At 36.8% G+C, this 57,671-nt stretch carries 57 protein-coding genes, 1 pseudogene and 3 riboswitches (2 of these 61 cut by a window edge); of the genes and pseudogenes, 48 read left to right on the top strand and 10 right to left on the bottom strand.

The window, feature by feature from the left end; genetic code table 11:
• The 3 genes from CEF19_RS02985 to CEF19_RS02975 form a co-directional block, all read left to right on the top strand.
• Nucleotides 1-1,376, top strand: the 3' portion of a protein-coding gene (locus CEF19_RS02985; RefSeq protein WP_100404707.1) for a beta-galactosidase. The gene continues 670 nt to the left of window position 1, outside the view; only the last 1,376 of its 2,046 coding nucleotides appear in the window; its start codon lies beyond the left edge, outside the window; it ends in the stop codon at nt 1,374-1,376.
• Between the two features lie 22 nt (nt 1,377-1,398).
• On the top strand, nt 1,399-3,408 hold the full coding sequence (locus CEF19_RS02980) for a beta-galactosidase (protein ID WP_100404706.1): 2,010 nt from the start codon (nt 1,399-1,401) through the stop codon (nt 3,406-3,408).
• A gap of 190 nt (nt 3,409-3,598) precedes the next feature.
• Nucleotides 3,599-4,738, top strand: a complete 1,140-nt coding sequence (locus tag CEF19_RS02975; RefSeq protein ID WP_100404705.1) for a GntR family transcriptional regulator — start codon at nt 3,599-3,601, stop codon at nt 4,736-4,738.
• Nucleotides 4,739-6,031: 1,293 nt separating this feature from the next.
• Here the strand turns inward: CEF19_RS02975 and CEF19_RS24410 are convergent.
• Nucleotides 6,032-6,462: pseudogene (locus CEF19_RS24410) on the bottom strand (tyrosine-type recombinase/integrase); the annotation flags it as partial.
• 345 nt (nt 6,463-6,807) lie between these two features.
• Here CEF19_RS24410 and CEF19_RS02960 point away from each other — a divergent pair.
• The 8 genes from CEF19_RS02960 (at nt 6,808) to CEF19_RS02925 (ending at nt 15,946) form a co-directional block, all read left to right on the top strand.
• Nucleotides 6,808-7,011: a hypothetical protein gene (locus CEF19_RS02960; RefSeq protein ID WP_157800869.1), complete on the top strand. Its 204-nt coding sequence runs from the start codon at nt 6,808-6,810 to the stop codon at nt 7,009-7,011.
• Nucleotides 7,008-7,628: a sensor histidine kinase gene (locus CEF19_RS02955; RefSeq protein WP_100404702.1), complete on the top strand. Its 621-nt coding sequence runs from the start codon at nt 7,008-7,010 to the stop codon at nt 7,626-7,628. Before CEF19_RS02960 ends, CEF19_RS02955 begins: the two co-directional genes overlap by 4 nt.
• A gap of 521 nt (nt 7,629-8,149) precedes the next feature.
• Nucleotides 8,150-10,450 carry an Ig-like domain-containing protein gene (locus tag CEF19_RS02945; protein ID WP_100404700.1) on the top strand — a complete coding sequence of 767 codons (2,301 nt, stop codon included), beginning with the start codon at nt 8,150-8,152 and terminating at the stop codon, nt 10,448-10,450.
• Nucleotides 10,451-10,867: 417 nt separating this feature from the next.
• Complete coding sequence (locus CEF19_RS02940; RefSeq protein ID WP_100404699.1) at nt 10,868-12,493, top strand: RICIN domain-containing protein; 1,626 nt, start codon at nt 10,868-10,870, stop codon at nt 12,491-12,493.
• Nucleotides 12,494-13,043: 550 nt separating this feature from the next.
• Entirely contained in the window at nt 13,044-14,105 is a 1,062-nt protein-coding gene (locus tag CEF19_RS02935) for a methyl-accepting chemotaxis protein (RefSeq protein ID WP_100404698.1), read from the top strand.
• Between the two features lie 33 nt (nt 14,106-14,138).
• Nucleotides 14,139-14,312, top strand: a complete 174-nt coding sequence (locus CEF19_RS02930; RefSeq protein WP_227521900.1) for an aspartyl-phosphate phosphatase Spo0E family protein — start codon at nt 14,139-14,141, stop codon at nt 14,310-14,312.
• A 612-nt stretch (nt 14,313-14,924) separates the two neighbouring features.
• Nucleotides 14,925-15,009: riboswitch (cyclic di-GMP riboswitch) on the top strand.
• 48 nt (nt 15,010-15,057) lie between these two features.
• Nucleotides 15,058-15,219 (top strand): hypothetical protein, encoded by a 162-nt coding sequence (locus tag CEF19_RS23035; RefSeq protein ID WP_157800868.1) that lies wholly within the window; start codon nt 15,058-15,060, stop codon nt 15,217-15,219.
• 349 nt (nt 15,220-15,568) lie between these two features.
• Nucleotides 15,569-15,946, top strand: coding sequence for a YmaF family protein (locus CEF19_RS02925; protein ID WP_100404697.1), 378 nt, complete (start codon nt 15,569-15,571; stop codon nt 15,944-15,946).
• An 88-nt stretch (nt 15,947-16,034) separates the two neighbouring features.
• Here the strand turns inward: CEF19_RS02925 and CEF19_RS02920 are convergent, their stop codons facing one another.
• Nucleotides 16,035-17,054 carry an ABC transporter substrate-binding protein gene (locus CEF19_RS02920; protein ID WP_100404696.1) on the bottom strand — a complete coding sequence of 340 codons (1,020 nt, stop codon included), beginning with the start codon at nt 17,052-17,054 and terminating at the stop codon, nt 16,035-16,037.
• A 208-nt stretch (nt 17,055-17,262) separates the two neighbouring features.
• Here CEF19_RS02920 and CEF19_RS02915 point away from each other — a divergent pair, with 208 nt between their 5' ends.
• The 4 genes from CEF19_RS02915 to CEF19_RS02900 are packed head-to-tail and all read left to right on the top strand — an operon-like array spanning nt 17,263 to nt 20,915.
• Complete coding sequence (locus CEF19_RS02915; protein WP_100404695.1) at nt 17,263-18,267, top strand: FecCD family ABC transporter permease; 1,005 nt, start codon at nt 17,263-17,265, stop codon at nt 18,265-18,267.
• The gene (locus CEF19_RS02910) at nt 18,264-19,325 is read left to right on the top strand and encodes a FecCD family ABC transporter permease (RefSeq protein WP_157800867.1); all 1,062 of its coding nucleotides are present in this window, start codon (nt 18,264-18,266) and stop codon (nt 19,323-19,325) included. Before CEF19_RS02915 ends, CEF19_RS02910 begins: the two co-directional genes overlap by 4 nt.
• A 20-nt stretch (nt 19,326-19,345) precedes the next feature.
• Nucleotides 19,346-20,182: an ABC transporter ATP-binding protein gene (locus tag CEF19_RS02905; RefSeq protein WP_198510232.1), complete on the top strand. Its 837-nt coding sequence runs from the start codon at nt 19,346-19,348 to the stop codon at nt 20,180-20,182.
• Entirely contained in the window at nt 20,154-20,915 is a 762-nt protein-coding gene (locus CEF19_RS02900) for an IucA/IucC family C-terminal-domain containing protein (protein WP_100404694.1), read from the top strand. The genes CEF19_RS02905 and CEF19_RS02900 overlap by 29 nt, the downstream gene beginning before the upstream one ends.
• 153 nt (nt 20,916-21,068) lie before the next feature.
• On the opposite strand, the gene CEF19_RS02895 is transcribed toward CEF19_RS02900, so the two are convergent.
• Nucleotides 21,069-21,398: a hypothetical protein gene (locus CEF19_RS02895; RefSeq protein WP_100404693.1), complete on the bottom strand. Its 330-nt coding sequence runs from the start codon at nt 21,396-21,398 to the stop codon at nt 21,069-21,071.
• A gap of 69 nt (nt 21,399-21,467) precedes the next feature.
• A riboswitch (cyclic di-GMP riboswitch) is annotated at nt 21,468-21,551 on the bottom strand.
• A 162-nt stretch (nt 21,552-21,713) separates the two neighbouring features.
• On the opposite strand from CEF19_RS02895, the gene CEF19_RS02890 reads away from it, so the two are divergent.
• From CEF19_RS02890 to CEF19_RS02850, 9 genes are all read left to right on the top strand, one after another.
• The gene (locus tag CEF19_RS02890; RefSeq protein WP_100404692.1) at nt 21,714-22,448 is read left to right on the top strand and encodes an urease accessory protein UreH domain-containing protein; all 735 of its coding nucleotides are present in this window, start codon (nt 21,714-21,716) and stop codon (nt 22,446-22,448) included.
• Between the two features lie 450 nt (nt 22,449-22,898).
• Complete coding sequence (locus CEF19_RS02885; RefSeq protein ID WP_100404691.1) at nt 22,899-23,894, top strand: F510_1955 family glycosylhydrolase; 996 nt, start codon at nt 22,899-22,901, stop codon at nt 23,892-23,894.
• A gap of 352 nt (nt 23,895-24,246) precedes the next feature.
• Nucleotides 24,247-24,951: a response regulator transcription factor gene (locus tag CEF19_RS02880; protein WP_100404690.1), complete on the top strand. Its 705-nt coding sequence runs from the start codon at nt 24,247-24,249 to the stop codon at nt 24,949-24,951.
• Entirely contained in the window at nt 24,948-26,348 is a 1,401-nt protein-coding gene (locus CEF19_RS02875; protein ID WP_100404689.1) for a sensor histidine kinase, read from the top strand. The genes CEF19_RS02880 and CEF19_RS02875 overlap by 4 nt, the downstream gene beginning before the upstream one ends.
• Before the next feature lie 3 nt (nt 26,349-26,351).
• Nucleotides 26,352-26,552, top strand: a complete 201-nt coding sequence (locus CEF19_RS02870) for a hypothetical protein (protein ID WP_100404688.1) — start codon at nt 26,352-26,354, stop codon at nt 26,550-26,552.
• A gap of 239 nt (nt 26,553-26,791) precedes the next feature.
• Nucleotides 26,792-27,199 carry an ArsR/SmtB family transcription factor gene (locus CEF19_RS02865; RefSeq protein WP_100404687.1) on the top strand — a complete coding sequence of 136 codons (408 nt, stop codon included), beginning with the start codon at nt 26,792-26,794 and terminating at the stop codon, nt 27,197-27,199.
• Entirely contained in the window at nt 27,162-29,315 is a 2,154-nt protein-coding gene (locus CEF19_RS02860; protein ID WP_198510231.1) for a heavy metal translocating P-type ATPase, read from the top strand. Before CEF19_RS02865 ends, CEF19_RS02860 begins: the two co-directional genes overlap by 38 nt.
• A gap of 306 nt (nt 29,316-29,621) precedes the next feature.
• A complete protein-coding gene (locus CEF19_RS02855; RefSeq protein ID WP_100404685.1) occupies nt 29,622-29,870 on the top strand; it encodes an SHOCT domain-containing protein in 249 nt (82 codons plus the stop codon).
• 78 nt (nt 29,871-29,948) lie between these two features.
• Nucleotides 29,949-30,146, top strand: a complete 198-nt coding sequence (locus CEF19_RS02850) for a hypothetical protein (RefSeq protein WP_100404684.1) — start codon at nt 29,949-29,951, stop codon at nt 30,144-30,146.
• 138 nt (nt 30,147-30,284) lie between these two features.
• On the opposite strand, the gene CEF19_RS02845 is transcribed toward CEF19_RS02850, so the two are convergent.
• Nucleotides 30,285-30,779 carry a L,D-transpeptidase family protein gene (locus tag CEF19_RS02845; protein WP_100408184.1) on the bottom strand — a complete coding sequence of 165 codons (495 nt, stop codon included), beginning with the start codon at nt 30,777-30,779 and terminating at the stop codon, nt 30,285-30,287.
• A 332-nt stretch (nt 30,780-31,111) separates the two neighbouring features.
• Nucleotides 31,112-31,189: riboswitch (ZMP/ZTP riboswitch) on the top strand.
• A gap of 145 nt (nt 31,190-31,334) precedes the next feature.
• On the opposite strand from CEF19_RS02845, the gene CEF19_RS02840 reads away from it, so the two are divergent.
• The 15 genes from CEF19_RS02840 (at nt 31,335) to CEF19_RS23930 (ending at nt 44,910) form a co-directional block, all read left to right on the top strand.
• Nucleotides 31,335-32,531 carry a phosphoglycerate dehydrogenase gene (locus tag CEF19_RS02840; protein ID WP_100404683.1) on the top strand — a complete coding sequence of 399 codons (1,197 nt, stop codon included), beginning with the start codon at nt 31,335-31,337 and terminating at the stop codon, nt 32,529-32,531.
• A 230-nt stretch (nt 32,532-32,761) separates the two neighbouring features.
• Nucleotides 32,762-33,760 carry a DUF3231 family protein gene (locus CEF19_RS02835; RefSeq protein WP_100404682.1) on the top strand — a complete coding sequence of 333 codons (999 nt, stop codon included), beginning with the start codon at nt 32,762-32,764 and terminating at the stop codon, nt 33,758-33,760.
• Nucleotides 33,761-33,945: 185 nt separating this feature from the next.
• A complete protein-coding gene (locus CEF19_RS02830; protein ID WP_100404681.1) occupies nt 33,946-34,953 on the top strand; it encodes a substrate-binding domain-containing protein in 1,008 nt (335 codons plus the stop codon).
• 10 nt (nt 34,954-34,963) lie between these two features.
• Complete coding sequence (locus CEF19_RS02825) at nt 34,964-35,920, top strand: sugar kinase (RefSeq protein ID WP_198510230.1); 957 nt, start codon at nt 34,964-34,966, stop codon at nt 35,918-35,920.
• A 14-nt stretch (nt 35,921-35,934) separates the two neighbouring features.
• Nucleotides 35,935-36,573, top strand: a complete 639-nt coding sequence (hxlA, locus tag CEF19_RS02820; RefSeq protein ID WP_100404680.1) for a 3-hexulose-6-phosphate synthase — start codon at nt 35,935-35,937, stop codon at nt 36,571-36,573.
• Nucleotides 36,557-37,099 (top strand): 6-phospho-3-hexuloisomerase, encoded by a 543-nt coding sequence (gene hxlB, locus CEF19_RS02815; protein ID WP_100404679.1) that lies wholly within the window; start codon nt 36,557-36,559, stop codon nt 37,097-37,099. The genes hxlA and hxlB overlap by 17 nt, the downstream gene beginning before the upstream one ends.
• Nucleotides 37,100-37,173: 74 nt before the next feature.
• Complete coding sequence (gene dctP / locus CEF19_RS02810; protein ID WP_100404678.1) at nt 37,174-38,205, top strand: TRAP transporter substrate-binding protein; 1,032 nt, start codon at nt 37,174-37,176, stop codon at nt 38,203-38,205.
• 74 nt (nt 38,206-38,279) lie between these two features.
• Nucleotides 38,280-38,756: a TRAP transporter small permease gene (locus CEF19_RS02805; protein WP_100404677.1), complete on the top strand. Its 477-nt coding sequence runs from the start codon at nt 38,280-38,282 to the stop codon at nt 38,754-38,756.
• A gap of 2 nt (nt 38,757-38,758) precedes the next feature.
• Nucleotides 38,759-40,045: a TRAP transporter large permease gene (locus CEF19_RS02800; RefSeq protein ID WP_100404676.1), complete on the top strand. Its 1,287-nt coding sequence runs from the start codon at nt 38,759-38,761 to the stop codon at nt 40,043-40,045.
• Between the two features lie 138 nt (nt 40,046-40,183).
• The gene (locus tag CEF19_RS02795) at nt 40,184-40,465 is read left to right on the top strand and encodes a cupin domain-containing protein (protein ID WP_100404675.1); all 282 of its coding nucleotides are present in this window, start codon (nt 40,184-40,186) and stop codon (nt 40,463-40,465) included.
• Between the two features lie 105 nt (nt 40,466-40,570).
• Complete coding sequence (rpiA, locus tag CEF19_RS02790) at nt 40,571-41,254, top strand: ribose-5-phosphate isomerase RpiA (protein WP_100404674.1); 684 nt, start codon at nt 40,571-40,573, stop codon at nt 41,252-41,254.
• 259 nt (nt 41,255-41,513) lie between these two features.
• Entirely contained in the window at nt 41,514-42,146 is a 633-nt protein-coding gene (locus CEF19_RS02785; RefSeq protein WP_100404673.1) for a hypothetical protein, read from the top strand.
• 199 nt (nt 42,147-42,345) lie between these two features.
• Entirely contained in the window at nt 42,346-43,011 is a 666-nt protein-coding gene (locus CEF19_RS02780; RefSeq protein WP_100404672.1) for an HAD family hydrolase, read from the top strand.
• 404 nt (nt 43,012-43,415) lie between these two features.
• Nucleotides 43,416-44,420, top strand: coding sequence for an LLM class flavin-dependent oxidoreductase (locus CEF19_RS02775; protein WP_100404671.1), 1,005 nt, complete (start codon nt 43,416-43,418; stop codon nt 44,418-44,420).
• Nucleotides 44,421-44,775: 355 nt separating this feature from the next.
• Nucleotides 44,776-44,910, top strand: a complete 135-nt coding sequence (locus tag CEF19_RS23930; protein ID WP_264755119.1) for a hypothetical protein — start codon at nt 44,776-44,778, stop codon at nt 44,908-44,910.
• Here CEF19_RS23930 and CEF19_RS02770 read toward each other — a convergent pair.
• Together CEF19_RS02770 and CEF19_RS02765 are read right to left on the bottom strand one after the other, a co-directional pair.
• Nucleotides 44,907-45,041 (bottom strand): sporulation histidine kinase inhibitor Sda, encoded by a 135-nt coding sequence (locus CEF19_RS02770; protein ID WP_100404670.1) that lies wholly within the window; start codon nt 45,039-45,041, stop codon nt 44,907-44,909. The two genes, CEF19_RS23930 and CEF19_RS02770, sit on opposite strands and share 4 nt — an antisense overlap.
• A 354-nt stretch (nt 45,042-45,395) precedes the next feature.
• Nucleotides 45,396-45,695 (bottom strand): hypothetical protein, encoded by a 300-nt coding sequence (locus CEF19_RS02765; protein ID WP_100404669.1) that lies wholly within the window; start codon nt 45,693-45,695, stop codon nt 45,396-45,398.
• Between the two features lie 622 nt (nt 45,696-46,317).
• Here CEF19_RS02765 and CEF19_RS02760 point away from each other — a divergent pair.
• The 7 genes from CEF19_RS02760 to htpG all read left to right on the top strand — a co-directional run bounded on the left by CEF19_RS02760 (nt 46,318) and on the right by htpG (nt 55,533).
• Nucleotides 46,318-47,814, top strand: coding sequence for a spore germination protein (locus tag CEF19_RS02760; protein ID WP_227521899.1), 1,497 nt, complete (start codon nt 46,318-46,320; stop codon nt 47,812-47,814).
• 17 nt (nt 47,815-47,831) lie between these two features.
• Complete coding sequence (locus CEF19_RS02755; RefSeq protein ID WP_100404668.1) at nt 47,832-48,995, top strand: Ger(x)C family spore germination protein; 1,164 nt, start codon at nt 47,832-47,834, stop codon at nt 48,993-48,995.
• A gap of 224 nt (nt 48,996-49,219) precedes the next feature.
• The gene (locus CEF19_RS02745) at nt 49,220-50,287 is read left to right on the top strand and encodes a GerAB/ArcD/ProY family transporter (protein ID WP_100404666.1); all 1,068 of its coding nucleotides are present in this window, start codon (nt 49,220-49,222) and stop codon (nt 50,285-50,287) included.
• Between the two features lie 166 nt (nt 50,288-50,453).
• Complete coding sequence (locus tag CEF19_RS02740; RefSeq protein ID WP_100404665.1) at nt 50,454-51,500, top strand: Delta(5) desaturase DesA; 1,047 nt, start codon at nt 50,454-50,456, stop codon at nt 51,498-51,500.
• Nucleotides 51,501-51,708: 208 nt separating this feature from the next.
• Complete coding sequence (locus CEF19_RS02735; protein WP_100404664.1) at nt 51,709-52,848, top strand: sensor histidine kinase; 1,140 nt, start codon at nt 51,709-51,711, stop codon at nt 52,846-52,848.
• Entirely contained in the window at nt 52,845-53,444 is a 600-nt protein-coding gene (locus tag CEF19_RS02730) for a response regulator transcription factor (RefSeq protein WP_100404663.1), read from the top strand. The genes CEF19_RS02735 and CEF19_RS02730 overlap by 4 nt, the downstream gene beginning before the upstream one ends.
• Nucleotides 53,445-53,655: 211 nt before the next feature.
• Complete coding sequence (gene htpG, locus CEF19_RS02725) at nt 53,656-55,533, top strand: molecular chaperone HtpG (protein ID WP_100404662.1); 1,878 nt, start codon at nt 53,656-53,658, stop codon at nt 55,531-55,533.
• Between the two features lie 216 nt (nt 55,534-55,749).
• Here htpG and CEF19_RS02720 read toward each other — a convergent pair whose 3' ends face one another.
• Nucleotides 55,750-56,040: a DUF3055 domain-containing protein gene (locus tag CEF19_RS02720; RefSeq protein ID WP_100404661.1), complete on the bottom strand. Its 291-nt coding sequence runs from the start codon at nt 56,038-56,040 to the stop codon at nt 55,750-55,752.
• A gap of 163 nt (nt 56,041-56,203) precedes the next feature.
• Between CEF19_RS02720 and CEF19_RS24175 the strand changes: the two genes are divergently transcribed.
• A complete protein-coding gene (locus CEF19_RS24175) occupies nt 56,204-56,497 on the top strand; it encodes a DUF2500 family protein (protein ID WP_100404660.1) in 294 nt (97 codons plus the stop codon).
• A 149-nt stretch (nt 56,498-56,646) separates the two neighbouring features.
• On the opposite strand, the gene CEF19_RS02710 is transcribed toward CEF19_RS24175, so the two are convergent.
• Both CEF19_RS02710 and CEF19_RS02705 read right to left on the bottom strand, forming a co-directional pair.
• Complete coding sequence (locus CEF19_RS02710; RefSeq protein WP_100404659.1) at nt 56,647-56,841, bottom strand: alpha/beta-type small acid-soluble spore protein; 195 nt, start codon at nt 56,839-56,841, stop codon at nt 56,647-56,649.
• An 86-nt stretch (nt 56,842-56,927) separates the two neighbouring features.
• Nucleotides 56,928-57,293 carry a hypothetical protein gene (locus CEF19_RS02705; RefSeq protein WP_100404658.1) on the bottom strand — a complete coding sequence of 122 codons (366 nt, stop codon included), beginning with the start codon at nt 57,291-57,293 and terminating at the stop codon, nt 56,928-56,930.
• On the opposite strand from CEF19_RS02705, the gene CEF19_RS02700 reads away from it, so the two are divergent.
• Nucleotides 57,284-57,577, top strand: coding sequence for a hypothetical protein (locus CEF19_RS02700; RefSeq protein WP_157800866.1), 294 nt, complete (start codon nt 57,284-57,286; stop codon nt 57,575-57,577). The two genes, CEF19_RS02705 and CEF19_RS02700, sit on opposite strands and share 10 nt — an antisense overlap.
• Nucleotides 57,578-57,623: 46 nt before the next feature.
• Here the strand turns inward: CEF19_RS02700 and CEF19_RS02695 are convergent, their stop codons facing one another.
• A protein-coding gene (locus CEF19_RS02695) for a DNA ligase D (protein WP_100404656.1) crosses the window boundary here: on the bottom strand, nt 57,624-57,671 show its 3' portion. The gene runs 1,797 nt beyond the window's last position; 48 of the gene's 1,845 nt are visible here — the last part of the coding sequence; its start codon lies beyond the right edge, outside the window — the gene reads right to left on this strand; it ends in the stop codon at nt 57,624-57,626.

Genomic DNA, 57,671 nt, shown 5'->3' with positions numbered 1-57,671 from the left:
TTTCAGATAGTGCGATCTCATTTGCTAAATTGCAAGCCGATATTATTCGACGCGAAGCTCCTCGGCAATGGGTAACAACAAATGGCTTATTCGGACATTTAAATAGCCATCAGCTAACGGATGACATGCTCGATTTCTTTGCTTATGACTCGTATCCAAACTTTAGTACGATTTTTCCAGAGAATTCAAACAAGCCGCTGCTCGATCGGAAATGGTCTTGGAATTTAAGCATTGTTCGGAGCATTTCTCCTAATTTTGCTATTTTCGAACAACAATCAGGTCCTGGAGGTTGGGTGAATCGCATCAAGCAACCTTCGCCCAAGCCTGGCCAATTAAGACTCTGGTCGTATCAGTCGATTGCGCACGGAGCGGACATGGTCCTCTACTTCCGCTGGCGCACAGCGACTCAAGGATCAGAAATCTATTGGCACGGAATCAATGATTATCATAACTTGCCAAATCGCAGGGTCGATGAAGTGACCAACGTTAGTTCAGAAATTCAAAAAGTTGGCGAAGCCATTGCTGGATCAATCTACACAGCCGAAGTGGCCATCGTCTTTGATTATGATAATGAGTGGGACGGAGAGCTCGATGAATGGCATGGTCCCTTTGCCAAAGCGAGTCAACAAGAATGGTTCAAAGCGTTTCAATATAGCCATATCCCGGTTGATGTTTTGAACTTACACAAGAGTAGTACATTAGAGGATTTACAAAAATACAATGTTCTGATCTATCCGCATCCAGCGATTATGACGGAACAAACTGCGCAGTTGCTCGAACAGTTTACAGAGAATGGCGGCAAGATTGTGTTCGGATGTCGCTCCGGATACAAAAAGGGTTCAGGGCAGACGTATATGAAACCATTCCCTGGGGTCTTATCAAAATTGACTGGAATCACCGTTGACGATTTTACAACGATTGGACCATTTGAAGAAGCGCCATCGATCATTTGGTCAACGAACGACAAGCAAGGAACGGTCGAACATTTTAACGAAACACTAACTGTTCAAAGTGACCAAGTTAACGTGTTGGCTCGTTTTCACGGTACGTATTATGAAGGTAAATCAGCTTTGACCAAGCATGCATACGGCAAAGGATCGGCCTATTATCTTGGAGGCGGTTTTAATTTAGATATTGCTCTTATGCTTTTATCCGAGTTACAACTTGAAACACCGATCAAGAGCATGACCTTACCTGAAAAGGTCGAGTTAGCGATTCGAACCAAAGCTGGTCAACAATTTATCTTCCTATTAAATTACGCCCATCAGCCGCAGGAGATTTTTTTAGAAGAAAAAATGGTTGATCTGCTTTCTGGTCAAACACTAGAATCTCACGTCACGATGAAACCATATGACGTATACATTTTTCATAAATAACTGTGACTAAGGAGAATTGAAAATGAAGAAATTATTATACGGCGTTGCTTACTACGATGAATACATGCCTTACGAAAGGTTAGACGAAGACATCAAGATGATGAAGGAAGCGGGAATTAATGTTGTCCGCATTGCCGAGTCAACATGGAGCAATCATGAACCGCAAAATGGTGTCTTTGATTTTTCCTCCGTCGATCGCGTACTCGATGCAATGCACGCGGCTAAGATTCAAGTCATCGTCGGGACGCCTACGTATGCGGTCCCGACGTGGATGGTGAAAGAACATCCAGATGTGTTAGCGACTACCCCAGACGGCCCTGGTAAATACGGTGCTCGTCAAATTATGGATATTACGAATCCGACGTACTTATTTTACGCTGAACGGATTATTCAAAAGCTCATCAGTCGCGTGAAAGATCATCCAGCCGTCATTGGCTATCAAACTGACAATGAGACGAAACACTATAATACGGCAGGTCCGAATGTTCAGCTTTTGTTCGTTAAATATTTGCGTAATAAATTTGAGTCATTAGAGGCAGTCAATAAAGCGTTCGGATTAGACTATTGGAGCAATCGCATTAATAGTTGGGAAGACTTCCCTTCTGTTGTTGGAACGATTAATGGCAGCTTAGGTTCTGAGTTTGCTAAGTTTCAACGAACACTTGTCGAAGACTTTCTCACATGGCAAGCGTCACTCGTGAATGAATACAAACAAGATCACCAGTTTGTCACACAAAATTTTGATTTCGAATGGCGCAATTACTCGTTTGGCATTCAGCCAGATGTTGATCATTTTGAATCATCAAAGCCATTTGATATTACGGGCGTCGATATTTATCACCCGTCACAAGATGACTTAACCGGGATTGAAATTGCGTTTTGCGGCGATGTCGCTCGTTCAACGAAACAAGACAATTATTTCGTTATCGAAACACAAGCACAAGCGTTCACACACTGGACACCATATCCTGGACAGTTGCGCTTGCAAGCATTTAGTCATGTCGCATCAGGTGCGAACATGGTTGCTTATTGGCATTGGCATTCGATTCACAATTCATTTGAAACATACTGGAAAGGGCTTTTAAGTCATGATTTTGCCCCTAACCCTGTTTACAATGAAGCGAAAAAAATTGGGAATGATTTCAGGGAGCTCTCCCCTCAGCTTGTTAATTTAAAGAAGAACAATAAAGTAGCCTTTCTTGTAAGCAATGAATCGTTAACTGCAATGAAATGGTTCCCGTTTCATTTTGGTGCTGAGATTTCGTATAACGATATCGTTCGCTTCCTGTACGACGAGCTGTATAAAATGAACGTTGAATGTGACTTTGTCCATCCAGGTTCGGATAACTTTGATCAATATGAGCTCCTGATTGTACCAGCGCTTTATGTAGCTTCAGATGAACTGTTAGGCAAGTTAAATACTTTTGTAAAAGACGGCGGTCACATTGTCTACACATTCAAAAGTGGTTTTACTAATGAACATGTCAAAGTAAGAACGACAAGTCAACCAGGGCTCATTGACGGTGCTTGCGGCATTTCCTACAACATGTTCGTTAAACCATCGAATGTTTCGTTGAAAGGCGACCCATTTGAAGTCGGTGAAGATCAAAATGACGTTCACACGTGGATGGAACTACTTTCTCCTACGACGGCAGAAGTTTTAGCATATTACGACCACCCACATTGGGGAGAATACGCAGCAATCACAAAAAACTATTACGGCAAAGGAACGGCCACATACATCGGCTGTATACCAAGTCGTGCTGTGATCTCAAAAGTATTGGAACAAGCCGTGAAAGAAGCAAATTTATGGGGAGACGATCAAATTAATCAATTCCCTGTTATATCAAAGCATGGGACGAACGAACAAGGGAAAAAGGTTCACTTTTACTTTAATTATTCGGATGAAAGTCAATCCATGCACTATTCGCACTCAAATGGAGAGGAACTGACCTCCCATTCCACTATCGAAACAGGCGCGGAACTAACATTGCCGCCTTGGGGAGTGCACATCATCGAGGAACATTCCTGATCCCCCTTTTTACCTGAGAGGTTTGCGTTGTCGGCCTCTCTTCCTTTACATCCCCTAACAACAAACCATCTCTGCAAATCAAAATTCCTTGTTTACTATATTTCATAATTCAATGAAAAAAGATATAATTACATACATCTAGTTTGTATGAACGATATATTTACTCAAAGTAGCATTAGAGGTGAAGGACATGGCAAAAAAATACGACATCGTCAAACAAGAAATTAAGTCTTGGATATTAAAAGGCCATATTCAACCGAATCAAAGAATTAAATCAGAACATGAATTAGTAGAACATTTTGAAGTGAGCCGACAAACGATCAGGCAAGCGCTCGGTGCACTAGTGGAAGAAGGCTGGCTGTACAAAGAACACGGAGTCGGTACGTTCTGTAATCCACAAAAAATTGTAACCTCTTCTGTCATCGCGAATGAGCAAGAAAAAGCAAAGCAAAAAAGCGTTGCGATGATTAGTACTCATATTTCTGATTATATTTTCCCATCTATGATTCGTGGTGCTGAATCGTTTTTTACCGAACGTGGGATAATTTTATATGTTGTCAGTACGGGTGGGGATCATACAAAGGAAAGAGATTGTCTTGAACAAATTTTAGAACGTAATGTCGATGGCCTTATTATCGAACCGACAAAAAGCGCCGTTCAAAATCCCAACATTGACTACTACTTACACTTAGAGTCAAAAGGAATTCCTTATATAATGCTCAATTCGTACTATACAGAATTAAATCCTCCTCACCTCGCTGTGGATGATGAAAAAGGAGGATATCTCGTCACAAAGCACTTACTGGATCTTGGGCACCATCACCTTTCTGGAATCTTTAATACAGATGATATGCAAGGGGTGTTAAGGTTAAAAGGCTTTATTCAAGCGCATAGAGAAGCACTTATTCCAATTGACCCAGATCTTTTGATCACCTTTAAAACATTTGAAGAAGAACTTCTTAGCAACAAAGTTCAAGCGATGATGACATCTGATCAAGTACCTACTGGCATAGTCTGTCATAATGACAAAGTTGCCGTCTTAGTTTTGAATTTGCTTAAAGAGTTGCAAATAAATGTCCCTGAGGAAATGTCGGTCACAGGATATGATGACTCGTACTTAGTAGCAAGTACAGGAATTCAACTAACTTCTGTCACACATCCAAAATCAAAAATCGGCGAAGAAGCAGCGAAACGAATTTATGAAGTCATCATGGATCAGAAATCTATCAGAGATCTATCTTCAACTGTTTATGAACCACAACTCGTTGTGCGACATTCAACAGGTAAGCCACAAAGCAAAACTGAGAGGGTTGAACCTCACTCACTTTAATTAAAGAACCTACCATGTAAAAAAATTACTGCTATCTAGGCTAAGAGAGAATGAAAAAGGTTAGGGGACAACTGATTTTCATAGGCGATTAAAAGTGTAAAGGCACGGCTTCGCCTTAGAACTGGAGAGAACGTGGATGTTAGTTTGTTTCCTCTCATGGAAATTAAAGGCTTGTTGTATCACATAGAAGAATGGGCTTCAGTAATTTCGATGTTAATCACTGAACCCAATGATCTATTAGATGGATAGAGAAGAGTGCGCTTCTTGATCGGAGGACACTCTTTTTGTGATGGCAATGATATTAGAGGGTCGTCTCGATGCATAGTCAATAACATATCAAATGTTAAGACCGTAACTACGATCATAGTTTCCTATGATAATTCCTTTGAATGTCGTTTGAATATGGAGTCCCTTTCTTGAGGAGGAGGGCATAGGCTTCGGCAAGGCCATCTTGATATAAGTGATCTTGATAGGATTCTTTTCAGATGACTGTTACGATAACGGCTATAGCATTTTGAATATAGGAATTGGTTGGTTCATGCTGGAGCGTGATTTAATCCTGCAGGGGCGTAAGTGAGTAGATGTTTGAGGGCGGTTTGACGTTTACTGAAACTAACGCCAGTCACTCTAGTTTAGAATACTTGCTTAACCTACCTGATAAACAAATAAATTTAAGTAATTATCACACATGGCTTTTACTAAAGGATACTTATCTAAAGAGGAATAATTATCAAAACCAATTCACTACTGAGCAGTACAACAATATTATTCAATAAAGTGGCTGTAATAACCTATCCCTATTGATAAAGGTATCGTAATATTATGAATTATCCCACTCTATAATACTAATCCTTCCCTTCTTACTAAAACATGTATGAAGGGAAGATTTAAGAATCTGAAATTGAGAAAGTAAATATAACATTGTATTCAATAAGATAAGTGTAGTTTTAAAGCTAAATTTCATAAATATCATGTATTCTTAAAATAAAAAGAAAGTCTGTGATATTAATTTGATCCCAGACTTAAGTAAATTATGTTTTTTAAAGTGAACTTGAGTTTTTTCACATTTTTAAAACCGCACTACAATAGGCTTTACGCACACCCTTCACCTTACGGAAACAAGTGCCTCGACATTGACAGGGTGGAGGACACTGGTTCGAACCCAGTAGGGGTCATTTCTTTAAAAAGCTTGAAGTCCTTGAAACGAAAGGGTTTCAAGCTTTTTTACTTTTGAGAGATAGAAGTCAAAACGATATCTGAGAAACAAATGGTGTCGAAATGGTGCCGACCATTTTAGTTCGATTTGAATAGTAGGGCATCTATCTTATTAGAGACCTCTTCCTGCATACTGGGTAATACATGTGAATAGATATCTAGCGTTGTTTTAATGTTACTATGACCTAGCCTTTCAGAAATAACTTTTGCAGACGTTCCATTTGCAAGAAGCATCGTAGCATGAGTATGCCTAAGATCATGAAATCAAATTTTAGGAACGTTAGCAAATTCAATTAACCTTTCAAATGATCTAACAAAGTTATCAGGGTTTACAGCAGTTCCTTTTTTAGTACATATTACAAGGTCATTATCGAAATAATCAGGCCCATGGCTTAACTTCTCTTTTGCAATTAACGCGTTTTGTTTTTTTAGCAAAGCAACCGTTTTTCTAGTGGAAGGTTTATACTCCTTATACTTGAATCTGTCTTTGCACCTGTTAAGAAACGTTTAATTGCAGGACTAATATATGGTCAATCTAAGCTTGATGATCTAATTCTTTATAGTGGAAGCGGACAAGTATACAGCTTTAAAAGAACGGTAACACCATCATTTGGACAATTTCAAGATTCGGAGTTTTACAGTATGATGGTAGAGGAAGAAGGACGGCCCGTGTGGCTATCGACTGCTGAAAGTGATAAGTTTATTAAAAGTGAGAATCCAATTTTTCACAAGGTCGTGTTACTAAGGATATTAATACCCTTCGTGATATCGGTTATCTTATTCTAGATGTGAAGCTAGAGCGATTTGATGAAGCGTTTAAGATCCTTAAGCAACTAGATTCCAAGGAAATGATCGTGAACCATGAAGGGGAGATTAAGCTTCCAAACGATATGTTGTTAAATCAATCAGGTACATTAATTGATGATTGGGAAAAAGAAAAAAGTTTAATTTCATTCATTCCCTTCACATTTAACGAGTACAAATCCTTTACTTTTTTTCTTATATCGATTAAGCCATGGAGCTTTATTACGAATGAAACGAAATTATCCGTCAGGTGACGATTTTCTTAGTCATTCTTGTGACAGGGTTTGTTGTTTGTTTTAAACAATTATTTCTAAATCGAATTATCCGATTTATTACAGAATTTCAATCTAATATGAAGATGGTAGAAAATGGACAATTAACAACGAGGATGAAAATGTTTTCTATACGGGAATTAAATCATTTAGCAAAGGGTTTTAATCGAATGGTTGAGGAAATATCAACCTTATTAAAGCGAGTTAAAACTGAGCAGGAACGAAAAAGAAAAGCAGAATTTAAAGTGCTACAAAATCAAATTAATCCACATTTTTTATATAACACGTTAGAGTCAATCAATTCTATGGCTGTGTTACATGGAAGCAGAGACATAAGTAAAATGACGATCAATCTCGGAAAGCTACTTCGAATTAGTATTAATGTTGCTGACAAAGTGATGGTCAGTGATGAAGTGCGCCATGTCATTAGTTATATGGAAATTCAAAAGGTTCGCTTTGATGAACGGTTTATGTTTGAAATTGAGATCGATAAACAACTAGAACACTATTTCATATTGAAACTTGTTCTGCAGCCATTAGTAGAAAAAGATTGCATGAAAAAACACACATTAATGCTAGGGTGTGTTTTTTCGTTTTGAATGTGAGAGCTTTAATAGGTTGAAATAAGGAAAAAATCAGGAGTGAAATAATTATTGAATTGTAGTGAAATTAAAACAATTAAATGCTGATTTGAATAACCTAGCACCAGTTGCAAGCAAGCAAGGAGGTGAAAGATCGTGCCCTTATTATTTGTATCTTTCCGAACCGGAACACCGTTGAAAATAGATTTATCCGTTATTTCAATCCCATATAGACGATCTGCCGTATCTTTTTCAAAGGTAATTAGTGGATGTAAAACGTTAATCTTTAGCTTTTGACAATAAGCATGATCGGATTGATTGTCATTTGATGTAAATGAAACTTTTCTAAACACTAAAGTGAGAAGGAAGTATTAAAATGTTAATTATCAACCTAAAGGAGAGTAAAATATGTAAAAGTTTCCCTGCTACAATTGAAGTAAGTTAGAGCAAGAAGGGAGGATATCACCTAAGTAGGCCCTCTTATGTAATCGAGAATTCAGTAGGCAGTAAAGGTTAAAAATTATTAAGGAGAGATACTGATGAAAAAGAAAAATAATCGACTTCTTTGTATGAGTGCAATTGTGACTGCATGTATGATGGTAATAGTTACACCTGGTTTTAGTAATACTGAAGGAAAAGCGAAGGTAACTACAAATGAAGCCACGTTCGCGTTCCCTGGTGCTGAAGGTGGTGGACGGTATGCGAGTGGCGGAAGAGGATATGAGATTTATGAGGTGACGACATTAGAGGATTACGCTTCTGATGAAGAGCCTATAGCAGGTTCCTTCCGTCATGCTGTGAGTGAAGGAAATCGAACAATTGTTTTTCGTACATCTGGAACGATTCATTTAAAAGAACGTCTAAGTATTAAGCAGAAAAATCTAACCATTGCTGGACAAACGGCACCTGGGGATGGGATTGCTTTGGCCGGGTATGAAACAAATATCTCGGAATCTGAAAATATGATTATCCGTTATATGCGTTTTCGCGCTGGGAGTGAAGGTGCTCATACAGAGCCTGATTCATTTGGAGGGCGTGATGTAAAAAATGTAATCATTGATCATGTATCTGCTAGTTGGGGTGTCGATGAAGGGTTGTCGTTTTATCGAAATGAAGATACAACCGTTCAGTGGAGCATAATTTCCGAAAGCCTAGTGTTTTCTGAACATGTTAAAGGTCGTCATGGTTATGGAGGAATATGGGGTGGAAGGAATGCAACGTTTGCAAATAATTTAATCAGTCATCACGTTAGTCGTATGCCTGCCCTTGGGAATGGGGGGCCAAAACCGGATCCAGTTCCTGCAACAGATATAGTCAACAATGTAATCTATAATTGGGGATTTAATTCGACCTATGGTGGAGAAGAGCTAGAAAATAATATCATAAACAATTACTATAAGCCTGGGCCAGGAACAAGAGATGCAGTAAACCAACGTATTGTCAGTCCAGGGCGTGATGGGCATTCGAGTTGGTTCTATATTGACGGTAATGTGATGCACAATAATTCTGAGGTAAGTACAAATAATCAGTTAGGTATTGAAGAAATTAAAAGTGGGACGGTCTTTTCTGATATCCCATTTGCTGTCTCAGGGCATGAAGAGCTTGATTTGAAAACAGCAGAGGAAGCGTATGAGGCAGTTTTGAACAAAACAGGAGCTACCTATCCTAGACGCGACGCTGTAGATGCTCGTCTTGTGGCTGATGTAAGAAATAATACTGGTCGCATGATTAATCACGAAAAGGAAGTAGGAGGCTACCCCGAATTGCGTGCAGAGGAAGCACCGCTTGATTCAGACAGGGATGGTATTCCGGATGAGTGGGAAATTGAGAACGCTCTCAACCCTCATAATTCAGAGGATGGAAAAGAAATTACGGAGTCAGGCTATTCAAATCTAGAACTCTATATAAATTCACTTGTAGATATGGACTATGTAGCTGAGAATCCTGATGTAGAACTTAGTGCACCGACATACAATAGTGTTCACACTTCTGGTAGCACAGTTAATTTGAAGGTGAACATTGACAAAAAGAATATCGAAAAAGTGGAATATTACAAGAATGACGAAAAATTAGGTGAATCAACCAAAGGAGCATTCAATTATCAGTGGAAAGATGCACCAGAGGGCACGTGGTATATTTCAGCAAGAGCGTATGATAAACAAGGAAATGCTACTCAAACAACATCGACGCCAATCCATATTAATCATATGAAACAGACCGGGGATTGGAAATCAAAAGATATTGGTGATGTAGCTGTAAAAGGAAATCTTGCTGTGTCAGACGGGCAACTTACGGTAAAAGGAGCTGGGAGAATAGCTGGAAAGGAAGACTCGTTTCATTTCGTATACCAACAATTAAGAGGAGATGGCGAGCTAATTGCACGTGTCGACAGTTTGACAAAGATAGACAACAATACGATGTCAGGAGTAATGATTCGTGACAGTTTGAATGAAGAGGCAGCAACAGCAATCGTTAGCCCATCCCTTGTAAAAGCAGGTCGGAATATTGCACCTTATGCTGTACACTTTTCGGCACGTAAATCAGAAGGGGAAGAAATGATCGCCCCAGGAGAACATGATCAACCAGAAGACATCGGGGTACCACTAATTAGAGATATTGATTTACCTGTCTGGTTAAAGATCGTAAGGAACGGGCATACCGTGATTGGTTATTTATCTAAGGATGGCAAAATCTGGGAGGAAGTTGGTCGTAAAGAGCTTACTCTTAACAAACAGGTTTACATTGGAATTGCGGTTGATGGTGCAAAGGATACAAGTCAGATTGTAAATTATAACACGGCTACATTTTCGGGTATTTCACTAAAAGGACAAATATTTTAATAACTTGAAAGTGTTCTAAGAAGTTTGTTATTAGAGATGGGGTTCGCTCTAAAGAAGACAAAACCTTTGGCCAGCTGATACATTGTAGAGGCTGGCTAAGAATGATTAACTGAAAGGACGATCATCCACCCTGGGTTCAAAAATCGTATTAAATATAGGTTTGATGTCATATTCCAGTTATTCTCTCTCGTGTATGAGTTCCATTTAAGGGAAATTATTACTTTTCATAAGTTATTGTTGGTTTATGCTATATATTTATTAATTATTAACTATTATAATAATATTCAGAATTATATAACTCCTAAGAAAAACACATTAATACCATGTGTTTTTCTTTTTGTTTTTACAGCGCTTTCTTAATGCGAAAAAAAGGAGGGTAGAAGAAAGTTAGCTTTAATAAAACTGAGGAGGTATACGATGAATAGAAAAAATGGAACACAACGGAAGGTATGGTATTGGATCATTCTCACTCTTGTTTTATCAATTGGGTTTGGATTTAGTGTTCAGGCCACGCAAGCAGCTGAAGTTGTCGACGCTAGGGATTTTGGAGTAACAGCAAATGAGAAAAGCTCCCAAACTGGGGATCTTCATGCTGCAATGCGTTATTTCTATGATAGAGGGGAAGAGGGAACGGTCTATCTTCCAGCGGGGACTTATTATTTTGATGAGGCCATTCGTTTCCACGCTAATGTAAATTTAATTGGAGATGGAATGGGCGTTACGATATTAAAGAAAATTGGAAGTAGCCCAAACTATGTCGTTGGAAATCCAATTTTACACAATAACTCAAATAATTTAAATGCAACCGTGTCTGATTTAACATTTGATGCGGATCGGAATAATCGAGCACAACAGGGGCTTGGTCAAGTTGGCGGGATCAATATTGATGCTGATGTGAGAAATTTAACGTTAGATCGAGTAGAAGTGCGTGATGCAACAATTGGGGCGTTGCTTAGAAGATTAAAGGACTCAGAGATTCGCAATAGTCGTTTTGACTTAACAAGCGGTCATGCCATTGCTTTTGGGAGTGAAAATCACGCTGTTGGTGATGTTAGAAATAATTTGATTACTAATAATGTGATTACAAATTCGACAGGAGGAAGTGGAATTAATCTCTCACGTGCAACATATACGACAGTGACCCATAATCAGGTTATTAATGAACAGCAGCAACAAGATTCATATGGTGGAATTAGAATACCGAACGGCGGGGAACACAACACTGTTAGTAATAACATTATTGAGAATTATCCTCGAGGAATTTTCGTCTTAACAGGGGCGAATAATAATGATATTACTGATAATACGGTTCGTGATTCAAGGATTCATGGCATTCTAGTTCAAGCAGACCAAAATACGTTTTCAGGGAATCTCATTCAGCAAATGGATCCAACTTTAAATCCAGAAGCTCTCATACGTTTAGCACCTGGGAGTCATAACGATATCTATTATAATTATATGCAAACACATTCTAACTTTAGTAATACAGGAGTACGAGTCACTGGTTCATCTTCCAATAATTCTATAAGGGATAACATGATAGAGACAACAGGAACACTTGTTAGTATTGAAGGAGGTAGCAACAATACTAATGAGAGAAACAGCAATTTCTTTTCAGGAAATGTCAGTTTCCAATTTAAGAACCGCAATAGTGGGAAACTGTTAGAAGTTGGAAATGCAAGCACAGAAGATGGAGCAAATGTTAACCAGTGGGCAAGTACAAATTGTGGCTGCCAACTGTGGAATTTAATTGAAAATAGTAGTGGCTTTTTTGGAATCATTAATGAAAGCAGTGGTAAAGCACTTGATGTTTATAACGGAGGTACCTCGAACGGTGCCAATGTGGTGCAATGGGGCCACCATGGCGGTTCAATGCAACAGTGGGAAATAAAACCGAACAGCGACGGTTATTTTTCACTCATTAACCGCAACAGTGGCAAGGCGCTTGATGTAGAAGGTAAATCTGTATCTGACGGAGGAAACATCGTCCAATGGGCGTCAAATGGTGGTGCGAATCAGCAATGGGAAATTGTTCGGAATTAAAAAGAAGAACCCGCGTTTTGTGGAGCACTGAAAAAGTAAGAACCAAACCTTAATAAATCCAAATAGAAGCAATGGCTAACGAACGTCCCGCCCGCTATGAGAAACCACTCATAACGGGCTTAAACAAAGCGACGACTCCATTCACTGCTTAAGAGGCCACTCATATAAAGAAAGAGCTTATTCGTTAAGGTACCGACCCCCGAAAGTTAGAGTAGAAAATCTAACTTTCGGGGGCCGGTACCAAAATGGATATGCTCTTTTTATTTGATTGCAGGGGAGCTAGTATAAACTATTAACATTTTTTAATTTACACTAATCGTAGAGGGGATGAGGAAGATTTGGAACGAAGATAATGTCCATTTTAGGCGTCATTACGTTCCAATTTCATAATAGCCCCACAAAGTCCCTATTTCAGCCGATAAAAACTTTTTTTGCTTTTAATATTTATAAAGTTCATCCGTTGGTCCTAGTGATATGAATTAAAAAGTCCTCTACAATAGTAATACAGTTATATTTTTCCAGAGTAACTTATTTGGAAGGAGGTGAACAAATGAACTTTCCGCATAGATTTATGTGGGTGTTTGTGCTCGTACTGGTCATCTTTTCTTTTTTCGATAGGCAGATACAAGCTGGAATGTTAAAATCCGTTACGGAAGATTTACCATCTTTGACAGAGCGGTCAACTGACTTGACCAATGTCGGGGATACTGAGATTTCTATACTGGATAATACAAAATCAATAATCATTAACCCAACTGAAACGGTTATTGAGGAAGTGGACGAAGATGTATCGGAAACTTCGGAAGCTATTGAAGCAGTGGATAGTAAATCTTCGCTATTAGATAAGACAACGAATATTACCTCCAACGAGATAGAAACCGTCATAAAGAAAGTGGACGAGGACATATCTGAAACTTCTCGAGATATTAAGGCAATGGTAAGTGACTCTCCGCTAATAGATAAGGAAACGAACACTATCTTAAATGAGATGGCTACTGTCACAGAAAAAGTGGACGAAATCCTATTTGAAACCACATCAGTCCTGACGGCTGTGGAACCGATTTTGCCATCAATCGGATTAATTTATAATATTCTAAATTTAAGGATTAAGCCAATCAAACCCGATGAGTTAACGGGGAGGTTGGGACACGAGACGGAACTTAATATAGAGATTAAAGAAAACTTAGAGCCAGCACAAAGAAAAAGCCTGGATGAGGAACTAGATGAAGCTTTATTTACTCAATGTTGTGACCCTTCTGCCATCGTCCCAAAAAACCGTAAACCTAAACAAGACAATACAGCAACGACTTCAGTAGGGTCTGGATCCGAACTCAAAGTAAAAATTAGAAAATCTAAGACCCTTAGAGAACCTGAACCTAACAATATACCGGTGCCCGTGGGAACAATGTCATCCTATACCGTCCTTCCTTATCAAAGTAAACAAGGTTTAAAGAAGGCCGGTTCCCATTCCAGCCCAGATGTCATGTTACCCGACAGTATCCCAATCATGATTAGTAAAAGCCTTCTAGTCAATCAAGCGAAGCTATTTGTTAGCAATAGGGCGAATGAACCACCCGATCCGCCACCGAAGCACGTCCTTTTCTTAATCTAGTTTAATAAAATGAGAAAAGGAAGGTGTATATGTATGAATTCACATTATTCTTCAGGTATGATGAATGAAACTTTATTGAACCAGATCGAGAGTTTACGTAGCAAATTAAACGAACTTGCCAATGAACATGGGTTGCGGCATCCTTTAGTATTGAGAAAATCCAAACAGCTTGATAAATTAATAGCCCTATATATGGATGAAGTCTAAAATAATGTGATAAAGGACACTGACACCTTGTGTTTATGCTGTTCTTGGATCAAGTTATTATCATCAAGTACACGAGTAGAAAGAATGTCTGGTCTACGATATCTGGGTGATCCGGTAGCAGAAAAAAGTAACGTTAATTGGATTTATTCGGAAATCCTTGGATTCACTCAGCTAGTATCGGTGTACTGTACAAACTTTGACCGTTTACGTAGAAGATGTTTGTATTCACCATAGTAAAAGCGTACCACCCGGGATCGGGTGATACGCTTTTTTGGAGTAGTTCTTTTTTTGTGCTACACGAGTCTGGTAGATATCTCTTCCTAACTCAGCTAAATAGCCTCCCTTCCAAAGTTGGTCACAACAATCACTAACGAAGTACTTGTGTATCTTTCTACTTCACTAAATAGAAATCATTCTCTAGTTAGAAGCTATTTTTAAGCGATGAGAGTTCTTCAGATAATTAGCTTCATTTTAATACAAAATTACTCGCAGTTTGAGATGAATACAAATATTATTGTACTATGTACATTCGCCAGCCTATTGAGAAAAACTATTCTATTAGCTTATACAATTTTAAAGAATATGATATATAGTGTAATTAATCCGCATAAATCGTTTAAATGGCAAAGTCATTGAAAAATGATGACGCAAAACTACAGGGGCTAAAGTTTTTCTACAATGCCAGCCAGTTACTGAAAACGATTCATCTATCGATTTGTGTGAAAATCAAAAGGAGTTATGTGGGATGGCTAAATCAATCAGTAAAAGAGAAAAGAGACGAATACTTTGTTTTGTTGCGGAAATTAAAGCATTTAAGCATGGTAAGATTGGAATATATGAAGGCAACGGGGTCTTACCTAATTCAATAAATCAAAACAACATATTATTTAAAGTTCAGTTCAGTTAATAAAAAAGTACATAACCCCTAATGATGGGAAACGGTTGTTAAAAAGCTATACATTACAGACTTCCAATGGATTCTATATAAATTAACAGTTGGTTGGCTTTTTATGTATGTGGACTTAAGTTTGGCAGTAACCACTTTACTTGTTCTTCAAAGATGCATTTCCTAAATAAGAAATGCGTCTTTTTTTATTTAATATTCAGGTTGTGGAAGAAATATTGTTTAGTTAACAGCAGATTAGTGCACATTCGTTCTCTTATGGGAAGAAGATATTTATTAACGTACAAGAACCCACCCCTTTTCAGATTTTAATCATAAGTATATTAGTAAAAATGAAAGGGTGAATAAATAAATGACTAGTGTACCTGTTACTGGATACTTATATCCTTCAGATGATGCTGATCCTCACCATTCGCATAATCTCTATATAACAACATGGGATGGCCAACCTGTTCATACTCATGAATTTAAAGGTGTTACTTCATTTGATGTAGGTCATGATCATCGATATGCAGGAACAACAGAACCCGCACCAAGTGGAGTAAAGCATACTCATCGCTATTGTACCTTTACAAGTTTTGATGCTGAACATAAACATGTTATTAAAGGTGTTACTGGGCCTGCGATTTTTCTCCCTGGTGAAGGTCACTACCATGAATTCAGTGGGGTTACTTCTGTTGATGGTCAAACACCACACAAGCATAGATATTGTGGTAGAACGAGTTTGTAGTTTAATTTGTAATTGCAATAGATTAATAAAAGATAATCTACGAAAAAAATGTCCCTCACATAAATATAGTGAAGGACATTTTTGTATTTTATTTCAGTATTTTCTTTTCTAAATCATCCAACATTAGATGTGCAGCAATAACTCCACCTGCTGTATTCCAAATGGCATCATCTACTTTATATGCATTTCCAGCTTCTACAACAGGTAATTTTTGGAATAGTGGGTCATTTAACCATTCTTCTTCTACTTTTGATCCTTCACCGTCACCAGTTTCATAGGTAAAGTAGAACAAAATGTCACCGTCCATATCTGGAATCATTTCTTTTGTTGCTCCCATAATAGCAAATTCATCAACATTTTGTGATTCAGGGCGAGCAAAACCGATTTCTTCAAGTATCACACCTGAGAATGAATCTTTTTGATAAATTCGAACATCGCCTCCTAAGAAACGGATCATTGAAATTTCTAAGTCTACTAGATCTCCGGCTTGCTCTTGAAAGCTAGTGATACGATTAGAGTAATCATTTAACACTTGTTGACCTTCTTCTTTTTTGTTTAATGCTTCAGCATAAAGTTCAAAATTAATTTTCCAATCCCCACGCAAGGATTCAGCAAATACGGTTGGTGCGATTGCGCTTAATTGTTCATATACGGCTTCTTGGCGCATTTTGTTACCGATAATTAAGTCTGGTTTAAGAGCTGCAATAGCTTCTAAATTAGGTTCACTTTCAGTTCCAACTTCTTGAACACCTTCCATTTGCTCGCTGATATGGTCATACCAAGGGTCACCTGTCCAAGATGAAACAGCCCCAACAGGGGTTACATCTAACGCTAATAACGCTTCTGTACCTTCATTTGTTAAAATGACAACTCTTTCTGGCGTTTTTTCAATTTCGATTGTGTCCATTGCGTGTTCAACTGTGTACGACGTCGTTTCCGCTTCTACTACTTCTTCTTCTGTATTCTCTACCTCTTGTGTGCTCTCTACATCTTCGTTAGACGTTTTTGGTGCATCTGCTTCAGTATTATTTCCGCAAGCAGCCAAAGTGAAAACAAAAGCTAACATAAGTGCAATAAGAATTAATTTCATTGATGATTTTCCTAACATAAAGTTCCCTCCAAAAAATATAATTGATAACTATTTTCATTTACATTTACCATATTAAAATTATTATGAAAGGATGTCAATACATAATCGAAAATGATTCTCAAACTCATTGACAACAACTCGTGTGTAAAATAGACTTAAATAAGAATCACAATCTAGTAAATAAGTAATAAAAGGTAAAACAGTGTTGTAAAAAGGAGTCACCAACATGTTATTAAAGACAACCCCAGGAAAAGTTATTGGGCTTTTAGTTGGACTCGTTATATTTCTATTATTAATTTGTTTCAGTATCGTTTATGGATACACGAATACGACATGGAAAATAGCGATTGAAGCATATACAACTTTTGATGGATCCAATGAACATTTAATTATACAAACAGTCAGAGTACCGAGGGCGTTAATTGCAGCAGCTGTTGGGGCAAGTCTAGGAATTGCTGGTGTTTTAATGCAAGCTTTAACGAAAAATCCTCTGGCCGATCCGAAAATTTTCGGAATTAATGCGGGCGCAAGCTTTTTTGTTGTGTTAGCTGTATCCTTTTTTTCTATTACTTCGTTGAGCACTTTTATTTGGATTGCCTTTGCTGGGGCTGCCGTGGCAGCTATTATCGTTTATTCTATTGGCTCATTAGGTCGAGAAGGATTAACCCCAATGAAGTTTACATTAGCAGGAGCAGCTATTTGGGCTTTATTTTCTTCCTTAACCCAAGGCATGCTCGTGTTAAATGAAAAGGCATTAGAGGAAGTACTATTTTGGTTAGCTGGATCCGTACAAGGGAGAAAATTGGAGTACTTACAAACCGTTTTACCTTATATGACCATTGCATGGGTGAGTTCATTGCTCATTGCACGACATATTAATCTTCTTTCAATGGGAGAGGATGTGGCCAAAGGTCTTGGTCAGCGAACCGGCGTGATTAAAATCATTTCTGCGATTATTATTATTTTACTAGCTGGTGGCTCAGTTGCGATTGCTGGTCCAATTGGGTTTGTCGGAATCATGGTCCCTCATCTTTCTCGTTTTCTAGTTGGGATTGATCATCGCTGGTTGATTCCATACTGTGCGATCGTTGGAGGGTGTTTGTTGCTGTTAGCTGATATTAGTGCTCGTTATGTAATCATGCCTCAAGAGGTACCTGTAGGAGTCATGACTGCGATCATAGGAACCCCATTTTTCATTTATATCGCACGTAAGGGGTTGACTAAATCGTGAAGTTAAATAAATATATTCCATTGCGTTTTAGAAAAGGAAATATCTCCTTTTTAGTTGATCGGAAAAGTGTAGTTGTTATTCTTCTCCTTCTCTCCATGACGGTTGTGTTAGCTCTACTCAGCGCCGGGCTTGGTGAGATGAAAATTAGTCCAATTAATGTAATCAAGGCATGGTTTGGATATGGGGATGATCTCAATAAGGTCGTTGTGAACTCATTTCGATTACCTAGAATTATTATTGCCATATTAGTCGGGATGTCATTAGCCATCTCTGGGGTTATTTTACAAGGAATTGTTCGAAATCCTTTAGCCTCTCCGGATATTATTGGAATTACAGGTGGAGCTGCAGTGGCCGTTGTGTCTTTTTTAGCGGTTTTTAGTGATGAGAACAACGCACTAACTGTTAGCATTAAATGGATGCCTTTAGCTGCTTTTATAGGAGCAACCGTTATTGCATTACTCATCTACCTTTTAGCTTGGAAAAATGGGGTATCTCCTATTAGGTTGGTTTTAATTGGGATTGGTTTGTCTGCATTAACACAAGCATTAACGACATTATTTATGATTTTAGGGCCAATTTACCGAGCAAGCCAAGCGAATATTTGGCTTACAGGTTCTATATATGGTTCAAGTTGGGAAAATGTCTCCATTTTATTGCCTTGGACATTTGGTTTAATTATTATATTAGCAATGGTAATCAGGCATTTGAATGCGCAAGGGTTAGGTGATTCTATAGCAACTGGGATCGGAAGTGGAGTCGGACGGTATAGAATGATGTTCTTGCTCATTAGCACGGGTTTTGCGGCAGGAGGAGTTGCATTTGCAGGTGGAATTGGGTTTGTCGGGTTAATTGCTCCACATATTTCAAGAAAGCTTGTAGGTTCATCTTTTGGAGGACTTGTTCCTGTTTCTGCGTTAATAGGTGCCATTTTAGTCATAGTGGCTGACTTAATTGGGAGAGTTTGCTTTGGTCCGAGCGAGATTCCTGCTGGTGTTTTTACGGCAGTTATCGGTGCTCCTTATTTTATTTTCTTATTGTATAAGCATAGAAACTTATAATGGAAGGGAGTTCGATTTTGATGAGTCTTGAAACATCAGCTTTAACGCTTGGTTATGGTGAGTCGATTATTATAGAAGACCTTGATATACAAATTCCTAAAGGTGAGATTACTGTTTTCATTGGGGGAAATGGATGCGGGAAATCGACTCTATTACGATCCCTTGCACGATTATTAAAGCCGCAAACAGGGTCGGTTATCCTTGATGGATCCTCAATTGATAAAATGCAAACGAAAGAAATAGCCAAACAATTAGCGATTCTACCTCAAGGTCCTGAAGCGCCTGAGGGATTAACCGTCTTACAACTAGTTAAACAAGGACGTTATCCTTATCAAAGCTGGTTAAAGCAATGGTCTGAAGAGGATGAGCAAAAAGTAAACGAGGCATTAGAGGCAACTCAAATGACCGAGTTAGCTGAAAGACAAGTAGACTCTCTTTCTGGTGGGCAAAGACAGCGAGCATGGATTGCAATGACGTTGGCTCAAGATACAGACACGATTCTTTTAGACGAACCGACGACGTATTTAGACATGACGCACCAAATTGAAATTCTTGATTTATTATTTGAATTGAACGAAAAAGAGAAGCGGACCATTGTGATGGTTTTGCATGATTTAAATTTAGCTTGCCGTTACGCACATCATCTTGTAGCAGTTCAAAATAAAACGATATTTGCTCAAGGCAAGCCTGAAGATGTAATTACGTGTAACCTAGTCAAAGAGGTGTTTCGAATGGAATGCCAAGTAACGAGTGACCCTATTTTTGGGACCCCATTATGTATTCCTTATGGTAAAGGTCGGTGTTTAATAAATAAAGTAGGTGACAACAATGTTCAACCATCAGTTGGTGTCGGATGAAAAACAAAGCTTAAGTGAGTTTAGGCTTTGTTTCAGAAAGGGTGGAGGTGATTCTTGCTCCATTCCTATCCAGCAATTATTTAACCGCCAAGAACTCACAACATTGATGACAGTTCTTCAACAAAAAATGCAAGCTTCAAATGAGAAGATTACTGCATCCATTTTTTCAAAGCGTTATAGTTTTGTTATGGTCGTGCCGGTGCTCTATTCTTTTTCCGTTTTAAATAAAAAGATGAATATAGCAAAAGACAATCTATTTTTAGAGCCGTCTCAATCACAGGATCATTGGTTACCCCAAATTTATCTGGTTGATCAAACTGTAAATTTGCCAAGTGGCATAGAGGAAAGAGAAGTGATGAGAAGAAAGCTTGTTAATGAACTTTTTAAAAACCACCTTACCGTTTTATGGAATGAACTTGTTGCCATTTGGAAAATACCAAAACAAATTTTATGGGAGAATACAGCTATCTACCTTATTTGGTTATATGAGTCATTATTAAAAAAGGACTATCCCGAGACAACAAAACAAAGGATTAAGGCTGACTTTGACTTTTTATTATCTAATGCCGAGGCGCCATTGTTTGGAGAATTTTCAAGTAATCCTATCAATCCCTTTTATCACGAGAAAAAGATTATTGATGGTAATGAAATTCGAGTCAGAAAAACGTGTTGTTTTTCCTTTTACGTAGAAACTAAAAAGATGTGTAAGACTTGTCCAAGAATTTGTCACTAAGAATGAAGGTAGAAAAGCTGAATCATCATTTTTAATTCAGTTGCGACAATGTTTTTGAAAAACTCTTCTCACTCGCTGGTCATGGGTAGAGTCCTCAGTTTTCACTTAACTAATTGTTATTTATTCACAGTTACCTGGGTCTTTTAACTATTTTTAAAATCTCTTTATTATGCCTAATAATCTTCTTAATTCATTTAATCTTCTATATGCATGAGAATATTCAATATCCATGTGCGTAACCACATTGATCATAATATTTTTACTGTATTCACTTCTCATTACAGAAAACACTAAAGGTTTTTTGTGTTTAATAATAGCCATTACATCCCCGATAGGTAATGATATAGCAGTGGTTTTAGTACGCAAAAATGCAGTAATAAAACTTTTGAATTCGGGTATAGACTCTCTTTTATCTGGTAGTTCAATAATCAGGTTTTCAAATTGTTGTAAAGCTGCCTTTAGCTCTTTCTCTTCTAACTTCATTCATAACTCACTCCTACAAAAAATTATTGCCGAATGAAAAATAATTTTTTTCTAAAGGAGTTTATTTTCATTGGCAACTGGCTGACATAGGATTTCCCGTTAGTCCCTATAGTTTTGCGTCCTTATCTTTAGATAAGTTTGCCTTTTGCAAATACATTTAAAATCATAACGAATTAATCTCAATGAGTAAAGGACAAAGGTAAACAAAAAAGCCCTCCGCTAGAGTGACCCCCTAAAAGTTAGACTTCACAAAAAACACACAATTGAATGGTATTCTTATTCAGTCAAAATTAAAGAATGAGAAAGGGAAGGTTTATGTACGATTTCTTTAACTCAATTAGTCAATTTTTCTATGGACCCTTAACCCAATTATCCTATGGCACGGAACACATTCCTCTATTATCTGCTCTTATAATAGGTTTACTTGGTGCAGCTGCACCATGTCAATTCACAGGAAATATTAGTGCGATTACGCTTTATGGCAATCGGTCTTTTCAGAAGAATATTCCTTGGGGAGAAGTTCTTTCTTATTTATTGGGGAAGAGCATTGTCTTTTCTGGTCTAGGCTTGATTGTATGGATACTTGGAGAGGAATTTCAACGAGAGTTAACAGGTTATTTGCCGTGGGTTCGTAAATTACTAGGACCTTTGTTAATTTTTATCGGTTTGTATTTAATAGGGCTGATTAAATTTTCATGGACATTAAGGTTTTTGAAAGAACGGACTCGTCCTTTTACACATAATAAAATAGGGGCATTCTTATTGGGGAGCAGCTTTTCACTAGGGTTCTGTCCAACAATGTTTCTTTTATTCTTTATGTTATTAATGCCAATGGTTGTATCAACAAGCTATGGATTTATTCTTCCAAGTATTTTTGCAATAGGGACGGCAATTCCTTTTATTCTAGCAATTTTTTTGATTTGGTATTTTGGCTTAAACGGATCGTTAATGAAGAAGAGCCGGAATGTCGGTCTGTATATTCAACGGGTTGCAGGTGCATTTATGATTTTATTAGGAATTCTTGATACGATAACATTTTGGGCCTTTTAATAAAGTAGATAACTTCACGATCTAACAACGATTGGTTACTTGGACAATCATCCTCGTATTTTGAATGGTTAAGTAAAATTGTGTGATGAAAGTATCCAAGACGAGATATTCATCAGCTCTTTTGCAAAGAGAAAAAAAGGTCAACAAAACCTAAATTAAAAAAGCTATTTCACTCCTTTGATTGGGTACATTGGTGATGAACTTTAACATTTTAGCTTTAGTTGTGTAAAATGAAGAGAGTATTCCAATTTTTGATATGACATTAATGTTAGCATTTGTTTAGTTAGCTAAAATGACGAAGCCACCGAAAAAGTCCCTTTTTAGCAAATTCGAGGGTTCCATACGTTGTGCGCCTGCTACGAGAAACCAACTCATAGCAAGCTTAAGAAGTAATAAAATGAAGATTCAACACATTTCTATCACAGTAATCAATAAGCAGGAGGGACTAATATGTTTAAAATGAAACGACACGCTTTGATTTTTATTTTAATTTTGACTAACCTGGCAGCATGTTCACAAGGGGAAGAGAACACAATTGAGAATGAAATAACAAATGAATTGGAAGTCGACTCTGAAGTAGTTACAGATACAGAAACTGGTACTAAAGAAGAGGTAGCGACCATGTTTCAACATGTCCATGGCCTCGCTTATGAATTAAGCGAACCTTATGACTTATATTTAGGAACACATCAAGGAGTTTTTCATATTAATCCAGAAAATCACTGGACATGGTTGGGGACAAAGAAGCACCGCCATGATGTAATGGGTTTTAATTTTATTGATGAAGATATAATGATATCAAGCGGACATCCAAGTGAGGCCTCAAATTTCGAAAACCCAATCGGTATTATCCTCAGCACAGATAAGGCTGAATCGTGGGAACCAATTGCATTACATGGTGAGGTTGATTTCCATTTATTTGAAGTTAATGCAAGTGATTCAGGTGTTTTATATGGAATTGATGTGTCTGGTTTTTACCGTTCTGAAGATTCGGGCTATACTTGGGAAGTAATTGAGACCAAAGGGTTACCTGAAAATACCCAGGACATTTTTTCACTAATTTCAAATCCTGGACAAGCTCATTCGCTTTTAGCAGGTACGAAATATGGGATTCTTAAATCAGAAAACGGTGGAGAGACTTGGGAATTAGCGACAGATCAGGAAACAATGATTAGTGCGAAAGGTGCCTATAAACAAGCAGAGACGATTGTTGCTTACGTCCAAGGAAAGAATCAAAATGGATTGATGAAAAGTGAAGACTTTGGGAATACATGGACCTCTTTAAACTTAACATTAGATAAAGATGCAGTCGCACATATTGCCATTCATCCTAATAATAGAGAAGAGTATACAGTGGGGACCTTTAATGGGAATATGTACAGAACAAAAGATAGTGGAGATAATTGGGTCATGATTGCAGAAAAGAGCAAGTCAATTGTTGATTAAATTATTTTATAAAAGCCAGTTGCATAGCAATTGGCTTTTCATTATAACTAGCTGCTATTTTACGTGATGATTTGTTTTTCTATCTAGTCTTCAAAGTTATATCACAATTGCCATTTAAGATATTACTAAGATTCAATAAAAAACGAAATACGTCAAATTTGTCTCCTTAAGTAGTAAGGATAGTAAACATTATATGGTACTGGTTAAAAATAAGAGTAGTTTGTGAATATAAAAATTATTTGCTATTAAAAGAGTGTTCTGTAGATTGGAGTTTTAGTTGGTGCTTCCATGTTAAATAAGGGTATCCTCTATCCTTATTGTGCTTATAAAATAATTACAATGAGGGATGTAAATGAGTCAATCAAAGGTTTTAGTCGTCGATGACGAATGGAATATGAGAAACCTTATCCGTGTTTATTTATCTGAAAGTCAGTGTAATGTGGCTGAAGCAAAGGATGGATATGAGGCGTTATCAAAGATGGAGGAGGAGTCGTTCGACTTAATGATTCTAGATGTCATGATGCCAGGGTTAGATGGTTGGGAAGTATGTACACAGGTTAGACAATCAAAACAAATACCGATTTTAATGTTAACTGCTCGTTCAGAAACGAAAGATAAGGTTCATGGACTTTCCATCGGGGCGGATGACTACTTAGTCAAACCTTTTGCTCCAGAAGAGTTAGTTGCTAGAGTCGAAGCATTGCTCCGAAGGTATAATTTTGTAGAAAAGCGGAACCAATCAAGTAGGATAACTACTAATGGGATGACACTCGATGTTGAAAAAAGAGAAGTGCTGGTGAATGATTCCATCATTGATTTAACCCCTAAGGAATTTGATTTATTCAAGTTATTTATCAAACATCCAGGGCGAGTGTATAGTAGAGATGTGTTATTGGAGCAGATTTGGGGGCATGATTATTTTGGTGATGTCCGTACTGTGGATACCCATATTAAGAACGTCCGTGAAAAAGTTAGAAAAGCAGGTTTAGCCTATAATCCAATTGAAACTGTGTGGGGAGTAGGGTATAAACACAAGGAGCCTGATACGACGATATGAAGTGGAATCGAATTTCAGTTAAATTGGGGGCGACGATTATCTCGTTATTGTTAATCGTTTTATTACCCCTTGGCTTTGTCATTGACAAAATTGTGGCTGATTTTAATTATGGTCAAGTTAAAGAAGCAATTAATGACCAGTCCTCACGCTATGCTTCAGCTCTATCAAGTTCACCGCATCCGATGATGACGAACATGATCGAGATGATGGCTGAATTTTCAGGACAAAAATTATATGTTGTTAATAAAAAAGGCGAAATTATAGCAAACGCGAATATACCTGGATTACCGGTGGGATCTACGATACCGGAAGAAGAGGTTAACTCTTTATTGAATGAGTTCCCAAGTAGTGGTGAATATGAGCATTCGCTTTCGGGTCAGCGATTTTTAGTATCAGGTCATCCAATTCATGAAGGGGATTCCTTTATAGGTAATGTGTTTGTCCTCTCCTCTGTTGAAAGTATCGATCAGTCTATTTTTAAACTAAGGCAAATGTTTATTTTGTCTGGTGTCGGGGCATTTTTCCTTGCTCTAGGTGTAACCCTTGTCTTATCTAGGAAATTATCGAACCCCTTACTAAGAATGGAGCATGCGACACGAAAAATTGCTAGAGGAGACTTAGAAACAAGAGTAGTAATAACAGGAGATGAAACAGGTTCTTTAGCTCAGGCTATTAATGACTTAGCAATTGACCTTAAAAGGTATCGTGATACTAGAAGGGAATTCTTTGCGAATATCTCACATGAATTAAGAACTCCAATTACGTATTTAGAAGGTTACGCGAACGTTGTGAAAAAGGGTTTGTATCAAAACGAAGAAGAAAAAGTAAAATATCTTGATATTATTGAAACGGAAGCCAAACATTTATCTCGTTTAATTGAGGACTTATTTGAGCTTTCCAAATTAGAGGAGGGCAAGATAAACCTTAATCAGGAGCCAATTGATTTAGAAGAGGTATTGGATAACGTACAGCAAAGAATAGCGCTTAAAGCAAAGGAGAAAGAAATCAATCTAGGTGTTGAGATAAGAGACGAAGTATCATTTGTCTATGGTGACGGCTTGCGTATGGAGCAAATATTTCATAACTTATTAAACAATGCAATTAAATATACGGATAAAGGTGTGGTCAACGTCACACTAAGTAGGGAACTAGATCATTACGTCCTTGTTGTAATCGAGGATACGGGCAAGGGTATACCTGAAGAGGATTTGCCCTATATTTTTGAACGGTTTTCCCGCGTGGAAAAATCCCGTTCACGGGAACATGGCGGAACAGGATTAGGGCTAGCTATTGTCAAGCAATTAGTAGAACTTCAAAAAGGAAAGATTCAAGTAACAAGTCAATTAGGAGCAGGAACTCGGTTTGAAATTAAATTCCCATCAATGAAAGAGGGATGAAAAATGAAAGTGGTAGATTGGGTGATAGCGATAGCCTTGGTGGTTATTGGATTATCTTGTTTAACGATGTCAGCTAACTTACTTGGGAATCCGAACACCATTGGATCCTATTTAAATACTTTGTGGCAGGTTTGTGTATGGGCAGGTATACCGGCAGTTGTTGCAGCTTTTTTGTATTTATTATTTATAAGAAGAAAAAAGTGAGTCTTTTAATTGAATATTTTCAAAAGATTAGGGCCCAGTAGTAAGATAACTTTTGCCTTTTCATTTGAAATCGAGGTAATGACCGTCACCGAGGTTTCAATGAGTTTGTCCTTTTGATTACTGCCAACATCAGAACTTTCTTGGAGCAGTAATCAAATACTCATTTGAATATAATATTGACAAATCTTGAGATGAAACATAGACTATAATCAAATGGAAATTTGAATGAAGGTGATAGTGTGAGCAAAGAAGTAAAGCAGGGACAGGACATATGTGAAATTTTTTGTTATGACGAAGAAAAAGTAAAGCGGATAGCAACTATTGTGGACGCAGAAAACCTCGCACCCGTTGCAAGCATATTTAAGGCGTTATCTGATGAAACGAGGTTAAAAATTGCTTATTCTTTATTGCAAGAAGGTGAATTATGTGTCTGTGATGTCGCCAATATTATTGGTGCAACAATGGCTACGGTCTCACATCATTTGCGCCATCTCCGTAATTTAGGGATTGCCAAGAGTAGAAAAGAAGGGAAATTGGTATTTTACTCTTTAGACGATGATCATGTTAGAATGCTTGTACAAACCGCTGTCATTCATGGTAAAGGAGGCAATGATTGTGACCGGAGAAACGAAAATAGTAGAAAGTGAAAAAGTGGTCTACCGCGTGAAGGGATTTACTTGAGCAGGATGTGCAACCACGTTTGAAAAAAACGTGAAACACCTGGATGGTGTTATTGATGCAAAAGTTAATTTTGGAGCTTCCAAGGTAACGATTTATGGTGAGACAACGATCAAGGATTTAGAAAAGGCAGGAGCTTTTGAAGGTATAAAAGTAATCGCAGATAATGACCAAGGTAGATTTGAAGAAAAAAAGGAACCGTTTGTTTTAAAATATTTGAATGTTATCACTGCGTCTCTATTTGTAGTTTTCGGTTACATGGCACAATTGATTTATGGTGAAGGCCATATTTTCTCGGTTCTCTTATTTCTTGCTTCTATTTCAATTGGGGGATTTTCGCTCTTTAAAGTTGGATTTAAGAATTTACTCCATCTGCAATTTGATATGAAAACATTAATGACCGTTGCAGTGATCGGGGCTGCGATTATTGGGGAATGGACAGAAGGAGCCATTGTGGTTATACTTTTTGCCATTAGTGAATCTCTTGAACGATATTCCATGGATAAAGCAAGACAATCGATCCACTCCCTAATGGACATTGCTCCAAAAGAAGCATTAATTAGAAGAGACGGTCAGGACATGATGATTAAGGTTGATGAGATTGAAATTGGCGATGTAATGATTGTGAAACCTGGACAGAAGATTGCCATGGATGGCCTGGTTCGAAAAGGGTACTCAGCGGTTAATCAGGCAGCGATTACAGGTGAATCAGTGCCAGTTGAAAAATCGGTAGATGATGATATTTTTGCGGGAACATTGAACGAAGAAGGGTTACTTGAAGTCGAGGTGACTAAGCATGTTGAAGATACAACAATTGCCAAGATTATTAACCTTGTCGAAGAAGCACAGGGAGAACGAGCTCCATCTCAAGCCTTTGTAGATAAATTTGCTAAATATTACACGCCGGTCATTATGGTTGTCGCAGTGCTTGTGGCGATAATACCTCCTTTATTGTTACAAGCAAGCTGGGAGTTATGGGTGTATCAAGGCTTAGCGGTTCTTGTTGTTGGTTGTCCTTGTGCTCTCGTCATTTCAACACCAGTTTCCATCGTTACTGCTATAGGAAACGCTGCTAAAAATGGTATTCTTGTCAAAGGTGGAATTTATTTAGAAGAAGTTGGTGCTTTAAAAGCTATAGCCTTTGATAAAACAGGTACTTTGACTAAAGGGAAACCAGCTGTTACAGATTATATCACTTATGAAAAAAAAACGGATAAGAGAGAATTACTCTCTATCATTGCTGCTTTAGAATATCGTTCTCAACATCCTCTTGCTTCTGCTATTTTGAAGAAAGCTGACCAAGACCAAATTTCCTATACCGAAATCAAAGTCGAAGGTTTTTCTTCTATAACAGGTAAAGGAATAAAAGCAACAGTTAATCAAACAGAATTTTATATTGGCAGCCCTTCTTTATTTATCGAGTTATTAAACGATGAAATGTCTTCTCAAGTGAAAGACGATGTTCAAACTCTTCAAGAACAAGGGAAAACAGCCATGATTGTTGGAACAGAATGGGGGGTTTTAGCAATCATTGCGGTAGCTGATGAAGTAAGAGAAACAAGTCTAGAAGTCGTAAAGAAACTCCATAATTTGGGGATTAAGAAAACAATCATGCTTACAGGTGATAATAAGAGGACTGCTAAAGCCATTGGAACTGGCGTAGGTGTAACCGAAGTTCAGGCAGAACTTATGCCACAAGATAAACTGGACTATGTAAAAAAATTACGCTCTGAATATGGAAATATCGCCATGGTGGGGGACGGGGTAAATGATGCCCCAGCTCTTGCGGCCTCTACAGTTGGAATTGCGATGGGAGGAGCTGGAACCGATACTGCATTAGAAACCGCAGATGTCGCGTTAATGGGTGACGATTTAACTAAACTTCCTTACATGGTTAAGCTTAGCCGAAAAACCTTGTCTATTATTAAACAAAACATTACCTTTTCTCTTGGAATCAAAATAGTTGCTTTATTGTTAGTTGTTCCCGGGTGGCTGACTCTTTGGATTGCCATCTTAGCAGATATGGGTGCAACCCTGATTGTTACATTAAATGGGCTACGACTTTTACGGGTGAAAGATAAATAAAAACATCAAAGAGAGTTAGGGAGGCATCCTTAGCTCTCTTTTTTTTGAATGGAAACATATCGAATATTATGTTCTGAAAATAATGGTGTACAGCTGAGACCCTCATAATTTCAACACATTTTTCATCTATACTTAAAGCAAGTAATAAATATAAAGAGCTAAAGCCAAGGAGGCACGATTATGACAGGTTTTCTTTAAATCTAAATGCTTAAAAAATTACGTAGACTTAGGCAGAATAGTGACATTTATAAATGATATTGTAAAAAAGTATAGGAATTTGGTCTAAAAATAATGGGAGGTTTGGATATGATGAATGCGGGAATGATGAATATCGGTATGATTCTGTTTATGATATTCTTGATTATAATATTTGGTTTTATCATTTATGGTATCGTGTCACTGATTACGAAACTCATTAATAAAGACAATATGAGTGTTACATCCCAAAATGAAGAAGATGTATCGCTGCAAATATTAAAAGAACGATTTGCAGAAGGAGAGCTAACCGAGTCAGAATTTGAGCAGAAATATGCTTTATTAAAAGAAAAAAAGTAATTTCGAAATAAAGGTTTAGAATATCACCGTTTCATTAAATTTATTTTAGTGTAATCAATATAAATGGGAGTGAATAACATGCAAAGAAAAACAAAAATGTTGATTTTTTCATTCGGTTTATCTGTAGCTTTAGTCTTAGGAACATTAGGTTTTACGGGAATGTCTGAAGCCAATGAAAATAGTGGAATGATGAATATGATGAAAGGACATGGCATGTCGAAAATGATGGATAGGTGTAATGAATTTATGTCTTCACATAAAGAAGATAATTTATAAGTGTTATTTTTTAAAAATTTGATATGAAGTACATATTCATCGATAATAGCACGAACAAATACAATAACAAGGCCTGGAAAATAGAGGTAGAAGAAAATTAAATGAAAGTGTATAGGTTTACCTACACACTTTTAAAAATTATGGATGAATTGAAACCGATGTACCTATTGGAACAATACTTGCTAATTCCTCTACATCTCTATTATACATTCGGATACAGCCTCTTGATACAGCTTTGCCAATCGAACTCGGATCATTCGTTCCGTGAATCCCGTAGTGTTCTTTTGATAAACTCATCCACATTGTACCAAAAGGCCCCCCCGGGTTGGGTGCTTTATTGATAATGATAAAATTCCCTACTGGTGTCCCGTGTAGTATTCTTCCAACAGCGATAGGATACTGTTTTTGTTGTACACCATCTTTTAGTAATCTTAGCAAACGATTGTTAACAGACACATCTATCTTATATGGAATGGTATCGGGAGAAGGAAAACCTGGTATAATAATCGATTGAGAAGGATGTATGACATTTGGATTTATAGTCGGGTTAGCACGAATAATAGTTACTAGTGGGGTACGATAATCCTTTGAAATTTGAGACAGTGTTTCACCCGGTTTTACTGTATGAATCAGTCTAAACACCTCCATAGGTTATAGTGGAACACTACAGTATATGGAGAATATAAAAAGTGTTTCATAACAAATGCTTTTAGTTTAAGGGAAAAGCTTTATATTGTTAATAGAGGCCGTTCATAAGATTTTTAACTTAATGTTACCGTATATAAACGGGGAATTAAGTGAAATTTAACATAAAGTAGAAGGCTATCTTCTCCAATTAGACGTATTTATTAAGAGGAAATTGAATATAAATCAAAAAGAATTGAAAAGGAAACACTTTTTATTAAATTTTTACATATTAAAGGTTGAAGATTTGTGAAGAATTTGATAAGATTAAATCAACTTAAAAGACTATATGTGACTGGCGAACGCGGATAACCGTGAGGGAGCATATAGTGTCGTAGCCGTTCGCCTGGGCAGAGGTAAGGGATATAAATAATCCCTTACCTCTTTCTGTTTAATTAGTGGGGACAGGCGGCGATCCTACTCAAAAGTATATTCATTATGACAAATGCAGGCAGAATTTCATTTAAGATTAAAAAATCTAAGATAGAAAAAGGAGAAAACAATATGAACACACTAACTGTAGAAAATGAAAAAACGATAAAAACGTTAAATAATATAGCTGAAAGTGGGCTAAATGTATTCAAGGAGAATTATACTATCGATAACAACAGTGAAAATCCTGATGCCATCGTTGTTCGCAGTTTTAACATGCATTCAATAGAATTCGGTAATAATTTAAAAGCAATTGCAAGAGCTGGAGCTGGTGTTAATAATATTCCAGTCGACAAGTGTACAGAGCAAGGAATTGTCGTCTTTAATACACCTGGTGCCAATGCTAACGCTGTTAAAGAGCTTGTCCTTACAACCGTCATGGCTTCATCTCGTAATTTGTTTGCTGGTGTGGAATGGACGAAGACATTAGAGGGTCAAGGGGACCAAATTGGCAAGCTTGTAGAAGCAGGAAAGAAGCAATTTGTCGGAAAAGAAGTTAAGGGAAAAACACTTGGAATCATCGGTCTAGGTGCTATCGGTGCACTTGTAGCAAATGATGCTCTTCATCTAGGGATGGATGTCATCGGTTTTGACCCGTTTATCTCGGTTGATACAGCTTGGAGCTTGTCTCGTAATGTCCAGCGTGCAATGTCGATTGAGGAGTTGTTTGCAAACTGTGATTACATTACGGTACACGTTCCGTTCACTAAGGAAACTGGAGGAATGTTTAACGAAGCAACATTTAGCATTATGAAGCCTGGTGTTCATATTTTGAATTTCTCACGTGGTGAACTTGTGAATGAGAAGGATATGGAAGCTGCTCTTGAAAGCGGGAGAGTTGGTAAGTATATTACCGATTTTCCGAATGAGAACGTATTGAAGATGAAAAATGTAGTTCCGATTCCCCATCTTGGTGCTTCTACACAAGAATCAGAAGAAAACTGTGCCATTATGGCTGCTCGCCAGTTGAAGGAGTTTTTAGAAACAGGAAACATTAAAAACTCAGTGAATTACCCAAATGCAGTTCTTCCTTATACGGGAAAACGACGTGTCGCAGCTTTCCACAAAAATGTGCCGAACATGGTAGGTCAGATTACTTCTGCTTTTTCAAGCTTTAATTTAAACATCGCTGATATGGTAAACAGAAGCCGAGGCGAGTATGCGTATACGATGATTGATATTGAAAATGATGTAAATAACGAAACTATCCCTAGTTTAGAGGAAAAAATCTCTCAAATCGAGGGTATCGTTACAATCCGTATAATTTAATCTTTTATCTGCTTCTACAATCAGACGTAAACCAATAATTGGTTTACGTCTTTTTTCTTTGCATTAAACAATGTGAAAAACCATATCTGGACCGAGCACAATGCGGAAGAGAATTAATATATCTTGTATATTTTTTTTTGACGTGAAGAAAAATAAAAAGGCTACTAGGTAAAAATGACTGTCATCTATGTTAGGAACGAAATCGTAATAAAGAATTGGAGGATATCCAGATGGAAATAAAAAAATTAACTCCCTCAGAAATAACAAATTTATGGAACTCATATTTAACGAACACGATGACTCAGTGGGTTACCCGGTATTTCATTGCAAAAACACAAGATGAGGAATTACATACAATCCTTGAATATGCAGAAGAAATTGCAGTGACTGAAGTTAACAAAGCAAAGACATTTTTAGAAGAAGCTAATCATCCGCTCCCACAGAAATTTGATAAAGAGGACGTTGACGTAAACTCACCTGCTGTTTGTACCGATAATTTTAGTCTGTTTATCAAGTACAATTTAACACAGATTGCAAGCATCGGTTATTCATTATCTTTAAATACATCTACACGTAAAGATATCCGCAGTTTCTATCAAGAATGCATTAAAAATTCGGTGGAACTTTACAATCGCTTAGCTGATTTGATGGTAAAGAAAGGATTGCATCATCCTGAAATCCATATTTCAACTCCTAATCTTGCAGAGAAAGTAAGAAAACAAAGTTTTTTGGCAGGATGGATTGGAGAAATCCGCCCGATTAATTCAGCAGAAATTGGTCAGCTTGTCTATAATTTTAAGTCTACGGAATTTCAAAAAACCTTTTTAAAAATCTTTGCTCACATCACTTCATCAAATGAACTAAAGAACCACTTTGAACGGGGGGCAGTAATATATAAAAAGCATCTGGATATTTATCAGTCTATACTTACTGAGAATGATCTTCCACAACTGCCTACATGGGAAAGTGAAATGATTGATACAAACATTTCACCATTTTCTGACAGAATCATGTTATATAAAATAAGTTTATTAACAGCAGAGACTGCATCAAGATACGGAATGTCATTGGCAACCGTACAAAGAAGAGATTTAGCTACACATTATACCCGGCTCATAGCTGAGGTTTTAAAATATGGAGAAGACAGTCTAAATCTTATGATAGATTTTGGGTTTATGGACCAGATTCCATTGGCAAAAGAAAATCAAAGTCAACCATCATCCCCCTAACTGTATTAACCATTTGTATGTAGAGCATTCCTTTCATAAGGGATGCTGTTTTTTATTAAAATCTTTTTGAAATTTCTCTTGTAAAACGTTTTCATTTGTTTTATACTTTTGCTAAACCGATTTGCTAAACCGATTTACTAAACCGATTTACTAATCTTATAAGCAAAAGATTTGAGGAGAATGCAATGAAAAAGAACATCACAATTACCGATGTTGCAGAACATGCCAAGGTATCAAAAAGTACAGTCTCTCAGTATTTAAACAAGCGCTATGATTACATGGCCGATAAAACAAAGAAAAGAATTGAAGAAGCCATTCATGAATTAGGCTATCAACCAAATATTGTGGCGAGAAGTTTAAAACAAAAGTCTACATCAACAATAGGTGTCATTGTAGCAAATATATTGCATACGTTTTCAACACAAGTGATTCGAGCGATTGAAGATTATTGTCATGACTCAGATTTTCATATTATTGTCTGTAATGCTGATGATAATCCTGAAAAAGAGAAGAAATACATTAATATGTTACTTGCTAAGCAAGTCGATGGATTGATAATTTTTCCTACAGGAGGAAACACCGATCTGTATCAAAAAATGGTTAACAATGATTTTCCACTGGTATTTGTTGACCGGACAGTTCACGATATGAAAATTCCAGCTGTTTTATTAGATAACGAAAAGGCGACAAGTCTAGCAGTTGAGCATTTTGTTAAAAAGGGCTATTCCCAAATCGGAATTATTACAACATCAATTAGCAGACATGTGGCATCAAGGGTAGAGCGAATTAATGGGTTTAAGAAAGCGTTACTAGAAAATAGTCTCCCTGTTATTGATAACTACATCAAAAGTAGAGAAGTGGAAGATATACAAGATGCATTAGCAGATATGCTTAGCGAGGAGGTTCCACCTCAGGCAATATTAGTGGGTAATGACCTTGCTCTAATGGAAATTCTTGCTTATGTAAAACAACATTCTATTAACGTCCCTAAGGATTTAGCGATAATTAGTATTGATGAAGTCTCATTTGCAAGCCTTTACAATCCTACATTAACCGTTATCTCTCAACCAACATTTGAAATTGGGGAAAAGGCAGCATCTTTAATTCTCGAAAAATTACAGAAAAAAAAGATATCAGAAAGCCAATTCAATTACCGATTCGAACCAAAATTAATTATTCGAGAATCATGTTAGAAGGGAATGAATGAGAATGGATGTAATTACGATAGGGGATGCGATGGTTTCATTAAACCCCAAGACAAAAGGTCCACTAAGATTTGTATCAACATTTGAGCGGAAAGTGGGAGGAGCCGAATTAAATGTTGCGATAGGTTGCTCACGTTTAGGCTTAGAAACAAAGTGGATTAGTCGATTAGGAAATGATGAATTTGGTCGGTATATTCACAATTTTATTCGAGGCGAAGGCATTGATGTTTCAGAAGTGAAGCTAGAAAATGATTATCCGACTTCTGTGCATTTTAAAGAAGTATTGGAAGATGGCAGTGGTAGAACGTATTACTATCGTTCAAATTCACCAACGACAGCTTTAACGGTAGAGGATCTAAATGAATCTCAATTTTTAGATGCAAAGCTACTCCATATAACCGGTGTGTTTCCGGCTATTGATAAATACAAAAATGTAGAAGTGATAAAAAAAGCGATTACCCTAGCAAAAGAACAAGGAATGCTTGTTTCCTTTGATCCAAACATTCGTTTGAAATTATGGAGCAAGGAGGAAGCGAAACAGGCACTAAATGAATTCCTTCCATTTGTTGATATTTTATTAACGGGTTTAGATGAAGCAGAGATTATTTTTGGAACAAATAATCCAGAGCTTATTATCCAAAAGTGTAAGAATCTCGGTATCTCGTATGTTGCCATTAAGAAAGGTGAAAGCGGTTCAATGGGCTATCACAATGGTGAGTATATTGAGTCACCACCTGTAAAACCAAAGAAAGTGGTTGACACAGTTGGTGCTGGAGATGGCTTTGATGTCGGCTTTATATATGGAGTGTTGCAACAGTGGCCTTTAGCAAAGACATTACAATTTGCTAATACGATTGGTTCGATGGTTGTAAGTGTATCTGGTGATAATGAAGGGTTGCCTTACTTGAATGATATCCTCGTTCAATTAGGTGAAAAAGAATTGATTGAACGCTAAGAAGGAGTGGAGTTATGAAGATACAATTAGCTCTTGATCGTTTAAGTCGTGAGGAATGCTTACAGCTAATTAAGCAAACCGAAGAATCGATTGATTGGATTGAAGTTGGAACTGGGGTTATTAAAGAATATGGCATGTCGATTGTTAAGGAAATTAAGAACCTTTACCCTAAAAAAATTGTTGTAGCAGATATGAAAACATGTGATGCTGGAAAATTTGAAGCTGTTCAAGCTTTCGAGTCGGGAGCAGATATAACGACAGTGATGGCATTTTCAGCAGATAAAACAATTACGGATACGCTTGAGGTTGCAAAACAATATGGAAAACGAATCATGGTCGATCTTCTCGGAGTTACTGAACAAAATCGAATTTCTGAGTTAGAGAAGTTGGGTGTTGATTTAGTAAGCTTGCATTTCGGAAAAGATATGCAGCAAGAAGGCGAAATGCATATAGATTTATTTTTGCTGCTCGAGAAAAACTCAAGCTTTGAAGTAGCTGTTGCTGGTGGAATCAATCTTGATTCCTTACCAAATATTCTTGCGAGAAATCCAACAACAGTTATTGTCGGAAGCGCTATTACAAAAGCAGAAAATAGTATAGAAGTTGCTAAGAAAATGAAAGGAATGATGGAAGAATATGAAGTCAATCATTGAAACCGTTGCTAATGAAATGACAACCGTTCTAAAAAAAGTAAATGAAGAAGACGCATTACAAGTGAGTCAAATGCTTAAAGAGGCAAAGCGAATTTTTGTGACAGGTGAAGGTCGTTCTGGTCTAATGGGGAAAGCATTTGCTATGCGACTCATGCATGGCGGTTTTACCGTGTATGTTCTTGGTGAAACCGTTACTCCGAGTATCGAAGCGGATGACTTACTAGTCGTCATTTCGGGATCGGGATCAACGGGTGGTTTACAACAATTTGCGGGTAAGGCCAAAGAAGTCGGTACTAAACTCTTGTTGGTTACGACAAATAAAGAATCCCAAATTGCAAAGATTAGCGATGCAACACTAGTGATTCCGGCTGCGACTAAATACCGCAGACCCGAGGAACCAAACACGATACAGCCACTTGGGAACCAGTTTGACCAAGCTGTTCATTTAGTTCTGGATGCAATTATTATCGGAACTTTGGAAACTAGTTTTGAGGAAATGACAACACGTCATACCAATCTTGAATAAAAACATTCAAAGTGTTGGTGGACATATATTTATACATTTTTATAAAAAAACATAAAACATTAGGGGGAAGAATCATGAAAAAGTTTTTATCAACAACAGCGGTATTAGCACTTTCATTGATGTTAGTAGGATGTGGGGAGCAAGAAACTGGAAGCGGATCTGAAAAAGGTAGTGAGGCAGAAAGCTTGAAAATAATTGCAACCCATAATCAAACCTCACCAGAAAATCCTTATCAAACAGGACTTTTAAAATTTAAAGAAGTGGCAGAAAGTGATTCGGAGGGCGCAATTGAAGTGGAAGTACACGCGGGGACACTTGGAACTGAAGAGTCTGAATTAGTTGAAAAACTTAAATTAGGAGCCGCGGATGTTGTTCTGGTATCACCTGGTTTTATGACAGCGACAGGAGTTAAAGAAGTAGATTTACTTGCACTACCATATTTATTTGAAAGCTACGAACATTGGGAAAAAGTCGTGGATGGTGAAATAGGAGAAGAGTTGGCGCAACTTATTAACCAAAAATCAAATAATGACTTCAAGGTTCTTGGATATTGGACAGCGGGTGTAAGACATTATTATGGAAAAAAACCACTCGAGTCAATTGAAGACTTAAAAGGAATGACAATTAGGACGCAAACTTCTGGTGTAGTTGCTAATTACTGGATGCAGTTAGGTGCAATTCCTACTTCGGTTGCGTGGGGAGAATTGTACCAAGCCTTGCAACAAAATGTTGTAGATTCATCTGAAAATGCATATCCATATTTCGTTCAACAAAATCATCACAAAACACCGAATGGAAAATACACAACAGAAACAGGTCATGATTACACAACAAGACTATTATTAGTAAGTGGTAAGAAATTTGATTCGTTAACAGATGAGCAAAAAGAAATACTTTTGGCTGCAGCAGAAGCTTCAGTTAAAGCAGAACGTCAAGCCTTATATACACAAGAAGAAGAGTATAAGAAAATGGCACTTGAAGACGGGGCTGAGATTAATGAAATCGACCGCACACCATTTATTGATATCGCGAACCCTCTTAATGTAAAAGCAGCTGAAGACATTGGGGCAGAAGAATTATTAAAGAAAATAAATGATTTAAAGTAAGAGTAAGAATGGATAAAGGGAGTATGGACAATAATTATGTACTCCCTTTAACTTCTAGATAAGAAGGTGAAACTATGTTTATTAAAAAACTCGAAAAAGTCCAATTAACAGTAGGGGTAATCTTTTTAAGTATCTTTTTTCTAGCGGTTTTATTCCAAGTTATTAGTAGGTATTTTAGCATTTCAGTCATTTGGACAGAAGAAGTTGCGAAGTACTCTTTTATTTGGGCGGTGTTCATGGGGGCAGCAGTCATGGTAAATAGAAAAGACCACTTTAATTTTGATTACTTATCAAAAAAGTTAAAAGGTAAGGCTAAACTTACATTATCTATTATGACAGATACGATTTTAATGCTTTTCTGTGCGGCGTTATTTTATTATAGCTTAGCTGCCTTATCGAGTTTCTGGAATTATAATTGGGTTGCATTACCTATGCTGAAAATGGGTTATGTTTGGCTATCCCTACCAGTCATGGCAAGCACAATGGTGATTTATTTATGTGCACATATTGCAACTAACGTGAAAAAACTAGCAGTAGGGGAGGAAAATTAATCATGGGATTATTATTGATGGGGATCTTTTTGGTATTCATGTTTATTGGAATACCGATTGCATTTGTTATCGGTATCGTCGCATTAGTTGGAATTCTCAATGTACCCTATATTCCTGAAGTAACAATTCCAGTAAAAATGTTAAATGGTTTAAATTCATTCGTTTTACTAGCTGTCCCATTGTTCATACTCGCAGCCAATTTAATGAATCACGGACAAATTTCACAAAAATTGATTAATTTCTCTCTTTCTATTGTTGGACATATTCGTGGTGGTCTAGCTCATGCCAACATTTTAGTATCGATGATTTTTGCAGGGGTATCTGGGGCCTCTCAGGCAGATACAGCAGGTGTGGGAAAAATCCTAATTCCCAATATGAAAAAGCAAGGATATGATACCGAAACTGCAGTAAGTGTAACCGCCGCATCATCAACAATTGGAGTTATTATTCCGCCGAGTATCCCAATGATTATTTTTGCTGGTTTAACGAATGTATCGGTTGGGGCGTTGTTTCTAGCAGGGATTATTCCAGGGATACTAATTGGACTAGGAATGATGGTGTTAATTTACGTGTATTCAATTAAGCGTGGATATCCAAAATATGAGAGAACTTCGTTAAAGAAATTCTCAAAATTATTAATCGAAACATTACCCGCTCTCTTCACGCCAATCATTTTAATCGGTGGAATTATTTCAGGCTTTTTTACAGCAACGGAGGCTGCGGCCTTCGCTTCAGTGTATACGTTGTTTGTGAGTATGTTTTTCTATAAAACACTGAAGCTTAAAGATATACCAAAAATATTAGTTGATACCCTTACTTTGAGTTCGTTATCTTTGTTTGCTCTAGCGGCAGCAAGTGCATTAGGAGAGTTATTAAGTTACTACCAATTAGCTACATGGGCACAGGAATTCTTTACAAATAATATTGATAGCAAAATTATTTTTATTATCATCATTATTGCATTCTTCTTATTTGTGGGAACATTTATGGATGCTATACCAGCAATGATTTTGTTCATTCCAGTTATTTTACCAGTAGCGCTTCATTTTGAAATTAGTCCTGTTTTACTTGGACTTATCACAATAATGACATTAGCGATTGGGCTGATTACACCACCATATGGGCTATGTCTGTTACTGGCAGCAAAAATTGGTGACCTTTCTATTGAAAAGTCATTTAAATCAGTCATCCCATTTATTGGAGTTATTTTCTTTGTATTACTAGTCGTCGCGTTTTTCCCAAATGTTGCTTTTTATATCCCGAAATTAATTAGTCCAGGGTTATTTTAAAACTACTTCTACTACGTTGGTATCATGCGCTGTTCACATTGTCTAGAAAAGTACTTTTAGCTCACACAAAAGGAGTCTAGGGTGCAATAGAGAAAATTATAAGTTAAGTAAATAGGTATTGGAGAGGAAAGTGCGGAAATGGTAAAAAGAGATGTGTTAAACACACAAGGTTCGTTAATGATGGTAAAAGTAGAGTTAAAAAAGGATTTCTACGCTGACGTTGATCGACATATTGAAGAACAAATTAGTTATATTGAAAAAGGATCGGTTGAATTTGAAGTGGGTGGAGTTAAAAGAATTTTGAAAGAAGGGGATAGTCAATACATTCCTTCAAACATCGAACATCGTGTAAAAGTCATTGAAGACTGTACGATTCTTGATGTGTTTACACCGATTCGGAAAGATTTAATTGATAAGTAAAACCAAAATCTGGAAAAGCATATGAAAAGGGGAGGTGTAATAAGGTCCAAAACCGACCTTAAGACACATCCCCTTTTTCATCTAATTATGAAAGGTGTGAAATAAATGCTAAATGAAATAGAACAAAGTAAAAAATGTGCCGGAGAAAAGGCTGTTGAAATGATAGAGGACGGGATGACGGTAGGACTTGGTTCGGGTTCAACTATGTACTGGGTGATAAAACGAATAGGACAACGAGTAAAAGAAGGATTAAAAATAAAAGGTGTGCCGTCCTCGATTCGTACAGAAGGTTGGGCAAAGGAGTTTGGAGTTCCATTAACTGATTTTTCACAAGTAAAGCAATTGGATATTGCGATTGATGGAGCTGACGAAGTTGATCCGAATTTTAATTTAATTAAAGGTGGGGGAGGCTCTCTTGTTCGAGAGAAGATCGTTGCAGCGGCATCGAAAAAGTTGATTATTGTCGTAGATGAGAGTAAAAGAGTTGAAAAGTTAGGATCATTTGGAGTTCCAGTTGAAATTGTCCCATTTGGATGGGAAACCACTGCACGACGTCTTGCTAAATTAGGCTATAATCCAATTATAAGAAAAAAAGAAAAAGAACGATTTGTTTCGAATAATGGAAACTATATTGTAGATTGTCAAATAGGTTTGTTTGAAGATGCTGCTACCCTTCAAGAGGAATTAAAAAAAATTACGGGAGTTGTAGAAACCGGGTTGTTTATTAAAATGACTGATATGCTAGTAGTTGGGGGAAGTGAGAGAGTGGAGATTTTAACGAATAAATAAAGAAAGTAGTTATTTGTCGTAAATCAGAATAGAAAAGTTCACTAGGTTCGATTTAGAACCAATTTTTTAGATGAGAACCTTCAAAAATAATCTTGGATGGTAACGTTTGCAGGTGATGAACCACTCAACGATTTTTTTTGTTGTTTATAAGTAGCCAGAAAATTCTATGACAGGATTAGAAGAATTTTTTATCGTGAAATAAGTACATTTCCTAATATTATTTAAATTGTTGCAGATAATCTATTTAGGAGGTGTTTCTATGACAAATTTCAATCAAACTCAATTCAGTGGTTCACAAGCAGCATTCCAACAAGGTTTTTCTGGAACCGACGCTCAACAAGTAAGACAGCAAAATGCCCAGTCAGCACAACCACAATTTGGTGCAGGTAGCTTCCAACAAGCAGGACAGCAAGGGTTTAGAACGCAACAAAGCAACTTCGGACAATTTAGTGGCCCACAAGCACAAGCAGCGTTTCAATCTGGATTTTCTGGCACTGATGTGCAACAAGTAAGGCAGCAAAATGCCCAGTCAGCACAGCCTCAGTTTGGTGGTGGTAGCTTCCAACAAGGAGGACAGCAAGGATTTGGAGCGCAAGAAAGCAGCTTCGGACAGTATAATGGTTCACAATCACCATTTCAATCAGGATTTTCTAGCACAAATGTGCAACAAGTAAGACAGCAAAACCCACAATCAGCACAATTTCAGTTTGGTGGTAGTTTCCAACAAACAGGACAGCAAGGATTTGGAGCGCAACAAAGCAGCTTCGGACAGTATAATGGTCCACAATCACCATTTCAAGCCGGATTTTCTGACACGGATGTGCAACAAGTAAGACAGCAAAATGCACAATCAGCACGCCCTCATTTTGGTCAAAATGGTAACTTTCAATAAATGACCTTTAATGCTTTTTATCGGATTATTCCAGTCATTCAAACGGAATAAAGTTAACATACTCTTTGATTTGATTATAAAAAAGACACCGGGCTGATTCTCAACAGCCCGGTGTTTTATTGAGATAATTAACAACGGAAAACTTACTTTTTCTGAATATGGTAAAATTAGGACCAGCTATACAAGGAGGGAGTTATACATGAACAATTATAAAATTATTTTATTTGATTTAGACGGAACACTTTCTAACCCTAAGGTAGGTATCACTAAATCTGTACAATTTGCATTACAGAAAATGGGTATTGTTGAGTCTGATATTGATAAACTGGAATGTTTTATTGGCCCCCCATTGCAAATTTCATTTGCTGAATATTATAATTTTGATGAAGAAAATACACAAATAGCAATTGAATTTTATAGAGAGAGGTTTAAGGAAAAGGGCATGTTCGAAAATGAATTATATTCAAATATTCCAGCACTATTAACATTGTTAAAAGAACAACAATTCACATTAGTTGTAGCCACTTCAAAACCTACCGTATTTGCTGAGCAAATTCTAAAATATTTTAATATAGACCAGTATTTTGACCTTATTGTCGGCAGTCATCTTGACGGAACCAGGTCGTCCAAGGCTGAAATTATTCAATACATAATAGATAAGTATAAGGAACATGAGCTTGATGACTTTATAATGGTTGGGGATAGAAAACACGATATAATTGGTGCAAATAAAATTAGAATTGACTCTATTGGAGTAACATATGGATTTGGTTCACTAGAAGAACTCAGTGATTCTAACCCGACTCATATTGTCAAAAGTATTGACCAGTTACAAGATATATTGATGGAACGTCAAGTCAAATAAAGTGAATTTTCTTTTTGTACTAAAAACACAAAAGACTTCCAAATATTTGGAGAAATTTTAATATCTATTCTTTTTAAGATTATGATCAATGATTCTCTCTAATCCACTTGTATCTCTAGTTCTTTGACTGCTCACCATAGTTTCAAATATTAGATACAAATATTGAAACTATGTTAAATACCTTTTCTCGAACGACCCACTGTCGGATGTTAAGTTGATTAAAGGAATAGCGATGTTCATCTTTAGCAATAATGTAATAGGAATTAGAGGAATGCATTTTTAATGTGAAGAAGAGTAAACTAATTCAAGGCCCTTATTAATTTTTTATCCAAGCATTTAAGTTTGTTTCCGGTTTTCTAACTGTTACTATAGAATTGAAACTTCATTAGAAAGGACAAATTTAAATGCCTAAGATAAACATACCCGTCTCAGTCTTAAATCTGGCCCCAATTCGCGAAGGCCAGGGGGCTTTAGAAGCCATTGATGCTATGGTTGATTTGGCGCAAGCGACTGAGAAAATGGGATATATACGCTATTGGATTGCTGAGCATCATAATACACCAACATTAGTGAGTTCTGCTACGTCCATTTTAATTAAACATACCTTAGAACACACTGAACACATACGTGTTGGTTCTGGCGGAATTATGCTGCCTAATCATTCCCCATTAGTCGTAGCAGAACAATTTGGAACGATGGCAACCATCTACCCTAACCGGGTGGACTTAGGTCTTGGTCGGGCACCCGGTACAGATATGAAGACCGCAAGTGCCTTAAGACGCTCTCAAAATGATTCTTCCGTTTACACATTTCCTGATGACGTTAAAGCATTGCTTACTTATTTTGGTTCGAAAGAGTTACAAGGTTATGTAAAAGCTCATCCTGGTGTGGACACGAATATTCCGATTTATATTCTCGGTTCTTCGACGGATTCAGCTTATTTAGCAGCTAAATTAGGCTTACCATATGCTTTTGCTTCTCATTTTGCTCCAAGGTATATGGAAGAAGCAATTTCGATATATTATAACCAATTTAAGCCTTCAGAATATTTAGATGCTCCGTATATGATGGTATGTCTTAATGTCATTGCAGCTGAAAGTGATGAAGAGGCCGAATTTGAATCAACGACGATGCAACAATTTTTCTTGAATGTTGTTCGTGGGACTCAAACACCGTTAAGTCCTCCAGTTGAAAACATGGACCATATTTGGAGTCAGCCTGAGAAGGAAATGGCTAAATCAATGTCTAGTGTAATATTAAAGGGAAGTAAAGATTCTATACGCGATCAGTTGACTCGCTTTCAAGAGAAATATAAGGTCGATGAAATTATGGCTGTATCCTATATTTACGATCCTGTAAAGCAAAAACGCTCCTATCAACTACTAAAAGAAGTGGTTGATGGCAAATAAAGAAGGAATGGAAAAGCAAATCCTGTTTCGATAGGGTTTGCTTTTTAAGTGGAAGGATACCTAGACCAAATTGATTATTCCTTTTTGTATTTGGTATATTTTATCGCAATAAGCAGGGTGTGCAACAAATTGATAATTATAAACTGGTTCAAAGTTTAAAAACAGACAGATACATATTTGGTGATTTTCATCCACTTTCTTTACAGAGGAACAGTAGCGAGCAAATATAGTTAGGAATAGTAGTTACGTAATCTTAACAAATTTACGTTATATTAATAAGAAAACGCTTGCAAGTTACTCAAGGTGGAGTAAAATAGTAATGGTAAGGATATATAAAAGGAGTTGTTTGGCTCGTATGTCTAAAGAATTAAATCAATATTTTTCAGAAAAGCTAGAAAGGATGTTAAGTAAAGAAGAAAATGAATTTATTGAATGGATAATCGAACGAGATGTGGAAATTCAAGAGGAAAAGTTAAAAAGGTCGTGCTAACAGTCTTCACTAAGAACTAAACCTCGTTTTAAAAGTTCTTCTTTTAAAAGAAAGATAAATGTTTCATCTAAATTTAATTTAGTTGCTTGGTAATAACTCTCAATAAGAACCTCATCTGATAATGATTTCATTTTAATTGATACCTTCCTACTAAGAATTGTTTTATTGGATAAAAATTAAACTCTATACATATAATTGTTTTACGAATGAATGTTCTTATTATATACGAATATGCGTTCGTGAATCAAGTGGAAAATGAATTTATATAGTTCTATTTGTTTTTTTCTATATTTTTCTGTCAGCCTGATTATTATCGGGTTAACTTACGAAAAATTCAAAACTGGAAAACCAAAGGCCATTGAAAAAGGTACAATTTCCACCTTTTTTAATGGCCTTTAAGTAATGAGTGGAACGTTGTTTCGTCTGCTATGAGTGGGTTTTTCGTAGCTGGGCAGGCGCGCAACGTGTGGAGCGCCTGCTTCGTCCTAAAGTCTGTTAAAAGGAACTTCTTCTGTTTCATTATAGGATTCAATCGCTTGGTTAAGCCCATTATATGCTTCTCCAAATGATGCAGAAGATGATATATCTCCAGCATTCTCTAACTGATCTTTAGCATTTTTAGCTTGTGTTAATGAGCGGATGACATCTTCAATCATTGTACCTCTATCGCCATACTGCTCCTTTGCTACTTGAAGCTGTTGTATACTAGAATCTAAATCATGGTCCTCTGGATTATTATATGTTTTTTCAAGCGTTTCTTTTACTTGCTGTAAAATTTCCTTCATAATTTTCCTCTTTTCCTTGCTAATTTGTCACTAAGATAGTTTTACCATTTATTCACCTCTTATTCACAGGAGATGAAAGGTGAAGAGAGGGGGAAGAAAGTTACATGGTGGTCTTGACCTTAGAAGGAGATTGGCTGATTTGCAATTTAAATTAACAGACCTTGAAAAATCCCCTTTAAGTTAGTGTATTGTACAAGCTAAGTCTGCTTGTATCGTTTCACTCTCTTAAAGGGGATTTTTTATGTAAATCTCTCTCTCCTATTTTCTCTCTTTTTATAATTTATTTAAGAAATTAACCAAATAGTACGATGAACGTGAGGGTAATTAACGAGAAGATTCCAGGGTTTTTAAGTTTCTTATTTGTCATGTCTTTTCCCTCCTAACTTTCTTTGATGTCGTTATAATAACACGAGCAAAGTAAGCTTGTAGTGAGTGTAAGGTTTTTTTACACGAAAAATGCATTTAAGATATATGTTTAACTATTGAGAAAATATTAGTGTGTATCACCCGGAACATATTGGAAAAGCCTTAGAAATTGATGGAACTCTTTTTAATTCACTTTAGAATAATCATCAAGATTAGGGGGAAATTAGTAGAAAGTCGATGTATACGGGGTATGAAAATGAAACCAACACCAAATGATACATTATCGCGGGCAATAGGCTTAAACATTGCACGTTTTAGGGAAATATTTAGTGATTGCTCAGATATCATTTTTCGGCAATTTCAAGTTAATGACAGAACTGCTTATTTAATTTACGTAGAAGGTTTAGTTAAAACGGATGATATCCAAAATCAGGTATTACATGAATTAGTAAAACTAGAACGAAGTCAAAGTGTAACCTTGGAAGAATTAGAACAGAAAGTTATTTCTATTGCAAATATTTTGGAGAGTCATTCTTTCGAAGATACAGCTAATCAAATTCTTAACGGGAATGCAGTTCTTATTTTGGATGAGAGTGACAGAGCGTTACTATTTCCAATAGCTGGATTTGAAACAAGAGCGATTTCAGAGCCAGAATCGGAATCTGCCATTCGGGGACCACGTGAAGGTTTTATTGAGAATATTCGAACCAATACATCGATGATAAGAAGAAAAATCAAGAATTCAAAATTAAAAATTGTCTCTAAAAAAATTGGAGAACAAACAAAAACCAGTGTAGCAGTTGTTTATATCGATGGTATAGCAAATGAGGAGGTTTTAAAAGAATTACATCAGCGGTTAGATCGAATAAAAATTGATGCTGTTCTTGAAACAGGCTATATTGAAGAGCTGGTAGAAGATAATCCATGGAGCTTATTTCCCCAAATCCACACAACTGAACGTCCTGATTCGGTGGCAGCTAATTTACTTGAAGGGAGAATTGCTGTGCTCGTAGATGGAACCCCCTTTGCTTTAGTACTTCCAGCTACTTTTTGGCAACAATTTCAGGCAAGTGAAGACTACTATGATCGATTTTATATTGCCATTTTCCTTCGGCTTATTCGATGCCTCTTTCTAGGAATTGCATTACTTTTGCCAGCTTTATACGTTGCAGTTACCACGTATCATCAAGAGATGATACCGACTAATCTATTACTTAGTGTCGCTGCAAGTCGAGAGGCTATTCCATTTCCAGCAATAGTCGAGGCGTTAATTATGGAAGTTTCATTTGAGGCATTAAGAGAAGCTGGGGTTCGTTTACCAAAAACAATTGGACAAGCGGTAAGTATTTTAGGTGCGCTTGTTATAGGAACCGCAGCTGTTGAAGCAGGGATTGTTTCTGCACCAATGGTTATTATTGTCTCATTAACAGGTATTGCGTCGTTTACGATACCGAAGTTTAGTCTTGCAATTTCAATACGTTTATTGAGATTTCCTTTAATGATACTAGGGGCTACATTTGGAATGTTTGGTCTTGTAATCGGTGTGGTTTTCACCTTAACCCATCTCTGTAAATTGAGATCCTTTGGGGTACCATACTTTGAACCACTTGCACCTCTAAAGTTATCTGGACTAAAAGATGTCTTTATTCGAGTACCAATATGGATGAGCAATTCGAGGCCAAGTGAATTTGTAAAAAATAACGATAGAAGGCAACCTAACAACCTTAGACCCTCCCCTGGTCAAGATGATTAAATTTTTTGGAGGAATTTATGAGAAACGTGATTAGGCTAGTCATCTGTATCATGATATCACTCCCATTATTTGGCTGTTGGGATCGGAGGGAAATTAATGACATTGCAATCGTTACAGGAACCAGCTTTGATATGATCGATGATAAAAATTATAAAGTAGCCACACAAATTCCCCTACCTGGAGAAATTGGGTCAGGAAGTCAGAGTGGTGGCGGTGGGACATCAGGAGGAGCGTTGTTCTATTTAGACGCTGGGGTTGGAAGAAATGTTCGGGAAGCAAATGCGAATTTACAAAAACGAATGTCTAGAAAATTATTGTTTGGACACAGGCGTATTACTGTTTTTGGTGAAACGTTAGCAAGAGATGGCTTAAGAAAAACGCTTGATGTTCTAACAAGAACAAGAGAAGCAAGGCTAACCACACAAATTTTCGTAGCTGAGGGAGAGGGCATAACGGTGTTAGCTGCCATGCCCCAGTTAGAGAATCTCTCTTCCGAGGCAGTGAGAGAAATTGGAGTGAATACATTTTATCTAACTTTAAAAGACTTTCTGTTACATTTTCAACAAAAAGGAAATGACCCTTTGCTTCCCGTTCTAAGTCTAGTTGAGAATGTAAGTCCGAATCCGGAACTTGTAGCTGAACAAATTGCAATCAATAAAATCGCTGTATTTAAACAGGATAAGTTAGAATTTATCACTAACCCAAAACAAACCTCAGCTGTAAGGTGGATGCTAGAAAAAATGAAAGGAGAGCCCTTCACAATTGAATGGAAAGAAGGAGAAAACATTGTTGTTCGAATTAAAGAACAAACGACAAACATTAGTTACGCCATTAAAAACAATAAACCGGAGTTCGAAATTGCTATAGAGGTAGTAGGAAACCTTATTGAAAATGAAACAGAACTAAATTTTGAAGAAACCGGTATTTTAGAGCAGGTGAACAAAAGGATTGAAGAAAAAGTAGAAAAAGAAATCAGATCTCTACTAGATGAAACCTTATCAAAGGAAATTGATTCTTTTGGTTTTGGTTGGTTGTTACGTCGACGTGAAAGAAATAAATGGGATGATGAATGGAAAGATGGGTGGAGGGAGACTTTACCTGATTTAAAATATGAAGTCAGGGTGAGTACCACAGTTGATTTAACAGGCTTAGTGACTCAAGGGATTGGCATAGGGGAGTGATGTAAGTTGTTACAGATTGCTTTTGTTTGGACGGTGTTAGTAGCAACCTACTTTGCAAGCAATAAACTTTTTAAAAAGAATAAAAAGGTAAGGAATCTCTACTTGCTTTTCTCAAGTATTACTGCTGCGGTTGCTATATTTCTACAATATGGGGATATATTGAGCGGATATATCGAATTTTTATCGAGTACATTTGCAATATTTACGAATAGGGTGGTTGGAAGATGAAAGTTCAAATTTCACAAAGACAACTTGGTTTTTTAGCTGCAAATTCGATTATTGCAAGCAGTCTAGTTGTTCTTCCCCAGTCAATAGTTGACTTATCTCTTCAAAATGCCTGGACTGTCCCGTTCTTTTTGTTTATTTATATTGTAATTATCGTCAAATTTTCCTTATTCGGCATAAATAAACTGCGAACATTTCATATGCAACCTAGGGGTATGAAAACAAAGGTTTTTGCTCTATTGATGGTAATTTTCATTTCGCATATTTTAATACGAGACCTTAGAATCTTAAGTGGTTTTATAGGCACAACCCTTCTCCCATTAACGCCTTCATTTGTTGTAACGATGTTAATAATCGGTTGCAGTTTATATATGGCATGGGCGGGTATAGAAGTAATTGCAAGATTTAATGAATTAACCTTTTTAATATTTATCTGCGTTGTTTTGTTTATCCCCCTTTCCTTAGTAGGTGAGATGGATATAGAGAATTTCGAACCAGTACTGGGACTAAAGGTTATACCTTCTATCTTACAATCAACATATATTGGTCTTGCGTGGGTAGGTGAGTTAATTATTGTCTTATTAATTATCGGAACAATACACCCTCTTAAAAGTGCTAAAAAAACACTAATTTGGGGCGGAGGGCTCGGGCTTGGTATGTTTTTTATTCTTCTATTTACACAAATTGCTGTACTAGGAGCTGAAATCGTTAGGTATTCGAGCTACCCTACATACTCTCTTGTTCAACAAATTCGTTTAACCGAATTCTTGGATCGGCTTGATTTTGTCCTAGTATCATTATATTTCCCAACAATTTTTGCTAAATTTGCTTTATTATTTTATGGTTTAAATCGATCCATGAATCTGCTGATTAAAGCTGAGAATAAGATAACGTTGATTCCCTTAGCTCTTCTAGTAGGAATATTATCAATCACTTTATTGGAAAATAAAAGTTTATTGTATGAATTCCAAATAGATACGTGGGCTACACTTGGATTGATACTTGAAGTTCTTATTGTTTTTACGATGTTCTTCATGATTAGAGAAAACTTAAAAAAACAGTTATAATTATGTAATTCCATCCAATACTAACTATTGGATGGAGATGGAATTGGACATGACATTTGTCATACCCATCACTTGACGTTCATGACTTTAAAAGTTGTACCGTTTCTTTTATGATAATCATAGTAACAAACAGACTAAAGAAAATTTCACTTCAAAGGAGAACGTTATGAGTAAACAAAAGCTAGCTCAATTAAAAAAAGCTGTAGCCCCTTTTGAGAAATCCGATAATAAATCTAGTGTAAAACAAATGATAAATACTTTTATACCCTTTTTCATTCTTTGGTTTCTTGCCTATCAAAGCTTGTCTATTTCGTATGTATTAACATTTGCTTTAGCAGTTGTTGCTGCGGGGTTTGTGGTACGGATTTTCATCATTTTCCATGATTGTTGTCACCAGTCCTTCTTTAAAAGTAAAAAAGCAAACGCGATTCTCGGGACGATTACCGGAGTTATTACAATGTTTCCTTATGAAAAGTGGAAACGCGAGCATTCCATTCACCATGCAACGAGTAGTAATTTAGATAAACGTGGCACAGGTGACGTTTGGATAATGACCGTTCAGGAATATGTCAATGCTTCTTTTAAGGAGAAAATATTATACCGTCTTTACCGAAATCCAATTGTGATGTTTGGGTTAGGGCCGCTTTATCTTTTCTTAATTACAAATCGCTTGAACCGGAAAGATGCAAGAAGAAAAGAACGGCTGAATATGTATCTAATAAATTTTTTAATAGTTGCTGTTTATGCGATATTAACGATGACTATCGGTTGGAAAGCTCTTCTTTTGATTCAGGCGCCAATCTCATTTGTAGCAGGTTCCCTAGGAATTTGGTTGTTTTATGTTCAACATCAATTTGAGGATTCCTATTTTGAAGATGAAACAGAGTGGGATTATGTTAAAGCTGCTGTTGATGGAAGTTCGTACTATAAACTTCCCAAGGTATTGCAATGGGTGACAGGGAATATTGGTTACCACCATGTTCATCACTTAAGTCCAAGAGTTCCTAACTATAACCTTGAAAAAGCTCACGACTCAACACCACCGTTGCAGCAAGCAACAACGATAACGATTGGTTCAAGTTTGCAATCAATTCACTTCCGTTTATATGATGAGAAACAAAAGACTTTCATTAGCTTTAAAGAAGTGAAACGTCGTCAAGCAAAGTATGGTATGAAACTGGAGAAACAAGAACCAAATTTCCAAGTCAAATAATAAGCCTGAAAAAGGTGAAAATCAACCTTTAAACCATCTTCGAGGAAGCGGCAAGGCTCCGCACGTTGCGGGCCTAGGCTAAAAAGATAGCAACAGCTGCACTCATTACTTAGAGGGCACTGAAAAAGGTAAAACCAACCTTTTTCAGTGCCCTCTCTGAATTGCAGGTTTTTTTTTGAGTGAATGTTTAATTGTAAAGGAGGTTGTTATGCAAAGCTGGTATAATATTTTCCCGAAAAATGCAGGACTCAGTATATACGTGTGGATCATCTTCTGTATTCTACCATTCTATTTTATTTTTAAGTCATCAACGCTGTTTGAAATTATTCTTGGTTTTCTAATGATTTTGCTCTTTTTTATTGCGTATCGACTTTCTTTTATTTCAAAAGGATGGCTTCTTTACTTTTGGGTAGGCTTACAAATTGTGATAAGTGTTACAATGACCCTGATGTATGGTTTTGTGTATTTTGCTTTGTTTTTAGCCTTTTTCATTGGGAATATTCAGCGTAAGCTAGGTTTCTTTATGTTGTATGGGGTACATCTTCTAACAACTATTGTAGGGGTAAGTGTTAGTTTTTATATTAAAAGCGAATTGTTTTTCACTCAATTTCCATTCATTGTGATTTCGGTTATTGGCGTGATTTTAATGCCTTTTAACACGTATAATCGAATTAAACGTGAGAAACTTGAAGACCAATTAGAAGACGCAAATCTTAGAATTTCGCAGTTAATGATTAATGAGGAACGTCAGCGAATAGCTCGTGATTTACATGATACCTTAGGGCAAAAGCTTTCTCTTATTGGCTTGAAAAGTGATTTAGCCGGAAAATTAATTACTGTAAATCCGGAATCAGCCAAAAGTGAAATGATAGATGTTCAGCAGACGGCAAGAACTGCACTTAAAGAAGTTCGTGAATTAGTATCTAACATGCGGGGGACAAAACTAGATGAGGAACTCGTTCACATTGAACAAATATTAAAAGCAGCGCAAATTGATTTAGTTCTAGAAGGTAACAAAGAATTGACAAACACTCCGTTGTTAGTTGAAAACGTTGTAAGCATGTGTTTGAAAGAGGCTGTCACGAATGTAGTAAAGCACAGCCGGGCGTCATCCTGCAATGTCCTAATTAAAGATACTCCGAAAGAACTTCAAGTAAAGGTACAAGATGATGGAGTAGGGATTAAGGAACGAACCGATATTTTTAAGGGCAATGGTCTAAGAGGTATGAGAGAGCGTCTAGAATTTGTTAATGGAAGTTTAGATATTGTAACAGTCAATGGAACAACGATAGTAGATATTCGAGTGCCTAATGTCATTTTGCAAACGAAAGAGGAGGAATTGCTTTGATTCGAATCATGATAGCTGAGGATCAACGACTATTACTTGGAGCGCTTGCGTCTTTACTTGATTTAGAAGAGGATATGGAGGTTGTCGGCAAGGCTAGAAATGGCGAGGAGGCTATAGCTCTGGTCAAGGAGCATAATCCTGATATTTGTATTATGGATATTGAAATGCCAATAATGAGTGGTCTAGATGTTGCTGAACAAATAATGGATCATCCCTGTAAAGTAATAATCTTAACTACATTCGCTCGGGCCGGCTATTTTGAACGTGCTCGAAAAGCCAATGTGAACGGTTATCTTTTAAAAGATAGCCCTAGTGAAGATTTAGCCAGCTCTATTCGAACTATCATGGATGGGCGTCGTATTTATGCTCCAGAGTTGGTGGATATTGCTTACGGAGAAGAAAATCCATTAACAGACCGTGAGAAGCAAGTTATTGAGCTAATAGCTGATGGGAAAAACACGAAAGAAATTGCTGACGAGCTTTATATCACAACAGGTACGGTTCGTAATTATATTTCCGTTATTCTTGATAAACTGGATGTTAGTAACCGAATTGAAGCGATTTCTAGGTTTAAGGAAAAAGGTTGGTTTAAATAGTATTCCTACTGAAAAAGAAATTCACCTTTCTTGTTTGGAAAGATGCTAGTCAGGTAGTTACCTAATATTACAATTTTTAAAATATTGACAAATTAAAGTTCTATATGGTAAATAAGAATTAGCACTCGGATAGAAGGAGTGCTAATAGAGAATATTATAGTTAATTTTCTCTATATTTTACGAGCTTCCAAAAAGGAAAGGGGATATTTGAATGACAAAAAAGCAGTTTAAAGCGGAATCGAAACGATTACTAGAAATGATGATTAATTCGATTTATACGCAAAAAGAAATCTTTATAAGAGAGTTAATTTCAAATGCTAGTGATGCAATTGATAAGATTTACTACAAAGCATTAACTGATGAAAATTTAAGTTTCGAAAAGGAAAATTATTACATAAAGGTATCTGCTGACAAAGACAGCCGTGTGTTAACAATTTCTGATACTGGAATTGGGATGACCAAGGACGATCTTGAAACGAACCTTGGAACCATTGCAAAAAGTGGGTCTTTTGCATTTAAAAATGAGAATGAATTAAAAGATGGTCATGATATTATCGGTCAGTTTGGGGTAGGATTTTACTCAGCATTTATGGTTGCAGATGTTGTAGGAGTTACTAGTAAAGCACTTGGTAGTGAGAATGCGTATAAATGGGAATCTAATGGAACAGATGGATATACCGTTATTGAAGTTGAAAAAGATGCAATCGGTACAGAGATTACTTTAAAAATTAAAGAAAATACAGAAGATGAAAATTTCGATGAATATCTCGAAACGCATCGTTTAAAAGCAATTATTAAGAAGTATTCTGATTTCATTCGCTATCCAATAAAAATGGATGTAAAAGGTCAAAGACCGAAAGCAGATAGTGAAAATGAGCTAGAAGAATATCATGAAGAACAAACAATTAATAGCATGGTCCCTATATGGAGAAAAAATAAAAATGAGCTAACCACAGAAGATTACGAAACATTTTATGCAGATAAGCATTATGGATTTGATAAGCCGTTGAAGCATATTCATCTTAGTGTCGATGGGGCGGTAAGGTATAATGCAATTTTATATATTCCAGAAAAAATTCCATTTGATTTTTACTCTAAGGAATACGAAAAAGGATTAGAGCTATATTCTAGTGGGGTCTTAATCATGAATAAATGCTCTGATTTACTTCCAGATTACTTTAGTTTTGTTAAAGGTTTAGTCGATTCAGAGGATTTGTCTTTAAATATTTCTCGAGAGATGCTCCAACACGATAGACAGTTAAAACTTATTGCCAAAAACATCAAAAATAAAATTAAAAGCCAGCTACAAAGTTTGCTGAAAGACGAACGTGAGAAATATGAAGAGTTTTACAAGTCATTCGGCAGACAGTTAAAGTATGGCATTTACAGTGATTTTGGCAGTAATAAAGAAGTGTTACAGGATTTAATCATGTTCTATTCTTCGACTAAAAAGGAAATGGTCACATTAGAAGAATACGTGTCAAGGATGCCAGAAGAGCAAAAGTTCATTTATTATGCATCTGGGGAATCATACGAACGCATTGAGAAGCTTCCACAAATTGAAGCAGTATCCGAAAAGGGATTTGAAATTTTATATTTTACAGAAGATATTGATGAATTTGCAACTAAGATGTTAATGTCATACAAAGAAAAAGAATTTAAATCAGTCTCGAGTGGAGATTTAGGCATTGAATCTTCTGAAACGGAAGAGTCGGTTTCGGAAGAACAAGATAACAAAGAGCTCTTTGATTATATGAAGACTATCTTATCTACGAAAGTAAAGGATGTCCGAATTTCAAAACGTTTAAAGAGTCATCCGGTATGTTTAGCAACAGATGGCGAAGTTACAATTGAAATGGAAAAAATCCTCAAGTCGATGCCAGATAACCAGAACGTTCAAGCTGATAAAGTTTTGGAGATTAATAGCAATCATGAAGTATTTTCCACGTTGAAGGTAGCATTTGCTACTGATAAAGAGAAGGTTAGTCTTTACACGAATCTTTTGTACAATCAGGCTTTGTTGATTGAAGGGTTACCAATTCAAGACCCGGTAGAATTTACGAACGATATGTGCAAAATTATGGTGTAAACGAGGGCGCTGGTACAATTTTCACGGCCACTAAAAAAGTCCCTTTTAGCAGGTTCGAGGAAGAAGCAATGGCTCGACACGTTGCGCGCCTGCTAACCAAAGCAACGGTTACGGTCTTGCTTAAAGTCCTTTTTCAATGGCTTCGTAATTTAGTAGAGGGTGTCCAAAAATGGACACCCTCTTTCTTTCTACGATGTATTGGTGAAGTAATTCAAACTAATATTGATTTTCAAAGGGTAAGTTAGAAATTTGATAACGAAGGAAATTTGCTATTTCAGCTGCTTCTTGTGGAGTTCTTAGTTTAAACACACTCTGAACCATATCGATATCATCCAAATCACTATGGTCAAATAATGCAGATGTCCCTGATTGTATACAGAGTATCATCGTTTTACCAAAAAATTGATTTGTGTAAATAAGCGCGAGGTCATACCTAAAGTCATTAGTGACAAAGCCAACGTGGTGAACTTTCGTATCTTCTGTAGTTTGGTAGAGGTAGTCAAACATATTATCACTCCTTTACTCAATTTTTTAACGTGGTAAAAAATTCGAAAAAAGGTGAAATACTACGTTTCCATTTTACCAAATATTCCGTCATTTGCCTATCTCTGAAACCAAACGTTGTTTTTTGGCGGATTGTTTAGTAGAAGGGGGGAGTGTATGGGTTTTGATGTTTACATTAATGAGTACTATTTTGCCGATTTTTTTTCTTATTGTTTTAGGCATTGTTATATTTAATTTTATGCAGGGAATAAAGCAATGGAACCATAATAACAAGCAACCTCTCCTAACCGTACGTTCAAAGGTTGTTACCAAACGGGAGCTGTGTCTAGACTTAATCATCAATACCAGGGAAAGGGAAATCATCATACGACGAGTAGCGATTATTTTCGACATTATGAGGTTGAAAGTGGGATCGTCTAGAGCTTACACTAAGCTAAAAAGATTTTGGGATAATAGCTGAAGGGGATGTTGGCACTTTATCGTTCCGGGGTACGCGATTTATAGGGTTTAAACGAGTAAGTTCTAGAAGGTAGTGGTTTAGGTTTGTAAGTACCGAAACTCTCCTTTTTAAGTAAAAGGGACCAAGTTGCCTTGATCCCTGAAAAATCTTTATTCACCGCGTCCACCAATCTGTTGTTCGGCCATTTGAACGAGGCGCTTTGTAATCTCTCCCCCAACTGAACCATTTGAGCGAGAAGTATCATTTGCTTCAAGTCGAACGCCAAATTCTTGCGCAATTTCATATTTCATTTGGTCTAGAGCTTGTTCGATTCCAGGAACAATTAATTTATTTGTACTTGGCATTTATGTTCACCTCACTTTTATATGTTGTATTCCTAGTATGTGTGTGTCTCGATAGCTTATTCATTTGTATAAAGGTAAGTTCTACGTCAACTGGCAAGGTATTGAAGTAAATTTTTTGGTAGCGGGATATCCTGTGCGAGGAGATGAATCCCCTCATAGCTTTTATATGAAAATACTATTTGCTCTTTTGTACGTATTGATACTTCAAGGATTTGTTGATTTTGTTTTCCTTTGGTTTCAAGAATAAGTGTTAATGATTCAAAATTAATCTCATACGTATTAAAAGTTAACGCTAGTAATTCTCTTTCTGTTTTGATTGTTGATTTATGATTTGTAATTAATGGAACAAGTTCTTTTAAATGGATGTTTTTTGAATTAAGAGTAAACAAGTCTGCTACGTCCTTGCTGACATGATTAATAATGGACTTTAGTTGGTTGAGTAATGGATTCATCAGAACACTCCCTTTATAATAAAAAAGGAGATGGTCGACGTTTGGGCGACCATCTCCTTACCATTTCACCTAATCAAATCTTGTTCCACCAAACATGGGGTCGTAACGATTTTTGTATTTTGGAAGCACCTCATTTTGCAATCATGTTAAAAACAATCTTGGTAAATCTGAGAATGGTTCAATACAAACACCTCATTAAAGGTACAATCGGACTTCCTTTGATATATGTGAACATCAACTTTGATGGTGCATGGATTTCAGGAGGAAAACAGCCTCTGCCGTAAACCTCATTAGTATCATAACCAGCAAGCAAAAAGACTATGCAAAAAATCATTGAGGAATTAACTCATTTAATTGTTCTAATACTGCGGCAAATGT

This window comes from Bacillus solitudinis (genome assembly GCF_002797395.1).
GTDB classification, from domain to species: domain Bacteria; phylum Bacillota; class Bacilli; order Bacillales; family Bacillaceae_D; genus Halalkalibacter_A; species Halalkalibacter_A solitudinis.
This window is presented reverse-complemented; position numbering and strand designations above follow the sequence as displayed.

Coding starts and splice junctions, on each gene's coding strand:
- CEF19_RS02980 (WP_100404706.1), top strand. CDS start 1,399: ATGAAGAAATTATTATACGGCGTTGCTTACTACGATGAATACATGCCT.
- CEF19_RS02975 (WP_100404705.1), top strand. CDS start 3,599: ATGGCAAAAAAATACGACATCGTCAAACAAGAAATTAAGTCTTGGATA.
- CEF19_RS02945 (WP_100404700.1), top strand. CDS start 8,150: ATGAAAAAGAAAAATAATCGACTTCTTTGTATGAGTGCAATTGTGACT.
- CEF19_RS02940 (WP_100404699.1), top strand. CDS start 10,868: ATGAATAGAAAAAATGGAACACAACGGAAGGTATGGTATTGGATCATT.
- CEF19_RS02935 (WP_100404698.1), top strand. CDS start 13,044: ATGAACTTTCCGCATAGATTTATGTGGGTGTTTGTGCTCGTACTGGTC.
- CEF19_RS02930 (WP_227521900.1), top strand. CDS start 14,139: ATGAATTCACATTATTCTTCAGGTATGATGAATGAAACTTTATTGAAC.
- CEF19_RS23035 (WP_157800868.1), top strand. CDS start 15,058: ATGGCTAAATCAATCAGTAAAAGAGAAAAGAGACGAATACTTTGTTTT.
- CEF19_RS02925 (WP_100404697.1), top strand. CDS start 15,569: ATGACTAGTGTACCTGTTACTGGATACTTATATCCTTCAGATGATGCT.
- CEF19_RS02920 (WP_100404696.1), bottom strand. CDS start 17,054: ATGTTAGGAAAATCATCAATGAAATTAATTCTTATTGCACTTATGTTA.
- CEF19_RS02915 (WP_100404695.1), top strand. CDS start 17,263: ATGTTATTAAAGACAACCCCAGGAAAAGTTATTGGGCTTTTAGTTGGA.
- CEF19_RS02905 (WP_198510232.1), top strand. CDS start 19,346: ATGAGTCTTGAAACATCAGCTTTAACGCTTGGTTATGGTGAGTCGATT.
- CEF19_RS02900 (WP_100404694.1), top strand. CDS start 20,154: ATGTTCAACCATCAGTTGGTGTCGGATGAAAAACAAAGCTTAAGTGAG.
- CEF19_RS02895 (WP_100404693.1), bottom strand. CDS start 21,398: ATGAAGTTAGAAGAGAAAGAGCTAAAGGCAGCTTTACAACAATTTGAA.
- CEF19_RS02890 (WP_100404692.1), top strand. CDS start 21,714: ATGTACGATTTCTTTAACTCAATTAGTCAATTTTTCTATGGACCCTTA.
- CEF19_RS02885 (WP_100404691.1), top strand. CDS start 22,899: ATGTTTAAAATGAAACGACACGCTTTGATTTTTATTTTAATTTTGACT.
- CEF19_RS02880 (WP_100404690.1), top strand. CDS start 24,247: ATGAGTCAATCAAAGGTTTTAGTCGTCGATGACGAATGGAATATGAGA.
- CEF19_RS02875 (WP_100404689.1), top strand. CDS start 24,948: ATGAAGTGGAATCGAATTTCAGTTAAATTGGGGGCGACGATTATCTCG.
- CEF19_RS02870 (WP_100404688.1), top strand. CDS start 26,352: ATGAAAGTGGTAGATTGGGTGATAGCGATAGCCTTGGTGGTTATTGGA.
- CEF19_RS02855 (WP_100404685.1), top strand. CDS start 29,622: ATGATGAATGCGGGAATGATGAATATCGGTATGATTCTGTTTATGATA.
- CEF19_RS02850 (WP_100404684.1), top strand. CDS start 29,949: ATGCAAAGAAAAACAAAAATGTTGATTTTTTCATTCGGTTTATCTGTA.
- CEF19_RS02840 (WP_100404683.1), top strand. CDS start 31,335: ATGAACACACTAACTGTAGAAAATGAAAAAACGATAAAAACGTTAAAT.
- CEF19_RS02835 (WP_100404682.1), top strand. CDS start 32,762: ATGGAAATAAAAAAATTAACTCCCTCAGAAATAACAAATTTATGGAAC.
- CEF19_RS02830 (WP_100404681.1), top strand. CDS start 33,946: ATGAAAAAGAACATCACAATTACCGATGTTGCAGAACATGCCAAGGTA.
- CEF19_RS02825 (WP_198510230.1), top strand. CDS start 34,964: ATGAGAATGGATGTAATTACGATAGGGGATGCGATGGTTTCATTAAAC.
- hxlA (WP_100404680.1), top strand. CDS start 35,935: ATGAAGATACAATTAGCTCTTGATCGTTTAAGTCGTGAGGAATGCTTA.
- hxlB (WP_100404679.1), top strand. CDS start 36,557: ATGAAGTCAATCATTGAAACCGTTGCTAATGAAATGACAACCGTTCTA.
- dctP (WP_100404678.1), top strand. CDS start 37,174: ATGAAAAAGTTTTTATCAACAACAGCGGTATTAGCACTTTCATTGATG.
- CEF19_RS02805 (WP_100404677.1), top strand. CDS start 38,280: ATGTTTATTAAAAAACTCGAAAAAGTCCAATTAACAGTAGGGGTAATC.
- CEF19_RS02800 (WP_100404676.1), top strand. CDS start 38,759: ATGGGATTATTATTGATGGGGATCTTTTTGGTATTCATGTTTATTGGA.
- CEF19_RS02795 (WP_100404675.1), top strand. CDS start 40,184: ATGGTAAAAAGAGATGTGTTAAACACACAAGGTTCGTTAATGATGGTA.
- rpiA (WP_100404674.1), top strand. CDS start 40,571: ATGCTAAATGAAATAGAACAAAGTAAAAAATGTGCCGGAGAAAAGGCT.
- CEF19_RS02785 (WP_100404673.1), top strand. CDS start 41,514: ATGACAAATTTCAATCAAACTCAATTCAGTGGTTCACAAGCAGCATTC.
- CEF19_RS02780 (WP_100404672.1), top strand. CDS start 42,346: ATGAACAATTATAAAATTATTTTATTTGATTTAGACGGAACACTTTCT.
- CEF19_RS02775 (WP_100404671.1), top strand. CDS start 43,416: ATGCCTAAGATAAACATACCCGTCTCAGTCTTAAATCTGGCCCCAATT.
- CEF19_RS23930 (WP_264755119.1), top strand. CDS start 44,776: ATGTCTAAAGAATTAAATCAATATTTTTCAGAAAAGCTAGAAAGGATG.
- CEF19_RS02770 (WP_100404670.1), bottom strand. CDS start 45,041: ATGAAATCATTATCAGATGAGGTTCTTATTGAGAGTTATTACCAAGCA.
- CEF19_RS02765 (WP_100404669.1), bottom strand. CDS start 45,695: ATGAAGGAAATTTTACAGCAAGTAAAAGAAACGCTTGAAAAAACATAT.
- CEF19_RS02760 (WP_227521899.1), top strand. CDS start 46,318: ATGAAACCAACACCAAATGATACATTATCGCGGGCAATAGGCTTAAAC.
- CEF19_RS02755 (WP_100404668.1), top strand. CDS start 47,832: ATGAGAAACGTGATTAGGCTAGTCATCTGTATCATGATATCACTCCCA.
- CEF19_RS02745 (WP_100404666.1), top strand. CDS start 49,220: ATGAAAGTTCAAATTTCACAAAGACAACTTGGTTTTTTAGCTGCAAAT.
- CEF19_RS02740 (WP_100404665.1), top strand. CDS start 50,454: ATGAGTAAACAAAAGCTAGCTCAATTAAAAAAAGCTGTAGCCCCTTTT.
- CEF19_RS02735 (WP_100404664.1), top strand. CDS start 51,709: ATGCAAAGCTGGTATAATATTTTCCCGAAAAATGCAGGACTCAGTATA.
- htpG (WP_100404662.1), top strand. CDS start 53,656: ATGACAAAAAAGCAGTTTAAAGCGGAATCGAAACGATTACTAGAAATG.
- CEF19_RS02720 (WP_100404661.1), bottom strand. CDS start 56,040: ATGTTTGACTACCTCTACCAAACTACAGAAGATACGAAAGTTCACCAC.
- CEF19_RS24175 (WP_100404660.1), top strand. CDS start 56,204: ATGTTTACATTAATGAGTACTATTTTGCCGATTTTTTTTCTTATTGTT.
- CEF19_RS02710 (WP_100404659.1), bottom strand. CDS start 56,841: ATGCCAAGTACAAATAAATTAATTGTTCCTGGAATCGAACAAGCTCTA.
- CEF19_RS02700 (WP_157800866.1), top strand. CDS start 57,284: ATGGATTCATCAGAACACTCCCTTTATAATAAAAAAGGAGATGGTCGA.
- CEF19_RS02705 (WP_100404658.1), bottom strand. CDS start 57,293: ATGAATCCATTACTCAACCAACTAAAGTCCATTATTAATCATGTCAGC.